The 56,362-nt window shown below is 67.7% G+C and carries 51 protein-coding genes; 29 read left to right on the top strand and 22 right to left on the bottom strand.

Annotated features, from left to right (window positions below):
- The first annotated feature begins 99 nt into the window (after positions 1 to 99).
- Positions 100 to 1,275, top strand: a complete 1,176-nt coding sequence (locus tag ACI3KU_RS14070) for a DUF4303 domain-containing protein (RefSeq protein ID WP_404922931.1) — start codon at positions 100 to 102, stop codon at positions 1,273 to 1,275.
- Positions 1,276 to 1,322: 47 nt separating this feature from the next.
- Here ACI3KU_RS14070 and ACI3KU_RS14065 read toward each other — a convergent pair whose 3' ends face one another.
- A complete protein-coding gene (locus tag ACI3KU_RS14065) occupies positions 1,323 to 2,534 on the bottom strand; it encodes an MFS transporter (RefSeq protein ID WP_404922930.1) in 1,212 nt (403 codons plus the stop codon).
- 82 nt (positions 2,535 to 2,616) lie between these two features.
- Between ACI3KU_RS14065 and ACI3KU_RS14060 the strand changes: the two genes are divergently transcribed.
- The gene (locus ACI3KU_RS14060) at positions 2,617 to 3,498 is read left to right on the top strand and encodes a LysR family transcriptional regulator (protein ID WP_404922929.1); all 882 of its coding nucleotides are present in this window, start codon (positions 2,617 to 2,619) and stop codon (positions 3,496 to 3,498) included.
- A gap of 9 nt (positions 3,499 to 3,507) precedes the next feature.
- Here ACI3KU_RS14060 and ACI3KU_RS14055 read toward each other — a convergent pair whose 3' ends face one another.
- Positions 3,508 to 4,923 carry an MFS transporter gene (locus ACI3KU_RS14055; protein WP_404922928.1) on the bottom strand — a complete coding sequence of 472 codons (1,416 nt, stop codon included), beginning with the start codon at positions 4,921 to 4,923 and terminating at the stop codon, positions 3,508 to 3,510.
- 82 nt (positions 4,924 to 5,005) lie between these two features.
- Between ACI3KU_RS14055 and ACI3KU_RS14050 the strand changes: the two genes are divergently transcribed.
- A complete protein-coding gene (locus tag ACI3KU_RS14050; protein ID WP_404922927.1) occupies positions 5,006 to 5,644 on the top strand; it encodes a TetR/AcrR family transcriptional regulator in 639 nt (212 codons plus the stop codon).
- The gene (locus ACI3KU_RS14045; RefSeq protein WP_404922926.1) at positions 5,641 to 6,522 is read left to right on the top strand and encodes an alpha/beta fold hydrolase; all 882 of its coding nucleotides are present in this window, start codon (positions 5,641 to 5,643) and stop codon (positions 6,520 to 6,522) included. The genes ACI3KU_RS14050 and ACI3KU_RS14045 overlap by 4 nt, the downstream gene beginning before the upstream one ends.
- Positions 6,523 to 6,538: 16 nt before the next feature.
- On the opposite strand, the gene ACI3KU_RS14040 is transcribed toward ACI3KU_RS14045, so the two are convergent.
- Complete coding sequence (locus ACI3KU_RS14040) at positions 6,539 to 6,823, bottom strand: helix-turn-helix domain-containing protein (protein WP_404922925.1); 285 nt, start codon at positions 6,821 to 6,823, stop codon at positions 6,539 to 6,541.
- Between the two features lie 186 nt (positions 6,824 to 7,009).
- On the opposite strand from ACI3KU_RS14040, the gene ACI3KU_RS14035 reads away from it, so the two are divergent.
- Entirely contained in the window at positions 7,010 to 7,354 is a 345-nt protein-coding gene (locus ACI3KU_RS14035; RefSeq protein ID WP_404922924.1) for a DUF6907 domain-containing protein, read from the top strand.
- 24 nt (positions 7,355 to 7,378) lie between these two features.
- Here the strand turns inward: ACI3KU_RS14035 and ACI3KU_RS14030 are convergent, their stop codons facing one another.
- Positions 7,379 to 8,578, bottom strand: coding sequence for an MFS transporter (locus ACI3KU_RS14030; protein WP_404922923.1), 1,200 nt, complete (start codon positions 8,576 to 8,578; stop codon positions 7,379 to 7,381).
- 110 nt (positions 8,579 to 8,688) lie between these two features.
- Here ACI3KU_RS14030 and ACI3KU_RS14025 point away from each other — a divergent pair, with 110 nt between their 5' ends.
- Together ACI3KU_RS14025 and ACI3KU_RS14020 are read left to right on the top strand one after the other, a co-directional pair.
- The gene (locus ACI3KU_RS14025; protein WP_404922922.1) at positions 8,689 to 9,258 is read left to right on the top strand and encodes a TetR/AcrR family transcriptional regulator; all 570 of its coding nucleotides are present in this window, start codon (positions 8,689 to 8,691) and stop codon (positions 9,256 to 9,258) included.
- 45 nt (positions 9,259 to 9,303) lie between these two features.
- Positions 9,304 to 9,804 (top strand): YbaK/EbsC family protein, encoded by a 501-nt coding sequence (locus ACI3KU_RS14020; protein WP_404922921.1) that lies wholly within the window; start codon positions 9,304 to 9,306, stop codon positions 9,802 to 9,804.
- Positions 9,805 to 9,842: 38 nt separating this feature from the next.
- Here the strand turns inward: ACI3KU_RS14020 and ACI3KU_RS14015 are convergent, their stop codons facing one another.
- Together ACI3KU_RS14015 and ACI3KU_RS14010 are read right to left on the bottom strand one after the other, a co-directional pair.
- Positions 9,843 to 10,631 (bottom strand): hypothetical protein, encoded by a 789-nt coding sequence (locus ACI3KU_RS14015; protein ID WP_404922920.1) that lies wholly within the window; start codon positions 10,629 to 10,631, stop codon positions 9,843 to 9,845.
- Between the two features lie 50 nt (positions 10,632 to 10,681).
- The gene (locus ACI3KU_RS14010; protein WP_404922919.1) at positions 10,682 to 11,437 is read right to left on the bottom strand and encodes an IclR family transcriptional regulator; all 756 of its coding nucleotides are present in this window, start codon (positions 11,435 to 11,437) and stop codon (positions 10,682 to 10,684) included.
- Positions 11,438 to 11,499: 62 nt separating this feature from the next.
- On the opposite strand from ACI3KU_RS14010, the gene hutH reads away from it, so the two are divergent.
- Genes hutH through hutI form a run of 3 tightly spaced genes read left to right on the top strand, consistent with a single transcriptional unit; the run spans position 11,500 to position 15,889 of the window.
- Positions 11,500 to 13,041: a histidine ammonia-lyase gene (gene hutH / locus ACI3KU_RS14005; RefSeq protein WP_404922918.1), complete on the top strand. Its 1,542-nt coding sequence runs from the start codon at positions 11,500 to 11,502 to the stop codon at positions 13,039 to 13,041.
- A gap of 32 nt (positions 13,042 to 13,073) precedes the next feature.
- Positions 13,074 to 14,738: a urocanate hydratase gene (hutU, locus tag ACI3KU_RS14000; RefSeq protein ID WP_404922917.1), complete on the top strand. Its 1,665-nt coding sequence runs from the start codon at positions 13,074 to 13,076 to the stop codon at positions 14,736 to 14,738.
- On the top strand, positions 14,735 to 15,889 hold the full coding sequence (gene hutI, locus ACI3KU_RS13995) for an imidazolonepropionase (RefSeq protein ID WP_404922916.1): 1,155 nt from the start codon (positions 14,735 to 14,737) through the stop codon (positions 15,887 to 15,889). The genes hutU and hutI overlap by 4 nt, the downstream gene beginning before the upstream one ends.
- 25 nt (positions 15,890 to 15,914) lie before the next feature.
- On the opposite strand, the gene ACI3KU_RS13990 is transcribed toward hutI, so the two are convergent.
- On the bottom strand, positions 15,915 to 16,892 hold the full coding sequence (locus ACI3KU_RS13990; protein WP_404922915.1) for a LacI family DNA-binding transcriptional regulator: 978 nt from the start codon (positions 16,890 to 16,892) through the stop codon (positions 15,915 to 15,917).
- 108 nt (positions 16,893 to 17,000) lie between these two features.
- On the opposite strand from ACI3KU_RS13990, the gene ACI3KU_RS13985 reads away from it, so the two are divergent.
- From ACI3KU_RS13985 to ACI3KU_RS13970, 4 genes are read left to right on the top strand one after another with little or no spacing between them, the layout of a single operon-like run.
- A complete protein-coding gene (locus tag ACI3KU_RS13985; RefSeq protein WP_404922914.1) occupies positions 17,001 to 18,329 on the top strand; it encodes an MFS transporter in 1,329 nt (442 codons plus the stop codon).
- A gap of 19 nt (positions 18,330 to 18,348) precedes the next feature.
- On the top strand, positions 18,349 to 23,388 hold the full coding sequence (locus ACI3KU_RS13980) for a family 78 glycoside hydrolase catalytic domain (RefSeq protein ID WP_404922913.1): 5,040 nt from the start codon (positions 18,349 to 18,351) through the stop codon (positions 23,386 to 23,388).
- Positions 23,389 to 23,411: 23 nt separating this feature from the next.
- A complete protein-coding gene (locus tag ACI3KU_RS13975) occupies positions 23,412 to 25,718 on the top strand; it encodes a family 78 glycoside hydrolase catalytic domain (protein WP_404922912.1) in 2,307 nt (768 codons plus the stop codon).
- A complete protein-coding gene (locus tag ACI3KU_RS13970; RefSeq protein WP_404922911.1) occupies positions 25,715 to 26,617 on the top strand; it encodes an alpha/beta hydrolase fold domain-containing protein in 903 nt (300 codons plus the stop codon). The genes ACI3KU_RS13975 and ACI3KU_RS13970 overlap by 4 nt, the downstream gene beginning before the upstream one ends.
- Here ACI3KU_RS13970 and ACI3KU_RS13965 read toward each other — a convergent pair.
- The 3 genes from ACI3KU_RS13965 to ACI3KU_RS13955 form a co-directional block, all read right to left on the bottom strand.
- Positions 26,606 to 27,523 (bottom strand): aminoglycoside phosphotransferase family protein, encoded by a 918-nt coding sequence (locus ACI3KU_RS13965; protein ID WP_404922910.1) that lies wholly within the window; start codon positions 27,521 to 27,523, stop codon positions 26,606 to 26,608. The two genes, ACI3KU_RS13970 and ACI3KU_RS13965, sit on opposite strands and share 12 nt — an antisense overlap.
- A 20-nt stretch (positions 27,524 to 27,543) precedes the next feature.
- Positions 27,544 to 28,020: a SixA phosphatase family protein gene (locus ACI3KU_RS13960; protein ID WP_404922909.1), complete on the bottom strand. Its 477-nt coding sequence runs from the start codon at positions 28,018 to 28,020 to the stop codon at positions 27,544 to 27,546.
- 67 nt (positions 28,021 to 28,087) lie between these two features.
- Positions 28,088 to 28,702: a TetR/AcrR family transcriptional regulator gene (locus ACI3KU_RS13955; RefSeq protein WP_404922908.1), complete on the bottom strand. Its 615-nt coding sequence runs from the start codon at positions 28,700 to 28,702 to the stop codon at positions 28,088 to 28,090.
- Positions 28,703 to 28,771: 69 nt separating this feature from the next.
- Here ACI3KU_RS13955 and ACI3KU_RS13950 point away from each other — a divergent pair, with 69 nt between their 5' ends.
- Positions 28,772 to 30,046 carry an MFS transporter gene (locus ACI3KU_RS13950; protein WP_404922907.1) on the top strand — a complete coding sequence of 425 codons (1,275 nt, stop codon included), beginning with the start codon at positions 28,772 to 28,774 and terminating at the stop codon, positions 30,044 to 30,046.
- Positions 30,047 to 30,119: 73 nt separating this feature from the next.
- Here ACI3KU_RS13950 and ACI3KU_RS13945 read toward each other — a convergent pair whose 3' ends face one another.
- A complete protein-coding gene (locus tag ACI3KU_RS13945) occupies positions 30,120 to 30,992 on the bottom strand; it encodes an arginase family protein (protein ID WP_404922906.1) in 873 nt (290 codons plus the stop codon).
- A 164-nt stretch (positions 30,993 to 31,156) separates the two neighbouring features.
- Here ACI3KU_RS13945 and ACI3KU_RS13940 point away from each other — a divergent pair, with 164 nt between their 5' ends.
- Positions 31,157 to 31,864, top strand: coding sequence for a B3/4 domain-containing protein (locus tag ACI3KU_RS13940; RefSeq protein ID WP_404922905.1), 708 nt, complete (start codon positions 31,157 to 31,159; stop codon positions 31,862 to 31,864).
- Between the two features lie 8 nt (positions 31,865 to 31,872).
- Positions 31,873 to 32,766: a dihydrodipicolinate synthase family protein gene (locus ACI3KU_RS13935; RefSeq protein ID WP_404922936.1), complete on the top strand. Its 894-nt coding sequence runs from the start codon at positions 31,873 to 31,875 to the stop codon at positions 32,764 to 32,766.
- Between the two features lie 76 nt (positions 32,767 to 32,842).
- Here the strand turns inward: ACI3KU_RS13935 and ACI3KU_RS13930 are convergent, their stop codons facing one another.
- Genes ACI3KU_RS13930 through ACI3KU_RS13915 form a run of 4 tightly spaced genes read right to left on the bottom strand, consistent with a single transcriptional unit; the run spans position 32,843 to position 38,066 of the window.
- Positions 32,843 to 34,747 (bottom strand): glycogen debranching N-terminal domain-containing protein, encoded by a 1,905-nt coding sequence (locus tag ACI3KU_RS13930; RefSeq protein WP_404922904.1) that lies wholly within the window; start codon positions 34,745 to 34,747, stop codon positions 32,843 to 32,845.
- 43 nt (positions 34,748 to 34,790) lie between these two features.
- Positions 34,791 to 35,633 (bottom strand): carbohydrate ABC transporter permease, encoded by an 843-nt coding sequence (locus ACI3KU_RS13925; protein WP_404922935.1) that lies wholly within the window; start codon positions 35,631 to 35,633, stop codon positions 34,791 to 34,793.
- 38 nt (positions 35,634 to 35,671) lie between these two features.
- Complete coding sequence (locus ACI3KU_RS13920; RefSeq protein WP_404922903.1) at positions 35,672 to 36,781, bottom strand: carbohydrate ABC transporter permease; 1,110 nt, start codon at positions 36,779 to 36,781, stop codon at positions 35,672 to 35,674.
- Between the two features lie 4 nt (positions 36,782 to 36,785).
- On the bottom strand, positions 36,786 to 38,066 hold the full coding sequence (locus ACI3KU_RS13915; RefSeq protein WP_404922902.1) for an extracellular solute-binding protein: 1,281 nt from the start codon (positions 38,064 to 38,066) through the stop codon (positions 36,786 to 36,788).
- Positions 38,067 to 38,247: 181 nt separating this feature from the next.
- On the opposite strand from ACI3KU_RS13915, the gene ACI3KU_RS13910 reads away from it, so the two are divergent.
- From ACI3KU_RS13910 to ACI3KU_RS13900, 3 genes are read left to right on the top strand one after another with little or no spacing between them, the layout of a single operon-like run.
- The gene (locus tag ACI3KU_RS13910) at positions 38,248 to 39,246 is read left to right on the top strand and encodes a LacI family DNA-binding transcriptional regulator (RefSeq protein ID WP_404922901.1); all 999 of its coding nucleotides are present in this window, start codon (positions 38,248 to 38,250) and stop codon (positions 39,244 to 39,246) included.
- 34 nt (positions 39,247 to 39,280) lie between these two features.
- Entirely contained in the window at positions 39,281 to 40,087 is an 807-nt protein-coding gene (locus tag ACI3KU_RS13905; protein ID WP_404922900.1) for a thymidylate synthase, read from the top strand.
- A gap of 1 nt (position 40,088) precedes the next feature.
- Entirely contained in the window at positions 40,089 to 40,619 is a 531-nt protein-coding gene (locus ACI3KU_RS13900; protein WP_404922899.1) for a dihydrofolate reductase, read from the top strand.
- Here the strand turns inward: ACI3KU_RS13900 and ACI3KU_RS13895 are convergent, their stop codons facing one another.
- Positions 40,620 to 41,900, bottom strand: a complete 1,281-nt coding sequence (locus ACI3KU_RS13895; RefSeq protein ID WP_404922898.1) for a DUF445 domain-containing protein — start codon at positions 41,898 to 41,900, stop codon at positions 40,620 to 40,622. It abuts the gene before it with no gap.
- A gap of 62 nt (positions 41,901 to 41,962) precedes the next feature.
- Here ACI3KU_RS13895 and ACI3KU_RS13890 point away from each other — a divergent pair, with 62 nt between their 5' ends.
- On the top strand, positions 41,963 to 42,235 hold the full coding sequence (locus ACI3KU_RS13890; RefSeq protein ID WP_231092257.1) for a metal-sensitive transcriptional regulator: 273 nt from the start codon (positions 41,963 to 41,965) through the stop codon (positions 42,233 to 42,235).
- Between the two features lie 77 nt (positions 42,236 to 42,312).
- Here the strand turns inward: ACI3KU_RS13890 and ACI3KU_RS13885 are convergent, their stop codons facing one another.
- From ACI3KU_RS13885 to ACI3KU_RS13865, 5 genes are all read right to left on the bottom strand, one after another.
- Positions 42,313 to 42,471 carry a hypothetical protein gene (locus tag ACI3KU_RS13885; protein WP_404922897.1) on the bottom strand — a complete coding sequence of 53 codons (159 nt, stop codon included), beginning with the start codon at positions 42,469 to 42,471 and terminating at the stop codon, positions 42,313 to 42,315.
- Positions 42,468 to 42,902 (bottom strand): DUF1992 domain-containing protein, encoded by a 435-nt coding sequence (locus ACI3KU_RS13880; RefSeq protein WP_404922896.1) that lies wholly within the window; start codon positions 42,900 to 42,902, stop codon positions 42,468 to 42,470. The genes ACI3KU_RS13885 and ACI3KU_RS13880 overlap by 4 nt, the downstream gene beginning before the upstream one ends.
- A 111-nt stretch (positions 42,903 to 43,013) precedes the next feature.
- On the bottom strand, positions 43,014 to 44,174 hold the full coding sequence (locus ACI3KU_RS13875; RefSeq protein WP_404922895.1) for an acyl-CoA dehydrogenase family protein: 1,161 nt from the start codon (positions 44,172 to 44,174) through the stop codon (positions 43,014 to 43,016).
- A gap of 57 nt (positions 44,175 to 44,231) precedes the next feature.
- Positions 44,232 to 45,167 carry an NADP-dependent oxidoreductase gene (locus ACI3KU_RS13870; protein WP_404922894.1) on the bottom strand — a complete coding sequence of 312 codons (936 nt, stop codon included), beginning with the start codon at positions 45,165 to 45,167 and terminating at the stop codon, positions 44,232 to 44,234.
- A gap of 79 nt (positions 45,168 to 45,246) precedes the next feature.
- A complete protein-coding gene (locus ACI3KU_RS13865; protein ID WP_404922893.1) occupies positions 45,247 to 46,518 on the bottom strand; it encodes an MFS transporter in 1,272 nt (423 codons plus the stop codon).
- A gap of 398 nt (positions 46,519 to 46,916) precedes the next feature.
- Between ACI3KU_RS13865 and nrdH the strand changes: the two genes are divergently transcribed.
- From nrdH to ACI3KU_RS13825, 8 genes are all read left to right on the top strand, one after another.
- On the top strand, positions 46,917 to 47,150 hold the full coding sequence (nrdH, locus tag ACI3KU_RS13860; RefSeq protein ID WP_404922892.1) for a glutaredoxin-like protein NrdH: 234 nt from the start codon (positions 46,917 to 46,919) through the stop codon (positions 47,148 to 47,150).
- Between the two features lie 12 nt (positions 47,151 to 47,162).
- A complete protein-coding gene (gene nrdI / locus ACI3KU_RS13855) occupies positions 47,163 to 47,630 on the top strand; it encodes a class Ib ribonucleoside-diphosphate reductase assembly flavoprotein NrdI (protein WP_404922891.1) in 468 nt (155 codons plus the stop codon).
- Complete coding sequence (gene nrdE, locus ACI3KU_RS13850; RefSeq protein WP_404922890.1) at positions 47,612 to 49,771, top strand: class 1b ribonucleoside-diphosphate reductase subunit alpha; 2,160 nt, start codon at positions 47,612 to 47,614, stop codon at positions 49,769 to 49,771. Before nrdI ends, nrdE begins: the two co-directional genes overlap by 19 nt.
- 141 nt (positions 49,772 to 49,912) lie before the next feature.
- Positions 49,913 to 51,955 carry an acyltransferase family protein gene (locus ACI3KU_RS13845; RefSeq protein ID WP_404922889.1) on the top strand — a complete coding sequence of 681 codons (2,043 nt, stop codon included), beginning with the start codon at positions 49,913 to 49,915 and terminating at the stop codon, positions 51,953 to 51,955.
- 150 nt (positions 51,956 to 52,105) lie between these two features.
- Complete coding sequence (nrdF, locus tag ACI3KU_RS13840) at positions 52,106 to 53,083, top strand: class 1b ribonucleoside-diphosphate reductase subunit beta (RefSeq protein ID WP_404922888.1); 978 nt, start codon at positions 52,106 to 52,108, stop codon at positions 53,081 to 53,083.
- A gap of 39 nt (positions 53,084 to 53,122) precedes the next feature.
- Positions 53,123 to 53,524: a hypothetical protein gene (locus ACI3KU_RS13835; protein WP_404922887.1), complete on the top strand. Its 402-nt coding sequence runs from the start codon at positions 53,123 to 53,125 to the stop codon at positions 53,522 to 53,524.
- Positions 53,525 to 53,691: 167 nt separating this feature from the next.
- On the top strand, positions 53,692 to 54,303 hold the full coding sequence (locus ACI3KU_RS13830) for a hypothetical protein (RefSeq protein WP_404922886.1): 612 nt from the start codon (positions 53,692 to 53,694) through the stop codon (positions 54,301 to 54,303).
- A 266-nt stretch (positions 54,304 to 54,569) separates the two neighbouring features.
- Positions 54,570 to 55,412 carry a hypothetical protein gene (locus ACI3KU_RS13825; protein WP_404922885.1) on the top strand — a complete coding sequence of 281 codons (843 nt, stop codon included), beginning with the start codon at positions 54,570 to 54,572 and terminating at the stop codon, positions 55,410 to 55,412.
- 317 nt (positions 55,413 to 55,729) lie between these two features.
- Here ACI3KU_RS13825 and ACI3KU_RS13820 read toward each other — a convergent pair.
- The coding region (locus ACI3KU_RS13820; RefSeq protein ID WP_404922884.1) for an ISL3 family transposase at positions 55,730 to 56,362 on the bottom strand (633 nt) is incomplete at its 5' end.

The raw sequence follows: 56,362 nt of genomic DNA, 5'->3' as shown, positions 1-56,362 counted from the left end.
TTTCTGGCAGTGATCTGAGTCCCGCGGGCATCGATTCGCTCGGGCGTCGGACGCGGTCGATAGCATGGCTCCGACCCCGCACGAGAGGACGCCAGGGCGATGGACGGAAAGGCGATCGAGGCGGCGGCTGCCGCTCAGCTCGTCCGGGCGGTGCGCACGGTTCGCGAGCGTCATCCGGATCAAACGGTCTACGGGGCGATGTTCCACGAGTTCTACGGTGACGGGTCGATGATCGCCTGGCCGATGGTCACAGTGGGCACCGAGGAATCGCTCGCGGAGGTGGTCGCCGAGTACGCGTCTCGGCGCGAGGAGTCCGATGATCTGGTGGAGTCGCTGCGCTGGTCGGGGCCCGATCTCGAGCACGGGTTCGACCCGGATGACGAGGATCAGGTGCTCGCCGACGCCCTTCAGTCGCAAGCGGGGCCCGGATTCGAGAAGTGGGAGCGAGCCTACGAGCGCTTCCTCCGATGCTTCCCACGCGCGGCGAAGGCCGCTCGAAAGCAGCTGCTCGCCGACGGGATCGTGACGAAGGACTTCATCGCGATCGCCGCCGACGAAGGTGGCGAGCTGGTCCCGCTGAGTCTCACCAAGGCGCAGGTGCTCGCCCACTTCCCGGAGTATGACCTCGCCGAACAGGAGCGTCGACGACTGGCCGCGCTGCCGGTCGACGAGCGCGTGGCAGAGCTGCTCTCCGAGGCGGTGGCGCCCCGATATCAGGGCCCACTCATCGGGGAGCACGAGCAACTGCTGGTCGCCTGCGGTGCGGCCGCGGTTCCGGCCCTGGTCCGGGTCATCCGTGGTGAGGTGCTCGGTCACGGCGACGTCACGGCTGCCCGCCTTCTCGCGGAGATCAACGTGGATGATGCCGACGCAGTCCACGCACTCGATGAGCTCATGCGTCGCAAGAAGCGACCGGTGAATTCACGAGCCTGGGCGGCGTCGGCTCTCGCGCGCCTGGGGCGGTCCGACCTGATTCTCGCTCGGGTGGCGGACCTGCCCGTCGAGGTTGTGACTCGGGGCATCGGCGATCCGTTCAGCTCCTTCCGCGACCGCGGGGCACACCGTCCCCTCGACTACGCTCCGCTGGAGCAGGTGCTGCGAGAGCATCCCGAGCTGGAGCCCGCAGTCGAGAAGGAGCTCGCCCCCGGCACCGGCACCGGCTACTGCGTGCTGACTGTTGACGAGGTTCCCGCCGCCGAGGCGGCGATGGATTCGCCGTGGTCGATCGTGCGCACTCATGCTCGGCACGTGCTGGAGGATGCGCGCCAGCGCTGAACCATGCCCCGTTGCGTCTCCGCGGTACGACGCCGCGGAGACCTCGTTCAGAGGGTCCGGACGACTCGTGCGAGTCCGGCCGCCGCGGCGGTGGACAGCACCACGGTCGCGATGGCGAAGACGAGGAGCACCGGAATCATCGGGAACCACAGCAACGCGAGTCCGATGAGCAGCGGGGGAATGGTCATGCCGGCGTAGGCCATCAGGAACACACCCGCGAGCACCTCACCGCGATGTGCCGCGTCTCCGAGCGAAGCGCCCGTCATCAGGGCGCTGCGGAACAGGAAGCCGACGCCGAACCCCGCGATCACCCCGCCGACGATGAACAGCGCGATCGAGGCGGTGAGCGCGGAGGCGGCGAACATCGTCATGCCCAGGAGGACCGTGGTCGCGCCGGCGACGATCTGGCGGTGCGGCGACAGCCTTCCGGAAATCAGCTGGGCGACGGCGGCGGCGCCGAACACCGCGAAGGCGGTGGCGCCGACGGCGAGGTGGTCGTGCACGTTGCCGACCTGCGCGAGGAAGGCGGGGGACACCGATCCGAAGAAGCCGGTGATCGCGAAGGCGGCGAAGGCCGCCGCACCGGCGAGGAGGAAGGCGGAGCGACGCTCGCGCGGGACCGCGACGCGCTGGCGGCGATAGCTGGTGCGCAGCGGAACCGTCGCGACGGTCTCCGGGATACGCATGAGAAGGATCGCGGCGACGATGAGCCCGGCCAGGAAGACCACGTGGGGCGTGACGAGGGGCCACGGAGCCCACTCGGCGAAGATCCCGCCGATGAGCGGGCCGAGCGCGAGCCCCCCGAGGTTGGCGACCGTCGCGACGGTTGCCGCGATCCCGACGTGACCCGAGTGATGGATGCGCAGTTCGCTGAGGCCCGCGGTCGCGGCGGCAGTGAGGAGTCCGACGGCGAGACCGGAGACGAAGCGGGCCACCAGCAGCGTGGGAACCGCGCCGGGCAGGAGGAAGATGATGCTGGACAGAGCTTCGATCAACGCGGCGATCACCAGCATCCGGCGCCGCCCCACCCAGTCGCTGATGTGGCCACCGAAGCTCAGGGCGACGATGACGCCCACCGCGTAGGCGGCGAAGATCAGTGTGACGGTGAAGGTCTGGAACCCGTCGCGCAGCTGGTAGAGCGCATACAGCGGAGTGGGCACCGTCGCGAAAGCCATCATCAGGAGGAAGGAAGCGGCCACCACCCAGAAGGCGGTGCCCGGGGCGAGGAGACGACGCTGCTCGAGGGAGATCGTGGACATGACTCCATGTTCGATCCGAACATTGATCGTGTCCAACGCACAGATGCGATGGAATAAATCGATTCCATCGATAGAATGAGCCATGGACATTCGGCTGCTGGAGTACTTCGTCGTCGTCGCGGATGAGCGCAATGTCACCCGAGCGGCCCAGCGCCTCTACGCTGCCCAGTCGACCGTCTCCGCGGGGCTGCGCAGTCTCGAGCAGGAACTCGGCGTCGCGCTGCTGGAACGCACGACGCGCAGCGTCAGCCTCACTCCGGCGGGGGAGGACCTCCTCGTCCCGGCGCGCTCGATCGTCGACGAGTGGGCAGGCATGCGCGAAGCCGCGTCAGAATCCACAGCAGGTATTCGTGGTCGCGTGTCGATGGGGACGTTCACGGCGATGCCGCTGATGGATCTGCCGCGGGTGCTCGGGCAGTTCCGACGGGACTTTCCCCTGGTCGATGTGCACCTGACCGCTTCGCCGTCGGGGTCAACCGGACTCGTTGATGATGTGCTGCAGGGACGACTGGACCTCGCCTTCACCACGGTGCCGCCGCCCGTCGGACTGATGGCACACGAGCTCGCGCAAGTGCCGTATGTGGCGCTGGTGCCTGAGGGGCACCCGCTCGCGGGAGTCGGCGAGGTCGACCTTGCCACCCTGGCGGGGCAGCCGTGGGTCGACGTGTTGCCCGGCTACGGCAACCGGGTGCAGATCGATCGCGTGCTGGCGCAGCGCGGGCTCTCCCGTCGCGTCGTTGCCGAGATCGAGGCGATGCCGAGCATCCCGGAGTACGTGGCGGCGGGGCTCGGTGTGGCGCTGATCCCCGAGGGTCTGGAGTCGCCGGGGTGTGCGACTCTGTCGATCACGGATCTGCCGGAGCGGTGGGTCCTGTCCCTCGTGGTCGGGGCGAGTGCAGCGCGGCGGCGCCACGTTGACGCCCTGCGGCGCGCGATCGCGATGGCGCCCGTGCGGCTGGTGTGATCTTGCCCCTTACTGTTCGGGGATGGCGTGCGGGAGTGCCGCCCGAGGTGTGTCGCGCGTCAGGAGCAGCGCAGCCGTGATCGCTCCCGCGGCGGAGATCGCTGCAGCGATGACGAAGGCGGCCTGGAAATCGGCGAACGACGGGCTGGTGGAGATCATGCCGGCCACCACCTGCGTGGCGAGTGCTCCTCCGATGGCGCGGGAGATCGTGATCAGTGCCGTGGAGACTCCGACCTTGTCGGCCGACGCGCCGGTCGCGGCGGAGGCGAACACGAGCGTGGACCCGGCGCCCGCCCCGATCCCCGCGAGGATCAACGAGATCACGAGGCTCGTGGGCGTCGGAGCGGCGAGGCCCGTCAGCGCGCCGATCGCCAGCACGAGCAGGGCGACGGTCGCCGGGCCCCGAATGCCGAATGGGCGTGAGAGCGGTCCGGCTGCCAGCGAGGCGACGATTCCGGCGCCGTACGCGACGGCCAGCATCACGCTGGTCTGGCTCGGCGAGGCCGCCCAGCCGAATCCCGACGATGCGGGCTGGGCGATCAGCTGTGGCACCAGGAAGACCATCGGCGCATAGCTCGCACCGATCGCGACCCCGACCAGCACGGCACCGCCGACGCCTCGCGAACGGAGGGTCGTGAGATCGATCATCGGCGTTCGTGCGCGGCCTTCCACGCGCACCCACGCCACCCCCGTCCCGATGGTGAGCGTGAGCAGTGCGAGGGTGGCGGGTGAGAGCCATCCGCTGGCGGACGAACTCGCCAACGCCATCACCAGCAGCAGCAGGGCGGTCGAAAGCAATCCAGCGCCGAGCCAGTCGAGACGAGTGGTGCCGAGGAGCTCACGGACGACGCGTCCGCGCGCGACGAAGAAGCCGAGGGCGCCGACGGCTACCAGGCCCGTGGGCACGCCGTAGAGAACCGCCCGTGAGCTCGCCTCCAGGATGGGGCCGGCCAGCAGCACGCCGATGCCGGCGCCTGCCACGCTCATGGCGACGAGGATTCCGGAAGCCGTGCGGACGGCGTCCGCGGGCAGCAGACGACGGATGATCACGAAACCCACGGGGATGATGCCGAGTGCGAAGCCCTGCAGCGCCTGGCCGACGATGAACAGCCAGAACTCGGGAGCGAGCGCGCTGAGCAACCCACCACCGGCGGTGATCGCGACCAGCCAGCCCAGCACGCGTTCCGCCCCGTGCACATCGGCGAGTGTCCCGGCGATCGGTGTGACGATCACCGTCACCACCGTCGGGATGACGGTCGCCAGCGCTCCGACGGCCGCCGTCACTGCGAAGTCCTGCTGCAGACGAGGGAGGACGGGAATGATGAACCCTTCAAGAGAAGCCCCGGACAACACGATGACGGCGAGGCTCCAGAGTGCGAGTCGGCGACGGGACGTCGCCGACTCGAGCGGGGAGGGCGTGGGCATGGGACTCCTCGAATCCGGGCACCGCGATCATCGTCGATGCGGGGGCTTCTATTTCGATACTTGTAACGATATTGTGGAGCTCATGGTAGCGGATACACGGAGGCGGGCACGGGCGGGTCGGCCTGCCGCCGTAGGCCAGGACGCGATGATCGAGGCGGCGACGGTGCTGGCCGATGAAGGCGGTCTCGAGGCCGTCACCTTCCGGGCGCTCGCCGATCGTCTCGGAGTGTCAGCCATGGCGGTTCATCGGGCCAGCGGGGGGATCGACGCGCTCCGACACCGGCTGATTGCGCGCGTCGTCGATGAGGCGGTCGCCACGCTCGACTGGACCGACCCCGACTGGCGGCCACGGCTGGAGATGTTCGCGCTCGGACTGCGCGATCTGCTCATGCGCCACCCGCTGGTTCTGGAGGCGCACCGACGCGCATCGCTGGACACTCCCGATGCCGACGACGTCGCCCACCGGATCGTCGCGTCGCTGCGCGATGCCGGACTCGATGAGGAGCGGGCGGTGTACGCCTACGCCGCCGTGCACGACTTCGTCACCGGCCACGCCGCCATCCGGCTCGGTCGTGGCGATGAGGAGCTGGACGATATCCCCGCATCGCGGCGCACGGCGTCCGTCTTCGAGCACCATCACGATCCCGAGCGCCGATTCCGAATCGGATTGGACCTGCTGTTGGACGGTATCGCCCAGCGAGTTACGGGGGAGCGGGCATGACGGAGGATCTGGAGGTCTCGCTGCCGGCCACCCACAGGCTCACTCTCGATGCGCGGTCGATCGCATACTGCGAACTGGGCGATCCCGCGGGGACACCCGTGATCGCCGCACATGGCTCGCCAGGGTCGCGCTATCAGCTGCTCGCCCTGGAGCGGGAGGCTCTCCGAGCGAACGTGCGCATTGTCTGCCCGGACCGTCCGGGGTATGGAGACACGTCCCGGGAGCCCCGGCGCGGCTTCGATACCGGTTCGGGCGACGCGATCGCGCTGCTGGACGCGCTCGGGATCTCGCGGGCGGTCGCGCTCGGCTTCTCCGGCGGCGCCGGGTACTCGCTCGCATTGGCACTCGCGCATCCCGATCGGATCGAGCGAGTCGTGCTCGCTTGCGGCATGATCCCCGGGGCGCCCCGGCGCACGGTGCGCGGGCGCATCCCTATCGTCTCGGCTCTGTATCGGGTCGCTCGTGTGCTGCCCTCACTGGCCGTGATGATGCTGGATGGGCGTGGCCCGTTCGCGTCCACACGCGAAGCGAACCTGTCCGCGTGGCCGGCCGCGGATCAAGCGATCATGGCTGATCCTCGCGCGCGGGCGATGACGGCGCCGGACAGTCGCGCCGCGGCGAAGCAGGGGTCGCGGGCCGCCGTGGATGACCTTCGTCAGTACTCGCGCCCCTTCCCGCTCACGCAGGTCCATCAGCGGGTGGATCTGCTGCACGGTACGGCTGACGGGAACGTGCCTGTGGACGTGGCGCGATGGGGGAGATCGCAGTTGCGTGATGCCGTGCTTCGCGAGATCCCCGGCGGGGGGCACTACTTCGCGGTCGCCGATCCGGAGGCGGTGGTGGCGGCGCTGCGCGCGCCGCTCGACCCGTCGGTCTAGCCTCGGTCAGCGGCGCTCACAGGCCGCCGGCTCGGAGGTCGGGCCACGGTGTGGGAACGAGCTCGTCCAGCGTGACGCCGAGCACTTGCGCGATGGCCATGACGTTGCGCAGCGAGGGGTTGGCGGGGCTGCCCGGCATGGACTCGCCCTTCTCGAACTTCTGGAAGGTGTAACGGGTCAATCCGGCGGAGTAGGCGACCTGTTCCTGCGTGAAGCCTCGGTCGATGCGGAGGCGATGGATGTTGGCGCCGAGTTCGCGCGCGTACTGCGTCCACTCGCCACTGGGTCGTTGTTTCGCCACTCCTCCACACTCGGTGGGAGACCTCTCCTATATAGCCTCCTTCATATGGCAAACTCGGCATGCTAGTCTCCCGTGGCCCTGCGTCTCGTCTACGTCGTGATGTGCGGGAGATCGGCGTGAATGTCTGAAGCGGGTGATGTAATCCCAGAAACGGCGTGTGCCCCGCCAGATCGGAGGGAGTCCCGCATGCATACTGAACGACCCGCCTGGCTCGCGGAGTGGTGCCCCGTCTGGTGCGGCGGCGACCATGGTGGTCAGGAACTGCTCGATGACCGCCGCCATCAGTCATCCGCGGCGTGGTGGCCCGAGCTGGTGCAGCGCCGACAGGTCCTGCCGTCAGGGGAGGTTCGCCGTGTGGTCCTGCCGACCGACATGGCCGTGATCGCGGTGCAGCAGGTCGGAGAGGCGCAGCCGTGGGTGGCTGTCACGACGGACGTTGAACTCCTGGAGCTGACGCCTGAAGGTGCTCGTCGCCTGCGCGCTGAACTGGGGTCACTGCTGGATCGGCTGGAGGGAGGACGCGGCGGATGAACGGGTCGGCCTCTACCCGCACCGTCACACCGTCGCCGCGTCGCCGCGCGAGGTGAGCAACTCGATCACGCCGATGGTGGCTGCCAGGATCGCCACCGCGGCGGCGAAGATCAGGCCAGCGGGGCGGAGTCCGACAGTGCCTGCGAGCAGGCCAACGCCGATCGCTGGCACGGCCAGCATCGTGTAGAGACCAGCGAAGAAGGAAGAGGACACTTCGCCCCGGTGCGCCGGGGGAACCTGGCCCACGGTGGTGGTGAGCGCGGCGTTCAGGCACAGGCCGCCGGCGAGACCGAGGATGACAGGGGCCCCCAGAAGCGGCTCGAGTGCCGCCGCGGCGAGTGCCCAGGCGAGTGCCGCGGCGGCCAGCACGAGGCCAGCACAGCCGACGGGCAGTGCGACGCGCGGCGCCAGTCTGCCGGCGATCACCTGTCCCGCCGCCATTCCGGCGAACGCGAGGAACACCACGAAGCCGGCAAGGGCGTGACTGTCCAGGTGCAGCTCTCGCGCGAGTAACAGCGCGGCTACGGCGGTGAGGACACCGGTGACGGCGAACCCGGACCCGGCGGCGAGAACCGCGCGGACGAACGCCGCGCGGAGGTAGGGCGGGACGCGAAGGCCGTTCAGACGCAGGCGTGCGCCGCTGCCGCGTGAGGGGCGCGGCACCCAGATCCACATTCCCACGATCGCGATGACGCAGAGGGCGAGATGGGCCACAAAGGGCGTTCGCAGCGGGGTCGGCGCGGTATCTGCCAGGACTCCCGCGGCGAGCGTGCCGAGTGCGAGCCCGCCGGTGTTGGAGATCACGGCGATCGTGCCCGCGAGGGTGCGTCGATCGGCGGGGAAGAGATCCATGATCGCTGCGGTTCCGGTGCCGCTCATCAGTCCTGCGCCGAGGCCGGAGATGATGCGCGCCGTGATCAAGAGGGGCAGCGAGGGTGGCAGCAGGAAGATCACCGCGCTCGCCGCCGCCAGCAGGAGGGCGAAGATCATGACCGGCCGCCGCCCGATGTCATCGGAGAGGCGCCCGAACGCCAGCAGGGCTCCCACGACGCCCACCGCATAGACGGCGAACAGGATCGTGACCGTGAGAGGCGTGAAGTTCAGCTCGGCCGAGTACAGCGAGTACAGCGGCGTGGGAATGGTGGTTCCCATCATGGTGACGAGGAACGCCAGAGCGGTGGCAGGGATCGCGCGGCGAAGGCGCGCAGGGGTCGGAGTGGTCATCAGCCTTCAATTCCAATACAAGGTGTCTCGAAAGTGTAGCAGTCATCGAGACATCGTGTCTCGTATATCTGTTTCGATGCACGGCGTATCGAAACGGCTAGGATGCGGACATGGGCGAGAGCACGAAATCGCACGGCCGGCCGCGGAGCGAAGACGCGCGTCTTGCGGTGCTCCACGCCGCCGACGACCTGCTCGTGGAGCAGGGCTATGCAGCGATGACGATGAAGGGAATCGCGGAGCGCGCCGGCGTCGGACGACAGACCGTGTATCGCTGGTGGTCCTCCAAGGCTGAGATCCTCCTGGAGGCGAGTGCTGCTGATGCACGGCGCGAACTCGCTCGCCCGCCCGCGGAGAGCCCCGAGGAGGAGATCGCCGGATTCCTGACCGGCCTGTCAGGCTTCCTCACCGACGCCGACGCCGGTCTCGCCTACCGTGCGCTGCTCGGGGAGGCCCAGCATGACCGGCGTGTGGCCGAACTGCTCGCCGGGACCGACGTGCTCAACGAGGCTGCCGCCGATGCGCTTGCCCGTGCGCGGGCTCGGGGTGCGGCTCTCGACGGGGATGAGCGATCATTGACCGCCGAGCTGGTCGGCCCGCTGGTGTTCCGCATCCTGTCGCAGGGCTGGCGGGCCACGCGAGCCGACATCGAGGCGATGGCCCGGCGATTTCTGCAGCGCTGAACGGCGACTCACCCGCGAAGCACATGGGACCGAAAGGAATCACGCGTGAACGATCACTCTCCCGAGGATGAAGAACGCACCAGCCGCGTGGCTGCGGGGCTCGCGGCGGCCGGCATCGACGCGGGAATCGTGACGCTGCCGGACTCGGCGGCGACGGCTGCGCTCGCGGCGGAGGCGCTGGGAGTCGAGGTGGGAGCCATCGCCAACAGTCTGCTGTTCATCGCCGACGACGCGCCTCTCCTCGTGATGACCTCCGGGGCGCACCGCGTCGACACGGCCGCGCTCGCGCGTCGCATCGGGGTGCACCGCATCCGCCGCGCCAGCGCGGATCAGGTGCTCGAGGCGACCGGACAGCGCGTCGGAGGCGTTTCTCCCACGGGGCATCCGGCACCGGTTCGCACCATCGTCGATGAGTCGCTGGCCGGCTACGACCAGCTGTGGGCGGCCGGTGGGACCACCCACGCGGTGTTCCCCCTGACGTTCGACGAGCTCGTGCGGCTCACCGGCGGCGCGGTGTACTCCGTGGAGGGAGAAGCGACGTCCTGACGCCGCCGGTCGGTGTCAGCGATCGCGTGCCCGAGTCGTCATCCCATGTTGTAGAAGCTCGAGAAGGTCACGACTGTCGAGATGACCCACGACGCGACAGTGCCCGCGATCGCGAGCCACAGCGGAGCCATTCCGCGTCGACCATTCCGGCTCAGGACGACGGTGCGACCGATCATGTAGACCAACGGCTGAGCCAGGAAGTTCCAGCCCCAGGGGAACGGCTTCGTGACTCCCATTCGGGCGAGAGCTCGCTGATCGAGGAACGCGAACACCACGCTGGCGGCGTAACAGAGGAGGGCGATCACCGCGGCGAGCACGAGGCTCGGAACGACGGCGCCGACGTAGGTCGACATCGCCGCGGGTGAGATTCCACCGAAGCTGACCGCGACCAGGGCGAGGTTGAGCTCGATCACGGCCTGCCAGTCGACCACGAGGTACGCGAGGATCTGGACGAAGGCCAGGGCCCCGATCAGCCAGGCCCAGGGTGTGTTTCCGGCGAGTGCTGGTCCGGCGGTTGCGGACGGGGCCGCGGGCCACGGCTGGATCGGCTGGGCCGCGTGAACCTGCGGCGCGCCGGGGTAGCTCTGCGCTGTGGGGTATCCCTGGGGCGTGCCGGGGTATCCCTGGGGCGTGGCGGGAGGTGTCTGCGGACCCCCGGTGTAGGCCTGCGGTGCGGTGGGGTAGGCCTGCGGTGCGGCGGGGGAACCGGTGGGCTGGCCCGACGAGCCCGGTGCCGGCCAGGACGTCTGCTGGCCCTGTTGCGGCACCGGCTGTTGCGGTGCATGGGGCTGTGGCGCGGGCCAGGTGGGCTGCTGCGGATCGGTCATGTCGTCCCCTTCCGGCGCGTTGGCGCAGATGAATGGAAGTCTAAACTTCGTCAGCCGATGCGGCGAGCCAGCCGGTCCGCACTGTCCTGCACCGCGGCGATCATGGCGTCCGCGTCGCGTTCCGCATCGTCAGACCAGGTCACCGCGACCGCCGCGATCGGCCAGCCGGTGTGATCGCGTACCGCAACCGCCACGGATCTCATGCCGAGGGTCACCTCGCCGTCCTCGAACGCGTACCCGATCCGGCGCACCTCACGCAGCACGTCGCGCAGTTCTCGCGGCGATCGAGGTCCGCGTTCCGTTCGCGTACTGAACGAGGCCGCATCCGGATACAGGGCTCGCAACTGGGCGGCGCCGACGCCTGCCAGCATCGCCCGGCCGGTCGCGGTCAGGTGCGCGGGAAGGCGCACGCCGACGTCCGTGACGAGTGCCGGACGGCGTGGGGCGCGCTCCTCGACGATGTAGATCACGTCGCGCCCGGTGAGCATCGCGATGTGCGTGCTCTCACCGGTGCGATCGGCCAGCGCCGCGGCCACCGGACCGCCGAGCCGGGCGAGGGGCTGCTGACGATTGAAGCCGCCGGCCAGTTCTGCCGCCGCCGTTCCGAGTCCCCACCGACGCTGTTCGGGCAGGTGCACAACGAAACCGTGTTCCTGCATCGTGGCGAGCAGGTGATACACGCTCGAGCGCGGCAACCCCAGCGCGGTGGCCATCGAGCTGGCAGCGACCGGTCCGCGAGAGCGGCCGAGCAGCGCGAGAATGCGCAGCGTCTGATCGGCGGCGGGAACCTGCGGCTTGTCTGGCATGCCAGACAGCATATCGATGAGCCGCCTGTTCCTGCGGGAGTCGTCGGTGTGGAATCGGATCCATGAGCACTTCCGCCCCCGTCCTCGTCGGCCTGCACCCCCTCTCCATCGAGGAGGTGGTGGCGGTGGCCCGCCACCACGCGACGGTCGAGGTGACCGCGGAGGCGCGTAGCGCGGTCGCCGCATCGCGCGCCCGCATCGATGCGCTCGCGGACGATCCCCACCCGCACTACGGCGTCTCCACCGGATTCGGTGCGCTGGCCACCACGTTCATCACCCCCGACCGTCGACTCCAGCTGCAAGCCTCGCTCATCCGCTCGCACGCGGCCGGCACCGGCGCGGAAGTGGAGGAGGAGGTGGTGCGCGCCCTGCAGCTGCTGCGGTTGCGCACCCTCGCCTCCGGTCACACCGGCGTTCGCCCCGAGGTCGTGGACACCTACGCGGCGATGCTGAACGCCCGCATCACCCCGATCGTCCGGGAGTACGGCTCGTTGGGCTGCTCCGGCGACCTCGCGCCGCTCTCGCATGTCGCGCTCGCGGCCATGGGTGAGGGTCGCGTGCGCGTCGACGGTGTAGAACAGGACTCCGCCGACGCGCTGCGGGCCGCAGGAATCGAGCCGATCGTGCTCCGTGAAAAGGAGGGTCTGGCCCTCGTCAATGGCACTGACGGAATGCTGGGGATGCTCTCGCTCGCGCTGGCAGACCTGGCTGATCTGTTCGACACGGCGGACCTCGCTGCGGCGATGTCCGTGGAGTCGCAGCTCGGCACCGCGCGCGTGTTCGATGCGGACCTGATGGCGCTGCGTCCGCAGCTGGGTCAGGCGGCGGCTGCCGCGCGGATGAGCGCGATCCTCGCGGATTCGCCGATCGTGGCCAGCCACGCAGGTCCGGAGGACGGTCGAGTCCAGGACGCGTATTCGCTGCGATGCTCGCCCCAGGTGCACGGCGCCGGTCGCGACACTGCCGCCCACGCCCGACTGATCGCCGATCGTGAGCTGGCGAGTGTCGTCGACAACCCGATCCTCACCGGCGACGGTCGTCTGGAGTCCAACGGCAACTTCCACGGCGCACCTGTCGCGTACGTGCTGGACTTCCTGGCGATCGCGGTGGCGGATCTGGCATCCATTTCCGAGCGCCGCACGGATCGGGCACTCGACGTCGCCCGCAATCGTGACCTGCCGCCCTTTCTCGCGCATGAGGTCGGCGTCGACTCCGGCCTCATGATCGCGCAGTACGCTGCGGCCGGCATCGTGTCGGAGCTGAAGCGCCTCGCCGTTCCGGCGTCGGTCGACTCGATTCCGTCGTCGGCGATGCAGGAGGATCACGTGTCCATGGGCTGGTCCGCGGCCCGCAAGCTGCGTCGCGCGATCGACGGGCTCGGCCGTGTGCTCGCGGTGGAGCTGATCACAGGCTCGCGGGCTCTGGATCTGCGCGCACCGCTGCTGCCGGGGGCAGCCAGTCGTGCCGCGCGAGACCTGGTGCGCACGAGCGTGGCCGGTCCCGGCCCCGACCATTTCGTCTCACCCGATATCGAGGCCGTCACCGCGATGGTCCAGGACGGGTCGTTCGCGCGCATCGTGCGCGAGCACACCACCACGATCTGATCCGCACGCGGATCCACACGAAGGAGCTGTCGATGTCGACGCATGAACCCCGCACCGTCCGCGCCGCGCGCGGAGCTGAGCGCACCGCGAAGTCCTGGGGTGCTGAGGCCGCCAAACGCATGCTGATGAACAACCTCGATCCCGAGGTGGCTGAGCACCCCGAAGACCTCGTCGTCTACGGCGGCACCGGTCGCGCCGCCCGCAGCTGGGCGGCGTTCGATGCGATCGTTCGCACGCTGGACGAGATGGATGCCGACGAGACGCTGCTGGTGCAGTCCGGCAAGCCGGTCGGCGTGTTCCGCACCCACGAATGGGCGCCGCGCGTGCTGATCGCCAACTCCAACCTCGTGGGCGACTGGGCCACGTGGCCCGAGTTTCGCCGCCTCGAGGCGCTGGGGCTGACGATGTACGGCCAGATGACCGCCGGATCATGGATCTACATCGGTACACAGGGCATCCTGCAGGGGACGTACGAGACCTTCGCCGCGGTGGCCGCATCGCTCGGACGCGACTCGCTGTCCGGCACGCTCACCCTCACCGGCGGCGCGGGCGGCATGGGTGGGGCGCAGCCCCTCGCCGTGACCCTCAACGGCGGCACGGTGCTCATCGTCGATGTCGATGAGACGCGCCTGGCTCGCCGGGTGGAGCACGGCTACCTCGACGAGTACACCGCCGACCTGGACGCCGCGATCGACCGTGTGGTCGCGGCGAAGGAGGCCGGTGAGGCGCTGTCCGTCGGCGTCGTCGGCAACGCCGCCGAGGTGTTCCCCGAGCTGCTGCGCCGCGGTGTGCCGATCGACATCGTCACCGACCAGACCAGCGCGCACGATCCGCTGGCCTACCTCCCGATCGGTGTCAGCGTCGCGGATTGGAAGGCGCAGGCGGAAGCCGACCCGGACGGCTTCACGCGCCGTTCGCGGGAGTCGATGGCCGCGCACGTGACGGCCATGGTGGAGTTCCAGGACGCGGGGGCTGCGGTCTTCGACTACGGCAACTCGATCCGGCGCGAGGCCGAACTCGGAGGCTATGAGCGCGCCTTCGCCTTCCCGGGGTTCGTTCCCGCGTACATCCGCCCGCTGTTCGAAGAGGGCAAGGGGCCGTTCCGCTGGGTGGCGCTGTCGGGAGACCCGGAGGACATCGCCAAGACAGACCGAGCCGTCGCCGAGCTGTTCCCGGACGACGCGCACCTGCAGCGGTGGCTGAAGCAGGCGGGGGAGAAGGTGCACTTCGAGGGACTTCCCGCCCGCATCTGCTGGCTGGGCTACAAGGAGCGCCACCTCGCCGGCTTGAAGTTCAACGAGATGGTGGCATCCGGTGAGCTGTCCGGTCCGATCGTCATCGGGCGAGACCACCTGGATTCCGGGTCGGTGGCAAGTCCGTACCGTGAGACGGAGTCCATGAAGGACGGATCGGATGCGATCGCCGATTGGCCGCTGCTGAACGCGCTGCTCAACACCGCCTCTGGTGCGTCGTGGGTCTCGCTGCATCACGGCGGAGGTGTCGGCATCGGTCGATCGATCCACGCTGGTCAGGTCACGGTCGCCGACGGCACCGCGCTGGCGGCGGAGAAGATCGAGCGCGTGCTCACCAACGATCCGGGCACCGGTGTCATGCGCCACGTGGACGCCGGCTACGAGCACGCGGCCGACGTCGCGCGCGAGCGCGGTCTCACCATCCCGATGCTGGACGCGCAATGACCTCGCTCCTCGTCACCGGCATCGGGGAGCTGACCACCAACGTCCCCGATGTCGGCGCGGACGCACTCGGCACGCTGCGGGATGCGGCCGTGGTGATCGATGACGGGTGGGTGGCGTGGATCGGTTCGGCGAGTTCCGCACCCGCCGCCGACAGCTCGCGTGATGTCGACGGTGCGGCGGTCATCCCTGGCTTCGTCGACAGTCACACGCACACCGTGTTCGCCGGAGACCGGGCCGTGGAGTTCGCCGCGCGGATGACAGGAACCCCGTATGCCGCCGGCGGCATACGCACCACGGTGGCCGCGACTCGCGCCGCCACGGATGATGAGCTTCGGGCTCGGCTGCATTCACTGCGGGCCGAGAGTCGGGCGCAGGGCACCACCACCCAGGAGGTGAAGACCGGATACGGCTTGGACGTCGAGACGGAGACGCGCCTCGCCCGTATCGCCGCCGAGGTCACCGCCGAGGTCACGTTCCTCGGCGCGCACGTGGTGCCTGCCGAATACGCCGATGACCGCGCCGCGTATGTGGCGCTGGTGACCGGCCAGATGCTGGCCGCGGTGCGTCCGTTCGCCCGCTGGATCGATGTGTTCTGCGAGCGGGGAGCGTTCGACCCCGACGAATCGCGCATGGTGTTGCAGGCGGGGATCGCGGCGGGACTTCTCCCGCGCGTGCACGGCAATCAGCTCGGTGAAGGGGCGGGCGTGCAGCTCGCGGTCGAGGTCGGCGCTGCCAGTGTTGATCACTGCACCTACCTCAGCGATGCCGACGTGGACGCGCTGTCCGCGTCCGACACGGTGGCAACGCTGCTGCCCGGTGTGGAGTTCTCGACCAAACATCCGTATCCGTCCGCGCGGCGACTGCTGGAGGCCGGCGTCACCGTGGCGCTGGCCAGCGATTGCAATCCCGGCACGAGTTTCACCACGTCCATGCCGCTGATGGTGGCGCTCGCGGTGCGGGAGATGGGGATGAGTCCTGACGAGGCGGTGTGGGCCGCCACCGCGGGTGGCGCCCGTGCGCTGCGTCGTGACGACGTCGGTGTCCTGCGTGTAGGCGCGCGCGGCGATCTCGCGATCCTGGATGCCCCGAGCCGCATCCACCTGGCCTACCGTCCCGGCGTTCCGCTGGTGTCGGAGGTCATCGGCGGCTGACTCGCGTTCATCCCGCCGAGGAGCCTCAGGTGGTCTCCCGGACGATGAGCCGCGCCTCGGTCTCCGGCCCCGCCACCGGGGGCGGGCCATCGTTCACCGCGCTGAGTGCGAGGGCGGCGAGGTAGCGACCGAGCCCCGCGTTGTCGACGCGCACGGTGGACAGTGCGGGGGTCAGCAGGCGCGCCAGCGGCGTGTCGTCATGACCGACGATCGCGAGCGTGCCGGGTACGGCGACATCCGCGCGCAGCGCTGCCTGCAGGACCAGAGCCGCGATGTCATCGTTGTACGCGACGACGGCATCTACCCCGTCATGCACCCACCGCTCCACGGCATCGGAAGCAGTCGTCTCGTCGAGGTTGCTCGCGTGTGCGAAGTCCTCGCCGGTGGCGGCGCGCAGAGTCGCCGCTGCCAGCTCCTGTCGCTCGGCGACGAGTTTGGCTAGGCGTCGATCACCGGAGCCAGCGAAGGCGATGCGGTGCTGCCCCCGTGCGAGGAGGTGTTCCACCTGCAGGCGCGGTCCATCCGCGAATCCGAGGGAGTCTGCGTCGTCGCTGGCGGCGGCGGGGGGAAAGATGTGCTCGACTCCGCCGGCGCGCATCTCGGCCAACTGCTCGGGGGTGAACGGCTCCATGCCGAGGATGACGTCCGGACGCAGCGTTTCCCAGAGCGGCCGAGCTTGACCGCCCGGATGGGGCGTCATCGTCACCAGCGAGTACCCGGCTTCATCCAACGCCAGCGATGCCTCGTCGAGGTGCGTGCGCATGCTGTAGTCCAGCGGCCAGTCCGGCAGGACGAGCAGGATGATGCGGGATCGACCGCTGGCGAGTGCTTGCGCTGCGCTGTTCGCCCGGTAGCCCAGGCGCTTCGCTTCGGCCAGCACACGCGTTCGGGTGGGTTCGGGGATGCTCTGACCGGGTGTGTCGTTGAGCACGAACCCGACCGTCGCGCGAGACAGGCCCACGGCGCGCGCGACGTCCGCCGCGGTCACCCGTTTGGTCGCCATGATCCTCCTGGATTCGAACGATGCACTTGCGCGCGCTAGTAAAAGTACCGTAGCATCCGGATCAGTCACTAGCGCGTGCTAGTTGTCCGTCGACACTGGAGTCCTCACATGCCACCCATCAATGATGAGCCGGTCCGCACCCCCGCCGCGGGGAACAGCCCCCTTGCCGCAGCCGCGGTCGCCGACTCCATCGAGAACGCAGCCGAACCGCCCCGCGTCAGTGGTCGCTACATCTGGTTCATGGTGCTCGCGCAGTTCGGCGTCTTCATGGCGTTCATCACCCCGCTGGCGATCTCGCTCACCATTCGCGTCAACACGCTGGCACCCGGTCACCCCGAGTACCTCGGTTTCATCACCGGAGCCGGTGCGCTCTTCGTGATGCTCACCTCGCCGTTCATGGGCATCTGGAGCGACCGCACGCGCACCCGAATCGGACGGCGCCGGCCGTTCATGATCGGCGGGATGATCATCGGCGTCATCTCCCTCGTGGTGATGGCGATGGCCCCCAATGTCATGCTGGTGGGCTTCGGCTGGATCCTCGCGCAGTGGGGCTGGGGAACCACCCTGTCGAACCTGCAGATCTCGACCGCCGATCGACTTCCGGAAGCGCAGCGCGGCAAGGTCGCCGGTCTCACGAGCTTCGCGACCCAGATCGCGCCGGTGTTCGGTGTCGTCCTCGCGCAGTTCTTCACGGGCGATCCGCTGCTGCTGTTCCTCGTCCCGGGCGCGGTGGGTGTGCTGTTCGTGGTGCTGTTCGTCACGCTCGTGCACGAGGATGACTCTCGCGGCCTGGCGAAGGAGCCGCTCACCGTCGGTCAGCTGCTGGCGAAGTACCTGTACAACCCGCGCAAGTACCCCGACTTCTCCTGGAACTGGCTTGGTCGCTTCTTCTTCTACACCGGCATCACCCTCAACACCACGTACACCGCCTACTTCTTCGCCGATCGCCTCGGCATCGCCGTGGAGGCGGTCGCCGGCATTATCGCCTCGCTGAGCCTCGGTGGCATCCTCGCTGTCACCCTCGGCGCGCTCGGCGGCGGATTCCTGTCGGACCGGCTCAAGCGTCGGCGACTGTTCGTGCTGCTCGGCGGTCTGATCATGGCGGCGGGCATGCTGATGCAGGCGTTCGCATCGGACCTGGTGATGCTCGTCGCGGGCTCCTTGCTGAGCTCTATCGGTCTCGGTCTCTTCGCCGCGGTTGACCAGGCGCTGCTGCTAGACGTGCTGCCGGAACGAGAGACGGACGCCGGGCGCTTCATGGGAATCACCGGTTTCGCGACGTCGATCCCGCAGTCCCTCGCGCCCCTCGCCGCCTCCGGCATCCTCCTCGTCGGTGTCACCGGGGCCGACCGCAACTACACCCTGTTGTTCATCGTGGCCGCTGTGGCCGTCATCCTCGCGGGCTCCGTCGTCCTGCGCATCCGCTCCGTTCGCTGATCACCGAAAGGCCATCTCGATGTCTGTTCACGTCACCCCTGTCCGATTCGAACACCACCGCCACGCCGTCGGGATCGGGCAGTCCCGCCCACGGCTGTCGTGGACCACCACTGCCCCCGGCGATTGGGTGCAGAGCGCCTACGAGGTGCAGCAGCGCGGCGGCGACGTCGTCCGTATCGCCTCCGCTGACTCCGTGCTGGTGGCGTGGCCGTTCGCCGACCTCGCCTCCCGCGAGCGTCGGGAGGTTCGCGTTCGGGTCTTCAATGACGGGGCAGAGGCGAGCGAGTGGAGCGAGTGGTCGGTCGTGGAGGCCGGGCTCCTCAGCGCGAGCGACTGGTCGGCTCAGTTCGTCGGCCCCGCGGAGGACGCGATCGCCTCTCCGCGGGTGCGGACTGAGTTCGCCGCCCAGCATGGCGAGATCCTGCGGGCGCGTCTTTACGCCACCGGCCACGGCCTGTTTCAGCTGGAGATCAACGGCGAGCGTGTCGGTGACGATGAGTTCGCGCCTGGATGGAGCGCATATGAGTCCCGCCTGAGGTACGTCACCTACGACGTGACCCGGATGCTGGCATCGGGCCAGAACGTCGTCGGCGCGTGGCTGGGTGATGGCTGGTGGCGTGGCTACCTGGGCTGGGGCGATAAGAAGGCGCTGTACGGTTCGCAGCTGAGCCTGCTGGCACAGCTGGAGATCGAGTACGCCGACGGCACCGTGCAGACGGTGGCCACGGGCCCCGAGTGGACGGCTGGCCCGGGCCCGATCATGACCGCCGACATCTACAACGGCGAGACCTTCGACGCGCGGCTGCACGATCCATCGTGGTGCCGCCCCGGGGCTGACACCGCCGAATGGAACCCTGTCGTCATTCGAGAGCGCGGGGACGCCGAACTCGTGGCCCCCGACGGCCCGCCGGTGCGCGTCGTCGAGACCCGTGCCGTGCAACAGGTGCTTACCTCGCCGTCCGGCGCGACCATCCTCGACTTCGGCCAGAACCTGGTGGGTCGCCTGCGGCTGACCGTGTCCGGCGAGGCGGGCACGAGCATCACACTGCGCCACGCCGAAGTGCTGGAGCACGGCGAGCTGGCCACGGGGCCGCTGCGCGCCGCGAAGGCGACCGACGTCTACGTGCTCGGTGGCGGAGACGCGCAGACCTGGGCGCCGCGCTTCACCTTCCACGGCTTCCGCTACGCGGAGGTCACCGGGTGGCCTGGTTCGTTCGATCCGGACGCTGTCGTCGCCGAGGTGCTGCACTCCGACCTGGAGCGCACCGGATGGTTCGAGACCGACGACGAGTTGGTGGCTCGACTGCACGACAACGTGGTGTGGGGCATGCGCGGCAACTTCGTCGACGTCCCCACTGACTGCCCGCAGCGTGACGAGCGGCTGGGGTGGACAGGTGACCTGCAGATCTTCGCTCCGACGGCGAGCTACCTCTACAACTCCGCGGGATTCCTCAGCTCCTGGCTGAAGGACCTGGCCGCCGAGCAACGGCACTACGGCGGAACCCCGATGGTGGTCCCCGCGATCGTCACCGGATACACCGGCCCCACTGCGGGCTGGGCAGACGCCGCCACGGTCGTCCCCTGGGTGCTGTACCAGGCGTATGGCGACCTCGGAGTGCTGGACCAGCAGTTCGACAGCATGCGTTCGTGGGTGGACGAGGTGACGGCTGCTGCCGGCGCCGATCGCATCTGGAGCGCGGGATTCCAGTTCGGCGACTGGCTGGATCCCGCCGCGCCGGCGAATCGTCCCGAGCAGGCGCAGACCTATCCTGAGATCGTCGCGACGGCCTACTTCGCACGCTCCGCGCGGATCGTCGCCGATGCGGCGGCGCTCCTCGGTCGCGAGGAAGATGCCCGCACATACGCGGCGCTCGCGGACGACGTGAGGACCGCATTCCAGCGCGAATATGTGTCGCGCTCCGGTCGGCTGCTCTCCGACTCGGCCACCGCTTACGCTCTCGCCCTGGCGTTCGATCTGCTGGACGAAGCCGATGAGCGCCAGCACGCGGCCGACCGACTGGCCGAGATCGTCGCCGCGAACGGGTACCGGATCGCCACCGGGTTCATTGGAACCCCGATCATCACCGACGCGCTGAGCGCCAACGGGCACGTGGATGTCGCTTACCGTCTGCTGATGCAGACCGAGGCGCCGTCCTGGCTCTACGCCGTGACCCATGGAGCCACGACCATCTGGGAGCGATGGGACTCACTGCTTCCGGACGGAACGGTGAACCCCAGCGGGATGACGTCCTTCAACCATTACGCGTTCGGGGCGGTGGCCGACTGGATGCATCGTGTGGTGGCCGGCCTTGCACCCGCGGCCCCCGGATATCGTTCGCTGCGCATCGCTCCGCAACCTCCACGGCGGGGACTGACGAGGGCTGCTGCCACGCTTCGAACGCCGTATGGCACCGCTTCGGCGGGGTGGGTTCTGAATGACGGGCTCGTGAGCGTCCGTGCGACGGTGCCGATCGGCACCACCGCGGAGATCGTTCTCCCATCCGGTGCGGTGTTCGCGGTCGGACCGGGCGAACACGAACACGCGGAGCCGTTCGCAGTGGATGCGGTCGTCGCCCGCGTCTTCACCGTGGACTCGCGGATGGCCGACATCGTCGACGACAAGGATGCGCTTGCAATTCTCACCGGTGTGATCGGCAAATGGGTGCCGGGTGCCGCGGAGCACATGTCGGGTGGCCTCCGGGGGCAGGAGGACACCACAGCGCGGCAGATCACCGGAATGCTCCCCGACCCCGCCGCCGTGCTCTCCGACCTGGAGCGCGGATTCGCAGCGCTCACCGCGGGCGTCGATATCCCCGCCGACATCTTCGTGGTCGCGCAGGACGACACCGATCCGAGCTTCGTGGAGCGCGTCGCCCTGTTGTCCGGGCGCGATTTCTGGTCCACGCGCGAGACGGAAGGGGTGTCGTCCATGGTGATGGTGGACGGTCCGCACGGGGTGCGTCGTCAGAAGGACACGGCCGACCACCTCGGGATCTACGAATCTGTGCCGGCCACGTGCTTCCCGACGGGGGCCGCCCTCGGCTCCAGCTGGGACCCTGAGCTGATTCGCGAGGTCGGCGTGGCGCTCGGCGCCGAAGCACGTGCCCTCGGCGTGAACATGTTGCTCGGCCCCGCGATCAACATCAAGCGCTCACCCCTCGGTGGGCGCAACTTCGAGTATCTCGCCGAGGATCCGCACCTGGCCGGGGTGCTGGCCACCGAGTATGTGCACGGCGTGCAGTCGACCGGTGTGGGTACCTCGGTGAAGCACTTCGCGGTGAACAGCCAGGAGACCGATCGGATGCGGGTGAGCGCCGAGGTCGATGATCGCGCGCTGCGGGAGATCTACCTGCCCGCCTTCGAGCGCGTGGTCACCGAGGCATCGCCCACCAGCGTGATGAGCGCCTACAACGCGATCAACGGTGTCTTCGCCTCGGAGAACGCCTGGCTGCTCACCGATCTGCTCCGCGGCGAGTGGGGTTTCGATGGCGCAGTCGTCTCCGACTGGGGCGCGATCAAGGATCGCGTCGTGGCGCTCGCGGCCGGTCTGGACCTGGAGATGCCCGGGACGGGCGACGAAGGGACGACGGCGATCCTGGCCGCCGTGCGAGATGGGCGTCTGGATCCGGCCGTCGTGGAACGCGCGATCTCTCGCGTGACGACGCTGGTCGAGCGCACGACCCTGCCGGAGCAGTCTGCGGAGATCGACGCCGATGAGCATCACGCCCTTGCACGTCGAGCGGCTGCGGGCTCCGTCGTGCTGCTGCGCAACGAGAACGATGCGCTGCCGGTGCGGGCGGGGGAGCGCGTCGCTGTGCTCGGCGTGCTTGCCGTCGAGCCGCAGTTCCAGGGTGGCGGAAGTTCACACGTCAACCCCACCCGCGTCGACATCCCGTTGGATGAGCTTCGTCAGCTGCTGGGCGCGAACGCCGTGTCCTACGCCCCGGGGTATGGAGATGCCACTCGCGTCCAGCAGCTGAGGGACGAAGCCGTGGCTGCCGCGGAGGCAGCCGACGTCGCGGTGATCTTCGTCGGGCTCTCCGAGACGGAGCAGTCCGAGGGGTTCGATCGGACGGATCTCGACCTTCGTGCCGATCAGGTGGCGCTCATCGAGGCCGTCGCCGGTCGGGCGGGTCGGACGGTGGTCGTTCTCTCCAACGGTGGCGTCGTGACGCTCGAGCCATGGCACGACCGCGTCGACGCGATCGTGGAGGGCTGGGCTCTCGGGCAGGCCGGCGGTGGGGCGATCGCGGACATCCTGACCGGCCGGGTGAATCCGTCCGGACGTCTGGCCGAATCGATCCCGTTCCGACTGGAAGACACTCCGTCGTTCCTCACCTTCCCCGGTGAGAACGAGACGGTCCGGTACGGCGAGAGCGTCTTCGTCGGCTACCGCTATTACACGACCACTCGGACGGCGGTGCGCTACCCCTTCGGACATGGCCTCAGTTACACGCGGTTCGCGCACGACGCCGTGCAGGTGGAGGTGACCGGCACCGCGAGCGTGACGGTCCGAGTCACCGTGCGCAACGTGGGAGCTGTCGCTGGTGCCGAAGTGGTTCAGCTGTATGTGGCACCGGCACCGTCCGGGGTTCGTCGTCCAGTGCGCGAGCTCGCCGCCTTCCGCAAGGTGTATCTCGAGCCAGGTGAGGAGGCGATCGTCGAGGTGGAACTCGACAGTCGTGCTTTCGCCTTCTGGGACGCGCCGAAGTCGCGCTGGTGGGTGCAGCCCGGAGCCTATCGGATCGAGCTCGCGCGCTCGTCCGCAGAAGTCATCGACAGTGCGGACGCGCTTCTTGACGGCGACGTGGATCGCCCCGGTCCGCTGGGCCTCGACTCCACGGTGGCGGAATGGTTCGGGCACCCGGTCGTGGGACCCGCGCTCACCGCGGCCATGATGGCCGCGGTCCCTGCGGAGCAGCAAGCGGCCGCAGAGGAGAACTCCCACATGCTGCGGATGGTGGAGTCGATGCCGATGGGCCAGTTCGCCCGGTTCCCGGGCGTGGACATCTCCGATGAGGCGCTGCAGCAGCTGGTCGCGCTCAGCCGTCGGCACTGATCCCCCCGATCCGGAGAGATCTCATGACGACAGCAGCAGCCCACGCTCTGGATCGCGCCCACTGGATTCAGGCGCACGAACCGCAGCCGTTCCCCTGGGGCGAGCGGCCCGGCTACGAGTTCCGAACCACCTTTGACCTGACCTCCGCTCCCACGCGTGCGGTTCTCACGGCGACCGCACACGGCATCTATGAGGCGTACCTCAACGACCGGCGCGTCGGTGACCAGGAGCTGACCCCCGGTGCCACCAGCTATCACAAGACGCTCTTCGTCCAGCGCTACGAGGTCGCCGATCTGCTTCGCTCCGGGGCGAACGAGCTTCGATTCGTCGTGACGGACGGCTGGTTCCGCGGCCGGTGCGGTCCCAGCCGGGTCGGGGACAACTACGGCGAGCACACGGCTTTGATCGCCGCTCTCACGGCCGACGAGCGGGAGCGCGTGGTCGTCACCGACGCCACCTGGGAGGTCCGGATCGGCGAGATCGTGACGGCGGACCTGATGGACGGGCAGGCGGTGGATCTCCGACGACGCGACACCGCGGAGTGGGCGCGCACGGTGCTGTCCGATGACCCGTTGACAGCGGACCGCGCGCGCCTGGGATTCTCGCCTGCCCCGCCCGTCCGGAGGGTTCGCGAGTATCCACCCGTTCGGATCATGCGGCTGCCCAGCGGGAGGCAGATCGTCGACTTCGGACAGAACCTCAACGGCTGGGTGCGGTTGCACCACCTTGGCCCAGCAGGCAACACGGTCACGCTGACGCACGGCGAAGCCCTGGATGCTGACGGAGATCTCACACTGGATCACCTGGCGTTCGTGTCGTATCCCGATCCCACACCGCTGCCCACCGGTCAGATCGACCGCGTGATCTCCCGTGGTGACGACAGCGACGTCTTCGACCCCCGCCACACCACGCACGGATTCCGCTACGTCGCGGTGGACGGAGTGGATGCCGATCTCGCCGCCGACGAGATCACGGCGGTCCTGGTGCGTAGTGATCTGCCGCGTACCGGCTCGTTTTCGTCATCCGACGAGCGCGTGAACCGCCTGCACGAGATCGCCGTGGCCAGCTGGGACGCGAACACGTGTGACATCCCCACCGACTGCCCGCAGCGCGAGCGGTGGGGATACACCGGTGATTTCCAGATCTTCGCCCGCGCCGCGGCATTCCTCGATGACATCGAGGGATTCGCGCGGAAATGGCTGGGATCGCTGGCCGACGATCAGCGGGACGACGGCTGTGTGACCAACGTGGCACCGAACAGCGGGGTCGTGATCAACCCCGCGATTCCCTTCTCGTTCGACGGGTCAGCCGGCTGGGGCGATGCCGCCACGATCGTGCCCTGGCAGGTGTATCTGAGCTCGGGCGATCCTGCCGTTCTGGCCGAGGCGCTCCCGATGATGACCCGATGGGTCGACTATGCCGCCGGTGTCGCCGCGACGGCACGGCACAGCACCCGGGCGGAGAGCCGTCCTGATCCGGCTCCGCATGAGCGCTACCTCTGGGACTCCGGGTTCCACTGGGGGGAGTGGCTGGAACCGGACACCACGTTCGATCCGTTCGCCGACCCGGGCATCATCGCCACCGCCTATCTCTTCCGCTCGGCCGTGATCACCAGCCAGGCCGCGGCCGCGCTCGGCGACCACGAAACGGAGAGCGCCTACGCGGCGCTGGCGGCGAACGTCCGCGACGCCTGGCAGACCGAGTTCATCGACTCGACCGGGCGTCTCACGGTCGAGTCCCAGGCGAACTATGCGCGCGCGCTGGCTTTCGATCTCGTGCCGGAGCGTCTCCGGAACGTCGTCGTCGCTCGCCTCGTGGAGCTCATTCGGGACCGTGATACGCATCTGTCCACCGGCTTCCTCAGCACGGCGCTTCTCCTGCCGGTGCTTGCCCAGCACGGCGAGACGGACCTCGCGTATGAGCTGCTGTTGCGGGACGGAGCTCCGGGATGGATGACGATGCTGGATCGCGGTGCCACGACGGTGTGGGAGTCCTGGAACGGCGTGGATGAGGACGGGGTGCCGCACGGTTCCCTCAATCACTACTCGATCGGCGGGGTGATCACGTTCCTGCATGAACACGTCGCGGGAATTCAGGTGGTGGATCCGGGGTACCGGACGTTCGCGGTCACTCCGCGTCCCGGCGGCGGGCTGAGCTCGGCGCGCGCTGAGCTGGTGACGCGCCACGGGCGCATCGTGTCGGCCTGGGAGATCGTGGCGGGTGTCTTCACGCTGTCTGTGACGGTTCCCCCGGGCACCACCGCCACGGTGGTCCTTCCCAGCGGTGCCGAGCACGCGCTGCTCGCGGGAGAGCACGAGTTCCGCGAATGAGCACGCGACCGTCACTGCGCAGCAGGGTGCTGCGGCGCATCGTCTCCGCGATGAAGAACACCGAGCCGATCGAAGCGACGGTCGAGGCAGCCGCTCGCGGCGAAGTCGATGGTCGTCCTGCGCCGCAACCCCCGCGCTCTGCGATGCGCGGCGTCGTCGCGGAGGTGCGGGATCTCGCCGGCACGAACGTGCACGTGCTGCGACCGCGGGCGCGAGAACCACGTTTTGCGGTGCTCTTTCTCCACGGTGGCGGCTACATCGAGGAATCCCACACCGGTGTCTGGCAGCTCGTGACGCGGTTCGTACGCAGGCTCGACGCTGAAGTGTGGGTTCCCGCCTATCGGCTGGCGCCGCGCCAGACCGCGGCCGTGACCGTGCCCCGGATGCGCGACGTGTACGCGGCGGTGCTTGCGCAGTGGTCGAGGGAGCGGATCGCGGTCATCGGGGACTCCGCCGGTGGCGGGCTGGCGCTCGCCGTGGTGCAAGAGGCTCAGGCCGCGGGGGTGAGCGTCCCCGCCCTCCTCGGACTGTTCGCACCGTGGGTCGATCTGCGAATGGAGCGGCCGGAGGAGCGCGATACCCGAGACGATCCGATGCTCGATTACGGCCGATTGTCCGCTGCGGCTCGCGCATACGCCGGCGAGCTGCCGCTGACGGACTCGCGCGTGAGCCCGGTTCTGGGCGATCTCCGCCAGCTGCCGCGCACGTGGGTGATCACCGGCACGGATGACGTGCTGGTGCACCAGAGCCGGGCACTCGTGGCGGCGATGGCGGAGGCGGGGTCCTCCGTCACGTACCTCGAGGACGCACACATGATGCACGTGCACGTCATGCTGCCGATCTCTGAAGGCCGGGCCGCGCTCGCCCGCTTCGAATCGGAGCTCGCTTCACTGGCGTGACGGCTTGAGAGCGTCGTCGATGACGATGGCGGCCGCGCTGATCGCGGTGTGGCCGTCTTCGATGTCCCACAGCGTGTTCTGGAGGAGGCGTGCCGTGGTCCACGCGGCCGCACGGGCACGGTCCAGGCCCAGCATCTCGGTGAGGACGTCGAAGCGTCGTCGCACGATCCGACCCGCGTCGGTGACCGTCTCATCGGCGCTCCACCCGCTGTCGAGAGCGGGCCACAGATCGAACCCGGGGTCACCGACGAGCGGTTCCGGATCGATCGCCAGCCACGGTTCACGATCCGCGGCGAGCACATTGCCGTGATGCAGATCCCAGTGCAGCAGACGGTCGCCGGGTTCGGGGCGGACTTCGGCCATCACCTGCAGCCAGCGATCCACGCGGGAACGATCGTCCTGTGTCAGCAGTCGCAGGGCCCCGGGCACGTTCGCCGTCATCTCGTCGACAACGGCTCCCACCTGCGGGAGCCCGGTGGGCGCGGGTGCGCTGTGGAGGCGCAAGAGGAGAGAGCCCACGATCCGAATCGACTCGTCCTCCGGCGCGCTCTCCAGGCTGCGATCCGCGTGAAGTCGCTCGAGCAGCATCGCGCCGCGGTCCGCGTCGCTGTCCAGAAGCTGCACGCTGCCGCGACCATCCCACCGGGTAAGGCCGAGGATCGCGGCCGTCGTCTCGGTCCGTGGCGGCTGGATCTTCAGCGCGGCGGGCGAATCGTCTGCGCGACGTACCGGCACGACGACCCCTGCTTCGCCCGAGAGGACCGTGCCGTCCGGGCGAAGCTCCCATGCCTCGAGCAGGTCGTGAGTCGTCGCTGACAGCCCGGCCGCCCAGGCGCGAGTCGCTTCGATGTCAAACGCACGGAGGATCTGCGCGGGGATGACGAAGGATCTTGGAGGTTCGGACATGCGATGACGGCGTGCTGCGGTCAGGACTCGTCACGCGGGATGTCGTAGCGCACCACGTCGGGGTCACGGTTCGCGGCCTCCGACCAGTCGGCTCCGTGCCATTCGAAGACCGCCACGGCACAGGTCGGCATCAGCGGTGCCTGCTCCGACAGCTCTCGAGCGAGGATGCTGATGCCCGGGTCATGCGCGACAACCACCACGTCCGAGACCCCGGAGTTCACCGCCGCAGACCACAGCGTGCTGGATGATGCGCCATACAGCTCCTCCCGCAGCTCCAGTGGCGTATCGAGAGCGGCGGCGAACTCGGCGGCTGTCGTGCGGGCCCGAACCGCGGTGCTCGCCAGGATCAGTTCTGGCCGCCAGGCGCGTGCGGCGACGAGTGCCGCCATGCGTGGTGCATCACGACGTCCGCGCGGATTCAGGGGGCGGTCGTGATCGCTGAGCGAAGGATCATCCCAGTCGGACTTCGCGTGTCGGATCAGAGCGAGAGTGACCATGGTGCCTCCGTTTCGTCGTGCGCACCTGGCTCCATTCTGGGCGCGCCCGGTGCCGGCGTCGAGGATCTCACCGCTCGCCGGCGATGATCCGCTTCTCCACGGACGCCCAACCGTGCTCCAGCACGTCGAAACCTGCTTCGAGGTACCGCAGCTCATCCTCGCTGCCCGTCACCAGCTGTTGCATCTGCAGGACGAAGCGCGCGTAGGTGCGGATCGCCGGGGTCGCGGTCGTGAGGCCGTACTGCTCCGCGATCACGTCGGCGAGGGCGTCCTCGTAGCGCAGCCACATCTTGGCGGCGTACTCCCGCAGCGCGGGCGTCTCATCGACGAAGCGGAGAAAGACTCGGGCGACATCCTCACCGTGTTCTTCGCTGGAGATGCGGATCTCGGTGGCATAGAACTCGTAGATCGCGGCGGTGATGCTGGTTCCCGCAGGTCGATCACGGACGGCGGAGACGAGTCGATCGCGCTGCTCATCATCCTCATCGAAGACGAGCGCCTCCTTCTGCGGGAAGTGCGCGAACACCGTCGTGGGAGACACATCCGCGGCGTCCGCCACCTCGCGGATGCTCACGGCGTCAAAGCCGCGCTCCAGGAACATCTTTGTCGCCACGTCGGAGATGGCCTTGCGGGTGGCGGCCTTCTTGCGTTCGCGTCGGCCGAGCGGTGCGGAAGCGGTCATATGCCCACTCTAACCGAATCCGATGCAAAACTGGCTTGATTTCAAAACTGGTACGAGTACAGTTACGGCATGACTTCAGTGAATGTAGCCGATTCGGCGCGTGCGAAGCGCGCGTGGATCATGCTCGTCGTCCTCACGATGCTCACGACCGCCGGAATGACGGTCGTGCTTCCCGTGCTGCCCTTCGTCGTGTTGCAGTACGTCGCCAACGAGAACGACCTCGCCCTCTGGGTGGGCGTCCTCGAAGCCGTCAACGGTCTCTGCGCGTTCCTGGTGGCTCCCTTCCTGGGTCGCCTTTCGGACAGATTCGGACGCCGGCCGGTCATCATCGTGGCGTCCTTCGGCGCCGCGATCGGCATGACCCTGTTCGGAATCGGCGGCGCTCTGTGGGTGCTCCTGCTCGCGCGAGTGATCCAGGGCGTCACGGCCGGCGACCTGCCCGCGCTATTCGCCTATCTCGCCGACATCACCCCACCCGAGAAGCGGGCACAGAGGTTCGGACTGCTCGGTGCGCTGTCGGGTATCGGCACGATGGTCGGGCCCGCCGTCGGTGGACTCCTGGCTGCGGTGAGTGTTGACCTGCCCGTCTTCGTCACCGCCGGAATCGCGCTGGTGATCGCCGTGCTGAGCATCTTCCTGCTGCCCGAGAGCCTCGAACCGGAGAACCGCATCGCGGCGATCCGACTGCGCGACCTCCAGCCGTTCGCGGTGTTCCGGGATGCCTTCGGACGTCGGGAGCTGCGCGGCCTCATGATCGGCTTCGGGCTGCTCGCGCTCCCGTTCGGCTTCTTCGTCAACAACTTCAGCGTGCTCGCCCTGGACTCCATCCACTGGGGACCGACCGCGATCGGCCTGCTGACGGCGGCCGTCGGCATCATCGACATCGTGATTCAGGGCTGGCTACTGGGCGTTCTGCTGCCGCGCATCGGGGAGCGCGGGGTGATCATCAGCGGCATCGTGGCGCAGATCATCGGTCTCAGCGGGCTCGCGATCGTGGCATCGATGTTCGCCCAACCGTGGATCTTCATCGTCGGAGCGCTGATGCTGGCCGCGGGCCAAGGTGCATCGCAGGCCGCCATGGACGGTGCGATGTCGAATGCCGTCGGCGACGATGAGCAGGGCTGGCTGGGTGGAGCCACGCAGTCGCTCAACGCGGCGATGGGAACGGTAGCCCCGCTGATCGCCGGTGCGCTCTACGCCACCGTGAGCCACGCGGCACCCTACTGGCTGGGCGCGGTGCTCATGGTGATCGCGATCATCGTCGTGGCACGCGCACACATCCCCAACACAGCGCAGGCGCGGCCCTCAGCAGTCGAGGACGCGCACGCCCCGGCCGCGGTCTGACGGAATCGACGTCATGACGTGCAGTGGCTCCCGCCCGGATCGGGCGGGAGCCACTGATGCGCGAGAGACCGGATCAGCGCAGCGCGACCCCGGCCAGCATCTCGAGTACGCAGAGCGCGGCCAGGCGTACGGTCCGGCCATCGGGGGTGTCGGCGGTCGCGTCGACTTCGGCGATGTCGGCAGACACCACCGTGGGATGTGCGGCAAGACCGCGCACCAGCGCGCGAAGCTCCCACGCCGCGAGACCGCCAGGCATGCTCGCGGGGCATCCGGGAGCGACCGACCGATCGCACACATCGACGTCGACATCGAGGTGCGTGCGGGCGGAGCCGACGATGTCACGCGCCTCGGCGATCACGTCGCCGATGCCCCGCCGACGCACCTCGTCGACCCCGATCACGGTGATGCCGTAGTCCCGGGCGCGCTGGGCATAGGCGAACGAGTTCGCGAAGTCGGCGATGCCGATCTGGACAACCTGGGTTCCGGCCAGCCCAGCATCGATCAGCCTCTGAACGGGTGAGCCGTTCGAGACCCCGTCGCGCAGATCGTGATGCGCATCCAGGGTGATCAACGCCTCCGCGCCGGCCCCCTGCGCGGTGGCATAAGTCACCGAGTTGTCGCCGCCGAGGGCGACCAGCAGATCGGTGCGCGTCACGAGCTCGGCGACCCGCGCGCGCGTGCGCGCCTCACCCTCGCTGGAATCCGGATCGGTGATGTCACCGGCATCAGAGACGAGCAGCGTTCCCAGGTCGGCCATCACGTCGGTGGCCAGGGCAGGGGAGTAGCGCTGCAGGGCTTCGCGAATCGCGGCCGGCGTGGTGTGCGCCCCCGTCGGTGAGAGGGACGTGAGGTGCGCGGGGACGCCGAGCAGCGTGAGCGCGGAGTGGTGTGATTCCAGCGGCCACGAGCCGGCGCGCGGCCAGAGCGGATCATGCGAGAGAGCCATAGCGCCACGGTAGTCGCGAGGTTCCGCAGGTGGGACAGGATGCGCCCGGGTGGTGTCTGGTGCGTCAGACACGAGACCGCCCGTTGTGCGATGTCCTGCGGCGGAGCCGGAGGCGCGTCGCCCATACTCGAGGAAGACACGCGAATTTCAGGAAGGGCACGATCGTGACGCACACACTCAGTCCGGAGGAGTTCCTGGCGGCGAGCGCGGTGGACTCCGCCGTGCATGCCCTCCGGCCGGACTATCGCGCCCATCTCATCGTGGTGGACGGAATCGTCCCCGGGGCGGGTGACGCTGTGGCCGATGAACTGGTGGCGCGCGCTGAGGAGCAGGCTCGCCGGCTGGTGAACGAGGCGGCCGTGGAGGACCTGCCGCACATCGCCGCCTGGCGTGAGGCGTACCGGGCATTCGGTGCCAAGCCGCAGCGCACCCGCAACAGTCTGGAGGCTTTGACGCGCCGCGCTGTGGGCGGCCTTCCCCGCGTGAACCCGCTCACCGACATCTACAACGCCGTCTCGGTGCTGCACCAGATCCCTCTCGGCGGCGAGGACTTCGCGAACTATCGCGGACCCGCGCGCCTGGTTCGCGCTCGTGGGGACGAGCGGTTCGACACAGCATCCAACGGCGGCATCGTCATCGAGCATCCCGACGAGGGTGAGGTGATCTGGCGTGATGACGAGGGCGTCACCTGCCGTCGATGGAACTGGCGTCAGGGACGACGCACGGCGCTCACGGACGAGACGCGGACCGCCGTCTTCATCCTCGATGTGCTCGCACCGATCAGCGATGCGGAGCTGATGATCGCGAGCGAGGAGCTGATCGCCGCGTTGGGAGGGGGCGTTCACGCCTCGAGTCGGGTGCTGGTCGCATGACGCCGACGATGTTCACCGGTCTGTCCGCATTCCCGCTGACGCCGCTGCGTGATGACACCGTGGACGAGCGTGCCTTCATTGCTCTGATGGAACGCCTCGTCATGGCGGGCGTGGACTCGATCACCGCACTCGGATCCACCGGAGCAGCCGCGTATCTCTCCACGGCTGAGCGTGAACGCGTCGCACGGCTCGCCGTCGAGCACGCCGGAGATGTCCCGGTGGTCATAGGCGTCGGCGCACTGCGCACGTCGGACGTGTTGGCCAACGTCGCACACGCAGAGGCCGCGGGTGCCCGCGGGCTACTGCTGGCGCCGATGAGCTATGTGCCGTTATCGCCGGACGATGTTTTCGGGCTCTTCCGAGCGGTCTCTGACGCCACCGAGCTTCCGGTGATCGTCTATGACAACCCCGGCACCACCCACGTCACGTTCACCACCGAGCTCTACGCCCGAATCTGTGCCTTGCCGGGCATCGCGTCGCTGAAGATCCCCGGGGTGCCGAGCGATCCCGACGCAGCCCGCGCGCATGTCGCCGCGATCCGGGCGAGCATTCCGTCGCACGTCACCATCGGCGTCTCGGGTGACGCATTCGGGGCTGCGGGGCTGATTGCCGGATGCGACGCGTGGTACACCGCCGTGGGCGGAACCCTTCCGGTGCCGACGCTGACCATCACGCGAGCGGTCCAGCGGGGCCGTGCCGAGGACGCGCTCCGCGAATCGGAGCGCCTGGCACCGCTGTGGGACCTGTTCGCGCGATTCGGCGGAAGCTCCCGAGTGATCGCGGTGATCGCGGAGCAGCTTGGGCTTGCACCGCGGGGATGCCTGCCGCTGCCGATCCAACCGCTCGACGACGCCGACCGACACCTCATCCACCGTGTGATGACGGAGCTGGAGCTGAACTGACGCGGAGATCACGCGCAGCGCGCGTGGTGCGCCAGCTTCGTCTCGCCGCGCGCTTGCTCGGCGAGACGAAGTGCGCTCAGGACGCGGCGTAGGCCTGGGCGCAGACGATGGCGGCGGCGGCGGACCAGGCCTGTGGGCGGCAGGAGGCGGGGTACGGCGTCGCGAACGGGACGGCGTCGCGGCTGTCGCCGGAGTGCAGCTCCGGCATCCGATACGCGAACCCCTCGGCTGCATCCACCAGCTGTCCGGCAACCTGACGCGCCTCGGCGAGGAGGCCGCTGCGAAGCATGCCGTGCACCGCCACCGCGGTGTCGTGAGCCCATACACTGCCGCCGTGGTAGCTGAGCGGCCAGAAGCCCGCGGCACCCAGTGACAGGGTCCGAATGCCGTACCCGCTGGACATGGATGCGTCCAGCAGCAGCTCCGCGCAGGCGCGCTCTTCGTCCGCGTCGAGAATGCCGGTGCCGAGGAGGTGACCGATGTTGCTGGTGAGCGAGTCCACCGCTGCACCGTGTGCGTCGAGCGCGATGGCGGGGTAGCGTCCCTCGGGCGTCGTGACCCAGAATGCTTCGCGGAAACGATCGCGGAGTACCGCGGCCCACTCACGCAGCTCGTCTCCGCCGTTCTCGCCGAGGTCATCCAGAAGCTGTGCGCCCCGCACGGCCGCCTCGTAGGCGTAGGCCTGCACTTCGCACAGCGCGATCGGGCCTTCGGCCAGGCGGCCATCGCGCCATTGGATCGAGTCGCCGGAGTCCTTCCAGCCCTGATTCGCGAGCCCGTGCCCGGTCTCATCGACGTAGTCGAGGAAGCCCGATCCGGTCCCGGAGCCGAAGTCGGTGATCCAGGTCAGCGCCGCGCGGAGGGCGGGAACGAGATCGCGGACCTCGGCTTCCGGCATGCCGGCATCGCGCGCGTCCGCCAGCAGACACACCCACAGCGGAGTCGCATCGACCGTTCCGTAGTACAGCGGCGGCAGGTGCACACCCTCGTTCGGCAGGCTGAGCGGCGCGCTGCGCAGCTCGTGCGGGATCTTCCCGGGCTGCTCAGCGGTAGCCGGGTCGGTCTTCGTCCCCTGCAGACGCGCCAGCACCCGGAGCGTGGAGGCGGCGATCGCCGGATCCGTGGCCAGCGCGAGGCGAGCGGCCCAGATCGAATCGCGACCGAACAGCGTGAAGAACCACGGCGCACCGGCTGCGTAGAACGCGTCCTGAGGATGCGCCGGCAGCACGAGACGCAGCGCGGCCAGGTCCTGCGTCGCCTGCTGCACCCATCGTGTGAGCCGGGGGTCGTCGGCTGGCGGAATGAGGAGCTCTGCGGTCGCGGCCGCCCCCACGACCAGCGTGTCGTCGGTGAGCGTGGCGCTCCATCCGACCTCGATCACGGCACGCGGGTCCAGTTCGATGTCCCAGCGCAGCACGATCGCGTCCGCCACCGTGGCGGCAGCGCCCGCAGCCTCCACGATGAACGAGCGATGCCCATCCGAGGAGCGCACCTCGATCCGACCCGGATTGGCATCGGAGGCAGCAACGGCGTCCGCGCGCCACGGCGTGGCAGCAGCGAGTCCGGCCTTCACGTCCTGCATCGGCGCGAACTCCGGCGCCAGTTCCACCGTGACAGAGAAGCTGAGCGGGACATCCCGATGCGAGTGCAGCCCGAGACGTTCCCTCACCACGCCTGCGCCCACCTCGCGGCGGCGGATCAGACGCACCTTGGGGTCGGCGCCGTCATCATCGAGCCCACGCAGCACGCTGCCGAACTCGACCGTGGCGGCGTCGATGCTGGAGCGCGAGATGGTCTCGATGCGCGAGTCAGACACGCTGATCCGCACCGAGCCGATGTGGCGGACATCGCCGTGGTAGATGCCGTCGATCGCGGCGTCGCCGATATCTCCATCGCGACCTGACCACGCCTGGGTGGGCGCGTGCAGGGCGATGATGGCGTCATCGAGCAGGGGCTGACGGGGTACTGCGGGGGAAGTCATGCGTGCCTCGGAGATCGTGCGGAAAGCGGAAGGGAGTGACAGATCACTCCTTCACCGCGCCTTCGCTGGAGTTCATGATGTGGCGCTGGAAGACGAAGAACATGACGGCCACGGGGATGGTCATGATCAGCGCTGCCGCCAGCTTGATGGGGTATTGGCTGCCCTGGCTCAGCTGTCCGCTGGCGAGGGAGGCGACACCCTTGGTGAGGGTGGTGAGCTCGGGGGACTGGGTCGACACGATGAAGTGACTCAGCTCGTTCCACGAGCCCTGGAAGGACAGGATGATGATGGTGATCAGCGCGGGGCGTGCCATCGGCAGTACCACCGACCAGAACAGTCGGAACGAGCCCGCACCGTCGATGCGTGCCTGCTCCTCCACGGACACCGGGATCGACTCGAAGAAGTTCTTCATGATGAAGACTCCCGCGGCGTCCACCAGCAGCGGCAGAATCATGCCCGCGTACGAGTCGTACATTCCCAGCTGTTTGATCACGAGGAACTTCGGGATCAACAGCACCACCGCGGGCACCGACATCACCGCGACCAGTGCGCCGTATACGACGGCCCGTCCGCGGAACTGCAGGCGAGCGAGCGCGTAGCCGGCGAGCGAGTCGAAGAACACGCGGCCGATGGTGACGAAGATCGTCACGATCGTGCTGTTGGCGAACCACAGCGGGAAGTCGGAGTTCGCGAAGAGTCGCTCATAGGCAGCCCAGGTGAACACCGAGGGAATCAGCGACACGGGGTTCTGCGCGGCGTCGCCGTCGGTCTTGAACGAAGTCGAGATCTCCACCAGGAAGGGGAAGATGTAGATCAACGCCATGAGGATGAGCAGCGCGTACAGCACCACCTGCGCGACGATGCGCCGCGGTGGCAGATGCCGCAGGCGAGTGCCTGGGGCGGTAGCGAGAACGGAGGTGGCGGTCACTTCGATGTTCCCTTCGCGGACGTCGGTCGCACCTGGTAGGCGCGGATCCGGCGCTTCGAAACCGGACGGTCACGCAGCACCCAGCGCTGTACGAGCGTGAAGATCACGATCACGCCGAACAGGATGAAGGCGATCGCGGCGCCCTGACCCCACTCCTGGTTCTTGAAGGCCGCCTGGTAAGAGAGGAAGGCCGGCGTCAGCGTGGTCTTGCTGGGCGAGCCCTGGGTTCCGGTGTAGATCTGGTCGAACACCTGCCAGCAGCCGATGAGGCCGAGGGTCAGCACGGTGAACAGAGTGGGTCGCAGCTGGGGGAGGGTGATCCGCCAGAAACGCTGCCAGCCGTTCGCCCCGTCCATCATGGCCGCCTCATCGACATCGCCGCCGATGTTCTGGAGGCCCGCGAGAAACAGCAGCATGAACGTTCCGCTGGTGGTGAAGACGGCCATCAGGATGTAGGCGCTCATCGCCACGGACGGACCTGCCAGCCAGTCCCACCACGTGATGCCGAGGAATCCGCCGCTGGTGAGCGCCTCTGGCCCCTGCTCCACGCCGAACAGACGCAGGAAGTTCTGCAGGATGCCGGAGGGGTCGTTGAACCAGTTCGGTCCGTTGATGCCGAACCAGCCGAGCACCGCGTTCACGGCGCCCGAGGCGTTGAAGAGGAACAGCCAGAGCACCGTGATGGCCACGGAGCTGGTGACCGAGGGGAAGTAGAAGGCCGTGCGGAAGAACCCTCGACCGCGCAGCACCGCGCGGTTGACGAGCACGGCCAGGAACAGGGAGAGCGCGGTCTGCAGCGGGACGACCAGCACCACGTACCAGGCGTTGTTGCGCAGGGCCGTGCCGAAGTCCTTGGTGGCCAGGCCGCCATCGCTGGTGATGGCCGCGTAGTTGGCCCCGCCGACGAAGCGGACGCTGCTCGACAGGGGGCTGCCGCGGCCGCCCCAGTCGGAGACGCTCACCCACACGGCCATGAGTACGGGGATGAGCATGAACACGCCGAGGATGACGATCACCGGAGCGGTGAACAACCACCCGGCGGCGGCCTCGCCGCCCCGGAGCCCGCGGGCTCCAGCACGGCGAGGCGCTGCGGTCGGGGTCGCCATCGTCTTACTTGAGGATGGCCTCGAGGTTCGACTGCGTCGAATCGAGGATCGTCTTCGGCTCGGTGGTCTTCAGGGACTCCAGCTGGGAGTTGAAGTCGCTCACGACATCAGCGGCCCCTGCCTCGTTCGGCACGAAGCCCGCGTACTCCGCGCCGGCCAGGAACGGCACCAGCTCGGGGTTGGCGCTCTTCCACGCGTCAGCAGCGGACTGGATCGACGGCATCGGGCCGAAGGCCTTCGAGAACGCGAGCTGGCTGTCGGCGCTGGTCAAGTACTGCACCAGGTCGAGCGCCGCCTTCTGGTTGGGGCTGTCCGCCGCCATGCCCCAGCAGTTGGTGAACTGCAGCGTGCCCTTGCCCGCGGGGCCTTCCGGCAGCTCGGCCACCTGGTAGTTCACGCCGGCGTAGTCGTTGCTCATCGCGCCGGTGATCCAGTTGCCCTCGATCACCATCGCGGCCGACTGCTTGCCCAGCGCCTCGCCGCCCCATCCGGCTCCGACGTCCTTCGCGAAGGCGAAGGTGCCGTCGGCGAGGTGGGTCTTGACGTAGTCGAGGGCGGTCACGTTGGCCTCATCGGAGGCGATGGCCTTGCCATCCTTGACCAGTCCGCCGCCGGCCTCGGCCATGAACGCTCCGACGCGGGCGTACTCGCCACCGAAGGCGAGGCCGACGTGCTCGGGGGTGGTGAGCTTCTTCGCGACAGCGGCGAGGTCGTCCCACGTCTTCGGGAGGTCGGCGTCGGTGAGGCCGGCAGCCTTCCAGAGGTCGGTGTTGATGACGAGCTGGAGGGTGGAGAAGTCCTTCGGAGCGCAGTAGAACTGGCCGTCCACGGTGAAGTTCTGCACCAGCGACGGGTAGAAGTCGCTCTTGTTGGTGAGCTCGTCACCGTACGCCTTCAGCGACCCGTTCTGGGCGAAGCCGGCGATCTGATCGGTGGACAGGTAGAACAGATCGGCGGGCTTGCCGGCGGCGAAGCCCTGGGACAGCTGCTGGTTCAGGTCGCTGGCCACCTGCACGCTGGCCTCGGTGCCGGACTCCTTCGACCACGCGGCCACGGCGTCGGTGACGGCCTTCGTCTCCGCGTCGCCCGACGATCCGATGAGGACGGTGAGGGCGCTGTCCGAGCTGGTCAGCCCGCCCTCCGTGCCAGCTGACGCGCCGGCCGACGAGCCGGTGTCACCGGTGGTGTCGCCGGACGAGAATCCGGATCCGCAGGCGGTGAGGGTGAGGGCGCTCACCGCGATCAGGGCACCGGCACCGACCAGGGTGCGTGCGTTCTTCGTCATGACTCTCTCCTTCGGGAGCTCAGGTGCGCGATCGTCCATCGCCGCGCATGTGCACACGGCCAATTTGAACGATCAAATTCAGGTTGGACAAACATTAAGCAGACCGGTCCGGTCGTGTCAAGCCCATCCGCGCGGCGCATATGATGTGCAGGCAGGTGCCGGATCGGAGAGGAGGGACGCGATGGGTCGTGCTCCCACGGTGGAGGATGTCGCTCGCCGTGCGGGTGTGTCACGCCAGACCGTCTCGAACGTTCTGAACTCGCCAGACATCGTGCGTCCCGCCACGCGCGAACGCGTCGCGGCGGCGATCGAGGAGCTCGGCTACCGCACCCACGCCGCTGCACGGATGCTCCGCACGCAGCGCAGCTCAACCATCGGCATCCACCTCGACCCGTATCTCGGTGGCGTGTCCGGCGTGGTGCTGGACCGCTTTGTCCATGCGCTGGCTGAACGTGCGAGTGACCGCGGCATGCGGATCCTCGTCTACGCCGCGCGCACCCCGGAGGAGGAGGTCGCTCGCCTCACGGAGATCACCGACGGCGGTGAGATCGACGCGGCGGTGCTCACCGGCACATTCCGCGGCGACCCGCGGACGTCCTTCCTCGCGTCGCGTCGGCTGCCGTTCGTGGCCTTCGGTCGGCCCTGGGACGACGGCGCGGAGCCCTCGCATCCGTGGGTCGATGTCGACGGCGCCGCGGGTACCCGACAGGCCACAGAGCACGCGCTCACGCATGGCCGTCGCGTCGCGTTCCTTGGCTGGCCCGAGGGATCAGGAACGGGTGACGACCGCGAACGCGGCTGGCGTGAGGCGATGGCCGCTGCCTCCGCCACCGGTCCGCGCTGGCGCAGCGTCGATGACGTCGCGGCGGCTCGCGAGGCAGCCACCGCGGGAGTCCACGAGGTGGACGCGGTGGTGTGCGCCAGCGACTCACTGGCCATCGGTGCGTTGCTCGCGGCTGCCTCGGCCGGTCGCGGCTCTCTGCCGATCATCGGTTTCGACAACACGCCGGCCGCCGAAGCACTGGGCCTGTCAAGCGTCGAGCAGCGCCCGGAGAAGGTCGCTGGCGCCGTGCTGCGTCTGCTCATGGGTCCCGACGGTCGTCATGTGCTGCCGGCTTCGTCCGACCCGCAGCGCGCGCGGAAGCTCGTCACCCCGGAGCTCGTCATTCGCGCCCGCTGAGCCCGCGCGTCATCGGTCGAACTAGGATCGGAGCATGAGCATCCCGACCCCGTACGAGGACCTGCTGCGTGACGTGCTGGAGAATGGCACCCACAAGACGGATCGCACCGGCACGGGGACGACGAGCGTTTTCGGACGCCAGTTGCGCTTTGATCTCGCCGGCGATGCCTTCCCGCTCATCACCACCAAACGCGTGCATTTCAAGTCCTTGGCCCTGGAGCTGCTGTGGTTTCTTCGTGGCGACTCGAACGCGCGCTGGCTGCAGGAGCGCGGTGTGCGCATCTGGAACGAATGGGCCGATGAAGACGGCGAACTGGGCCCGGTCTACGGCGTGCAGTGGCGCTCCTGGCCCACCCCTGACGGCGGGCACATCGACCAGATCAGTCAGGTCATCGAACAGCTGAAAGTCAATCCCGACTCGCGTCGCATCATCGTGTCGGCGTGGAACGTCGCGGAGATCGCGAACATGGCGCTGCCGCCGTGCCACGCGTTCTTCCAGTTCTACGTGGCCGACGGGCGCCTGTCGTGCCAGCTGTACCAGCGCTCCGCCGACATGTTCCTCGGGGTCCCGTTCAACATCGCCTCCTACGCCCTGCTCACGCGGATGATCGCGCAGCAGACGGGGCTGGAGCCGGGGGAGTTCGTGTGGACCGGCGGCGACTGCCATATCTACGACAACCACCTCGAACAGGTCCGCACGCAGCTGGAACGCGAGCCGTACCCGTCGCCCACGCTGACTTTCACGCGCACCCCGGACAGCATCTTCGACTACGAGTTCGAGGACTTCACGGTGCACGACTACCAGCACCACCCGCAGATCAGCGCGCCGGTGGCGGTGTGAGATGTCGCGCATCGGATTGATCTGGGCTCAGACCGTCGATGGCGTCATCGGTCGCGACGGTGGCATGCCGTGGCGCGCGCCCGAAGACATGGCGTACTTCAAGCGCACCACGATGGGCCACCCCGTGATCATGGGACGGCGCACGTGGGAGTCGATTCCGCCGCGCTTCCGGCCGTTCTCCGAGCGCACCAACATTGTGTTGACCCATGACGACGCGCTTGCCGCCGAGGTGCGAGAAGCGGGGGGGCTGGTCGCCACAGACGTTCACGAAGCCCTCGCCCTCGCGGGTGACGCGGACGGGAGCGATGAGATCTGGGTGGTGGGCGGCGGTTCGGTTTACGAGCAGTTCCTGCCCGAGGCCGATCAGGTGCTGGTGACCGTGCTCGATCTGGACATCCCGGATGGCGACACTCACGCGCCGCAGCTCCCGTCGGAGTTCGTGCTCACGGCGGCGTCGCCGGGCGTTCCCGACTTCGCGCCGTCCGAACGTGGACCGGCCTATCGCTTCGAGACCTGGACCCGCCGGGCCTGATCAGCCGAACAGCTGAATCGCGGCGTGCGCGACCGCGAAGATCGTGACGCCGGCGAGTGCACCGACGACCGTGCCGTTGAGGCGGATGTACTGCAGGTCGCGACCGACCATCAGCTCGATCTTCTCCGTCGTCTCGCTGGCGTCCCATCGCTCGACGGTGTCGGTGATGATGCTGGCGATGTCGTGGCGGTAGCGGTCCACGAGGAAGACGGCGGCGTTGGTCACCCAGCCGTCCACGCGGCGCTGCAGCGATGCGTCGTCCGCGAGGCGAGCGCCGATGTCGGCGAGTGCGGCGTCGATGCGGGCACGCAGAGCGCTGTCCTCGTCCTCCAGAGCGGTGATGAGCCCGGTCTTGACCGTCTGCCAGGCGTCGCTCGCCAGCTGCCGCACCTTGGGGCTGTCGAACACGCCGCTCTTGGCGCCTTCGAGTTTGGCGCGGGTCGTCGGGTCGTGCTGCAGGTTGTCGGCGAGGCGGGCGAGATAGCCGTCGATGGCGTGCCGGGCCGGGTGATTCGGATCTTCGCGGACCGCGTCGACGAACTTGACCGCCTCGTTGTACGCAGTGTCGTCGACGAAGCGGTGCGCGAGCTTCGGCACCCAGCCGGGCAGACGACGGGAGATGAGCCCCTGGAAGGCGGCGTGGTTGCTGCTCAGCCAGTTCGCGACCGTGTCGGCGGCGAGGTCGACGGCGGGGCGCTGGGCATCCGTCTCCACGATGCGGCCGAGCCACGTGCCTGCCGGGGTGGCCCAGTCCTGGTCGATGAGGTGACGGCGGGCGAGATCGCTGATGAGGTCCTGCACATCGTCATCGCTCAGCGCGCGGAGAATCCCTGCTGCGGCGGTGGACAGCTCGCTGCCGATGCGCTGGGCGTTGGGCTCCTCGCGCAGCCATGAACCCAGTCGCGCGGCGATCGGGGTGGTGTCCAGCTTCTGGCGGACGACGTCACCGGCGAGGAAGTTGGTCTCGACGAACTCGCCCAGCGTGCGCCCGATCTCGTCCTTGCGGCTGGGGATGATCGCGGTGTGGGGGATGGGCAGCCCCATCGGGCGGCGGAACAGCGCGGTGACGGCGAACCAGTCGGCGAGGGCACCCACCATGCCGCCCTCACCCGCCGCGCGGAGGTAGCCCCAGGCCGGGTAGCGCTCCTGCAGCACGAAGCCGATGCAGAACAGCACGGCCATCGCGATCAGCGCGGCGAGCGCGATCGTCTTCATACGGGAGAGGGCACGACGCCGCTCCTGGTCGGCCGGAGAGAGCAGTTCGATGGGTGTGGGCGCCATGGCCACATCTTCGCATCGCTCAGCACGGTCGAGGCGATGCGCCTCGGCGGTACGCTGAAGACGTGATCGAGGACATCAAGAAGCGCGCATTGCACCGCACCGCCATCCTGGAGGGTCAGCTGCGCGGCGTCGCGAAGATGATCGACAACGAGGAGTACTGCATGGACATCATCACGCAGTCCCGTGCGATCCAGCGCTCCCTGGAATCCCTCAACCGTCTGCTGCTGGAGAATCACCTCCGCACCCACGTCAGTCACATGATGGAATCCGGCGGCGACGAGCGCGAGCAGGCCATCGAGGAGATGCTCAAGGCCTTCGAGGTCACGGGTAAGTAACCCCGTCGCGCGCACGCGAAGCGAGACGCGGGGCCCACACCGACGGCGCTGGGCGCATCGGCGCCAGAACCCGCGGCTCAGCGGTTGCGGCGGAACCACTGACGGGAGGGCGGCTGCGTTGGCTCCGTCACGTGCTGGGTACGGCGCTCGAGCCAGGACTGGACTTCGGCGTCGGCGTCCCGCAAGGGGGTGACGACGGGCGGCCCACCCAGCAGCTGCAGCCGGGCGCGCTTCACACGACGGTTGAAGTCCTCGACCGCTTCGCGGACGTCGGATTCGCGGGTGAGGCGTCCAGCCGCTGCTCGAACTCGCGATCCTCGACGCGCAGGGTGAGGGCTGCGGGACCGAGCCCGCGCAGGTCTTCTGTCTGGATCTTGCGGCGGATCCACCAGTCGGGATCGTGGTGGGTGCCGAGACCCTCGATCGGCTTGCCTGCCCCCGGCAGGTCGTCGAACGCTCCCTCGCGCATCGCCTGCTGGAGCGCGGTCTCGACGTAAGCCGCGCGGTCCGCCGCCGTCCACGTCCGCTGTGGTTCAGAACGCTGCCCGCCTGTCGTCCCTGCCGCCGGCCCGTCGTCGTTGCCGTCCCGGCCCGCGTTCCCGTCGGTCGGACGGTCGCCTCTCGCTGCGCGGTACTCCGCCGCAGCGGCTCGAGGATCATTCGTCATCGTCGTGCCTCCTGCCCGGGTTCCGCTTACCCATATTCCGCGAGACGTCCGTCTGTGGGCGAGAATCACCGCAATGCGCCGATTGTCGCCCACAGACGGAAGTTTCGCGGGTCATGGTTCCACGGGGCCGAGAAGGGCGGACGCTGCGGTCGCGTGGGCGGATTCGGGGTCGGAGGGGTGGAACATCCCCGCCAGCACGTCGCGATAGAGGCGCGAGAGCTCGTTGCGAGTGAAGAAGCTGGAGCCGCCGGCGACGAGCATCGCGTTGTCCACGACGTCCTTGGCCATGACGACGGCGCGGTGTTTCACTCCCGACAGCATCGCGAACCAGCGCGCTCCGTTGTCAACGATTCCATCGACGTCGCGAGCGATCGCGGCGATCTGTGGCGGCAGCGCGTCGTAGGCGAGCGCCATCTCCGCGATGCGCCAGCGGATGTCCGGATCCTGGGCATACGACTTGCCCGTCTTCTTGGAGCGGCGCTTTCCAGCGGTCTCGACCGCGAGTTCGAGGGCCCGCCGCGCGATCCCGGTGTACACCGACGCGAGCAGCACCTCGAACACGCTGAAGATCCCGAACACGATGGGATCCGGATTGGGCCCGGGAGCGACGATCCGCGCGATCCGATCGGCCGGCGCGACGGCGCCGTGCAGTTCTGTGGTGCGCGACTGCGAGCCCCGCATCCCCAGGGTGTCCCAGTCATCGCGAGTGACGACCTGCTCCGAGCGCGGCACGAACGCATAGATCAGCTTCGGGTTCTCGGGGTCGGACTCGTCGAGGCCGTGCAGGCCCAGCTGGTCCCAGACTGGGCCGAGCGAGGTGAAGATCTTCGTTCCCGTGAACGCGTAACCGCCATCGGACTGCGGCACGGCGGTGGTATCGGAGCCGAAGAGCACCAGGTCGTTGCCCGCTTCGCTGATCCCGAAAGCGAACACCTCGCCGCGCGCGGCCCCCTCCTGCACGAAGGACAGCGCGTCGATGCCACGATCGCGCATCACCTTCGCGACGCCGGTCCACACCAGGTGCATGTTGATCGACACGGCGGTCGCGGGTGCCGCTCCGGCGAGGCGCTGCTGCAGCACAGCGGCCTGCTCCAGCGAGAGCCCGGCGCCGCCGCGATCGGCGGGCACCAGAATCTTCAGGTATCCGACCTCTCGTAGTTCATCCAGGTCCTGCCGCGGAAAGACGTTGTCCGCATCGACCTGCGCCGCGCGGGACCGGATGCGCTCCAGAAGATCGTCGGGAAGGTACTCGGCAGGATCGAACACGCTCATACCTCCATTCTGTCCCTGCACGCTCAGCGCCGGGCCGCGTGTGGGCGGCGGTGGGTGTCAGACGAGCGTGGGGTCCACCGCGATCACGAGCTTGCCGCGCACATGACCCTCGCGCAGACGCTCCACCGCGGCAGCCGTCTCCTCCAGTGGATACGCCTCCGCGATCTCGATGCGCAGCGACCCGTCGCCGATGCGTCGCTGGATGTCGGCAAGAGCGTCGGGACGCGCGTTGCCGCCTCCGGTGGCGGTCACACCGGCGGGGAGCGACGCGCCGCCCGCGGCGATCGCCGTGATCCGCTCGGGGGAGACGCCGAGCTCGATCGCGGCATCGATGGCCTCGGTACCCTGCAGATCGGTCGCCGCTGTCACCGACCGGTCCGCAGCCGCACGGACGCGGTCCGCGAGGCCGGGGCCATAGGCCACCGCAACGGCACCCAGCTGGCGCAGGAAGTCGTGGTTGCGCTCTGACGCCGTCGCGATGACCTGCGCTCCGGTCGCGACCGCCAACTGCACCGCGATGACGCCGACGCCGCCGGCGGCACCGCCGATCAGCACCGCATCGTCCGCCGTGAGATGGAGGGCGTCCACCGCGGCGGCCGCCGTTCGTCCGGCGATGTCGAGGGTCGCGGCCGTCTGGAGGCTGACGGTCTCGGGCACCGGCACGAGCTTCGACACGGGAGCGACGATGTAGTCGGCGATGGCATGCCCACGTGCGGCGCCGAGCACACGATCGCCGACGCTCCAGGACCCGACGCGGTCGCCGACCGCGTCGATCACTCCGGCGAAGTCGCTGCCGTATCCACCCGGCACGCTGACATGGAACGCCCGGGCCATCTGCTCAGATGCCGCCACTTTCCAGTCCACGGGGTTGAGGCCAGCGGCCGCGACGCGCACGCGGACTTCTTCGGGGCCGGGCGTGGGGACGTCTGCATCCACGATCTCGATGTTCTCGGGTCCGCCGAACGCGGTCTGCCACACGGTGCGATTGCTCATGCTGCCGCCAACACGGGAGCCGCCGCGCGCTATTCCCGCGGCGTCATCGGGCGTCAAGAGCCCGCGGCGTCAGCGGAAGTCAGGAGACGGTCTGGATCGGCGCCGTGTCCGGAATCGGCGCGGCATCGCGATGTCGCAGGTCCGGGAATCCGCGGACGAAGACGGTGGAGACCACGGTTCCCACCAGCGCAAGTCCGGCGGCTGCGATATACGCTCCGGCCGGGCCGATGCCGTCGATGAGGAAGCCGGCGAGGGCCGATCCCGCAGCACCACCGATGAGCTGACCGGTGGCCACCCAGCCGAAGGCCTCGGCCGTGTCGCTGAACTTCACGCTGGCCGTGGTCATCGCGAACAGCACCGCCAGCGCGGGCGCCACACCGATGCCGGCGAGCGTCAGCGCGGTACCGATCGCCCAGGGCTGACCCACCCATTCGGGATTCACGAAGAAGGGGATGACGGCGAGTCCCACGGCGACGATGAGGAGGCGGCGCGCCATCGCCCAGCGGCTGATCGGGATCGCGCCCGATACGAGCCCGCCGGCCAGTGAGCCCACTGAGAACACCGCCAGCACGAGACCGGCCTCGACGCCTCCGTGTCCGAAGGTGGCGATCACACCTGCCTCCACCGCGGTGCAGGCGCCGATCAGGAGGAAACCGACCACGGTGGCGAGCAGGACGGCGGGTTTGCCGAGCACCTTGCCGAAGCCGCGACGGCTCTGCGGAATGCGGACGCGTCCGACTTCCGGCAGCACGAGAAACCAGGTGCCGCCGCCGACGAGGATCGCCACGATCGTGAAGAGTCCGACGACGGTGTTGATCTGCGTGCTCACCAGCGTGATGAGCACCGGTGCGATGATCCAGATGATCTCCTGCAGCGAGGCGTCGAGGGAGAACAGCGGAGTGAGCTGGCGGGAGTTGACCATCTTCGGGTAGATGGTGCGCACCGCCGACTGGATCGGGGGAGTGGCCAGGCCCGCGATGAAGCCCAGCACCATGTAGATGAAGACGATCGGGGGGAACACGCTGCCGTCGCCGCGCACCATCGCCTCGGGAACGACGAGGTGGAGTGTGGTGATGGCGATGAGAGCCGCAGCGCAGATGCCGATCATGGTGCCGATGACGGGGCGGCTTCCCCAGCGGCCCATCCACCGGCTCGCGACGGGACCGGCGATGGCCTGGCCTACAGAAGTCGCAGCCAGAACGAGACCCGCGGCGGCGTAGTAGCCGGTGATCTGCTCGACGTGCATGAGGATGGCCAGGCTCGTCATCCCGTTGGGGAAGCGCGCGACGAGCTGAGCGATGATGATGCGCGCGACGCCTGGCGTGCGCAGCAGATCCTGGTACCCGGCCACGAGAGTCCAGATTACCGTTCGGGGAGCCCGCTCAGGAGGTGCTGCGGCGTGGCGCTCGGCGGGTTGATCACGACACGCCGCGACACGCCGAGTTCGGATTGTCCACCGGATTCCAATGTCGGAGGCCCGGCGTAGCGTCCAACCTGTGGAAGGACGAGGCCGTGGCGTCCGACACCCCGGCTTTCACGCGGGTTTCAGGTTCCCAGATTCGTTCGCCGGTTGTGGATGAAATCGTGGACAACCTGTGTTGAACCCTGTGGAGGACGGTGGATAACTACACGAATGTAACTACTACCTCTTGTGGTCACTTCCAATGTCGACACCTATATGTAGTATTGGAGCTCCGGCACCGGTTGCCGGCCACACACCAAGATCACCAGAGGGGAAAGACGGTCAAAATGTCTGTAACGGTCTACACGAAGCCCTCCTGCGTCCAGTGCAACGCGACCTACCGCGCACTCGACTCCAAGGGCATCGAGTACGAAATCCTCGATGTCACGCAGGATGCTGACGCTCTCGAGCAGGTCAAGGCTCTGGGGTACATGCAGGCGCCTGTCGTGATCACTGAGGGCGACCACTGGTCGGGCTTCCGTCCCGACAAGATCGACGAGCTCGCCGCCCGCCTCGCCTGATCGGATCGGCGTATGTCGGTCCTGCTGGCTCCGCAGGCGCCGGGTCTCGGCACGACGCCTTCCCACCCCGTGGCGGATACACCGCTGCTGGTCTACTTCTCCAGCGTGTCTGGCAATACGGCGCGTTTCATCGAAAAGCTGGGTATGCGGGCCGTTCGGATCCCGCTGCACCGAGCCGATGAGCCGCTCGTTGTCGAAGAACCCTACGTGCTCGTCACCCCTACCTATGGCGGAGGTGACGGGCACGGCGCGGTCCCCAAGCAGGTGATCCGGTTCCTGAACGACGCGCGCAACCGTTCCCTGATCCGCGGTGTCATCGCGGCGGGCAACACGAATTTCGGTGAGGCGTACTGCCTCGCCGGCGACATCATCTCCCGCAAGTGCCACGTGCCGCATTTGTATCGAGTGGAACTCTTCGGCACGCCGGATGACGTGGCTCAGGTGAGCAACGGATTGGAACGATGGTGGAAGCAGCAGTGACCGAGGTCAGCGACTTCAAGGCGAACCCCGCGTACGAGGGTATGGACTACCACTCGCTGAACGCGATGCTCAACCTCTACGACGCGGACGGCAAGATCCAGTTCGACGCCGACCGCCGCGCTGCGCGCGAGTACTTCCTGCAGCACGTCAACCAGAACACCGTGTTCTTCCACTCGCTCAAGGAGCGCCTGGACTACCTGGTGGAGAAGGAGTATTACGAGCCGGCCGTGCTCGAGAAGTACTCGCTCGATTTCATCCAGAAGCTCAACGACCGTGCATACGCGGCCAAGTTCCGCTTCGAGACCTTCCTCGGCGCGTTCAAGTACTACACCAGCTACACGCTGAAGACCTTCGACGGCAAGCGGTACCTGGAGCGCTTCGAGGACCGTGTCGTGATGAGCGCGCTCGCGCTCGCCGACGGCGATGAGAAGGTCGCCGAGCAGATCGTCGACGAGATCATCTCGGGTCGTTTCCAGCCGGCCACCCCCACGTTCCTCAATGCAGGCAAGGCACAGCGCGGCGAGCTCGTCAGCTGCTTCCTGCTGCGCATCGAAGACAACATGGAGTCCATCTCCCGCGGCATCAACTCCGCGCTGCAGCTCTCCAAGCGCGGCGGCGGTGTAGCGCTGCTGCTGTCGAACATCCGCGAGTCGGGTGCTCCCATCAAGCAGATCGAGAACCAGTCCTCGGGCATCATCCCCGTGATGAAGCTCCTCGAAGACAGCTTCAGCTACGCCAACCAGCTCGGCGCGCGTCAGGGTGCCGGTGCCGTCTACCTGTCGGCTCACCACCCCGACATCATGAAGTTCCTCGACACCAAGCGCGAGAACGCCGACGAGAAGATCCGCATCAAGACGCTCTCGCTGGGTGTCGTGGTGCCGGACATCACCTTCGAGCTCGCGAAGAAGGGCGAGGACATGTACCTGTTCTCGCCGTACGACGTCGAGCGCGTGTACGGCGTTCCGTTCGGCGACATCTCGGTGAGCGAGAAGTACCACGAGATGGTCGACGACCCCCGCATCAAGAAGACGAAGATCAACGCGCGCGAGTTCTTCCAGACTCTGGCGGAGATCCAGTTCGAGTCGGGCTACCCGTACATCATGTTCGAGGACACGGTGAACAAGGCCAACCCGATCAAGGGTCGGATCAACATGAGCAACCTCTGCTCTGAGATCCTGCAGGTCAACACCCCGACCACCTACAACACCGATCTGTCGTACGACGTGATCGGCAAGGACATCTCGTGCAACCTGGGCTCGATGAACATCGCTCTCGCGATGGACGGCAAGAACCTGGCGGGCACCGTGGACACCGCCATTCGCGCGCTGACCGCGGTCTCCAACCAGAGCCACATCGCCTCGGTGCGCTCGGTGGAAGACGGCAACGACCGTTCGCACGCCATCGGTCTCGGCCAGATGAACCTGCACGGCTTCCTGGCTCGTGAGCACGTCTACTACGGTTCGCCGGAGTCGGTCGAGTTCACCGACGTCTACTTCGCAGCCGTCCTGTTCCACGCGCTGACCGCGTCGAACAAGATCGCGATCGAGCGCGGCGAGCACTTCGACGGCTTCGAGGACTCCACGTACGCGTCCGGCACGTTCTTCGACCAGTACCTGGAGAACGACTTCCTGCCCACCAGCGAGACGGTCGACTCCCTCTTCGCGGGGCACCAGCTGCCCACGCGTGAGGACTGGGCCGCGCTGAAGGACTCGGTCCAGAAGCACGGCATCTACAACCAGAACCTGCAGGCGGTCCCGCCGACCGGATCGATCTCGTACATCAACAACTCGACCAGCTCGATCCACCCGATCGCGTCGAAGATCGAGATCCGCAAGGAAGGCAAGCTGGGCCGGGTCTACTACCCGGCGCCGTTCATGACGAACGAGAACCTGGACTACTACCAGGACGCGTACGAGATCGGCTACGAGAAGGTCATCGACGTGTACGCGGCGGCTACCCGCCACGTGGACCAGGGACTGTCGCTGACGCTGTTCTTCAAGGACACCGCCACCACTCGCGACATCAACCGTGCCCAGATCTACGCGTGGAAGAAGGGGATCAAGACGATCTACTACATCCGCCTGCGTCAGATGGCACTCGAGGGCACCGAGGTCGAGGGCTGCGTCAGCTGCATGCTGTGACGCACGTCAGGACGGGAACGGGGCGCACCGGACGGTGCGCCCCGTTCTGTCATCAATGGGCAGCGCCAGCGGCCTTCGCGCGCCGAGAGGTGTGGGCGGGTGCGTAGGGATCGTCCCGGCAGGCCCATAGACTTGGCTCCCGTGCCGCCGTCCATCGCCCGCAAAGACATCCAGGGGCTTCGAGCTCTCGCTGTCTCCCTGGTCGTCATCTTCCACCTGGTTCCGGTGGCGCTGCCGGGCGGCTACATCGGCGTCGACGTCTTCTTCGTGATCTCGGGGTTCCTGATCACCTCGCACTTGCTGCGCGAGGTCGATCGCACCGGCAACGTCGACCTCACCCAGTTCTGGGCGCGACGGGTGCGTCGCCTCCTGCCGGCCGCGGTTCTCGTGCTGGTGGTCTCCGCCATTGTCGTGTCCCTCTTCGTGCCGACGTCGCTGCGGGTTCAGAATTACGCGGAGTTGGCGTTCGCCGGCCTCTACGTCGTCAACTGGAATCTCGCAGCGAACTCCGTGGACTACCTCGGAGCCCACAACACCCCATCGATTGCACAGCATTACTGGTCCCTTTCGGTGGAGGAGCAGTTCTACCTCGTCTGGCCGATACTCATCGTCTTGGCGCTGTTCATCGCACGGCGCCTCGCGGTCAAGAACTTCCGTGCCGTCGTGGGCGGGGTGCTGGTGGTGGTGTTCGTCGCGTCGTTGGTCTTCTCCATTCTCGAGACCGCGCGATCGCAGCCGTCGGCATACTTCGTCACCCCCACCCGTGCATGGGAATTTGCGCTGGGTGGGCTGGTCGGGATGGTCGCGATGCCGCAGTTGGGCGGGACGTGGCGTCGAATCGTCAGCTGGCTCGCGGTGATGATGGTCGTGGTGCCCGCGTTCGTCTTCAATGCAACAACGCCGTTCCCCGGGTCGATCGCCCTGATTCCCGTGGTCGGCACGGCGCTCCTGCTCTGGGTGGGAGATGACGATCACGCGTGGTCGCCCCAGTTCGTCTCCCACGCAGGTCCGGTGCAGTGGTTGGGCAACATCTCCTATTCGGTGTACCTCTGGCATTGGCCGCTGATCGTCGTCTATCTGATGGTGCGGGACAAGCCGCCGGGACCGGCGGCCGTTCTGACGATCGCCGCCGTCACCCTCCTGCTTGGAGCTCTGTCGAAGCGCTTTGTAGAGGATCCCGTGCGCCAAGCGCGCGGCGTTCTTGCGACTCGCCGCACGACGTTCGCTGCAATGGCGGGTGGCATGGCCGTTGTTCTCGCGGTGACCATGATCCCGGCGTGGACGATGATCGCGCAGGCGCAGAGCGTGCAGAGCGCGGTCGCTCAGCAGGCATCGGACCCGGCCTCGTGCTTCGGCGCGCACGCGATCACGAACCACTGCGCTGATCCGTACGCCGTGACCGAGACCGTCAATCCGGCCGTGACCAGCGAGGACCAGTTCACCCGCACGGGACTGAGCGCCACCGGTGCCTGCTCTCCCGGTGCGGACCCGACGACGGAAGTCGACTGCATCTTGAACAAGGGGGACGGCCCCCGTGTGCTCGCCATCGGGGATTCTCACCTGTCGCACCTGCTGACCCCTCTGGCCGAGGTCGCGCGGCAGGAGAACTGGGACGCCCAAGCGCGGACCCGCGTGGGGTGCTCCGGATTCGAGTCCGCGCCGGCCGACCCGAATCCGGGAATCATGCCCTGCGTCGCGTGGGGGGAGAAGGTGTTCGCCGATGCGATCGCCGATCCCGATCTGACGCTCGTGATCATCGGCGTTCGAGCGAGCGTGAAGGACGTGAACCTCATCGGCTCGAATGCACGGGAGTACTTGGCGGCGCTGCGGGCAGCGGGCAAGCGGGTGGTCATCGTGACCGAAGCGCCGGGGATGCCCAACAGCTGGCCGCCGCAGGAGGGTGCTGAGCCGGTCATGGCACCGGAGTGCGTCGAAGCGGCGGGCGACGTTTACGATCCGTGTGCGTGGTCGCCGCCGACCGGCACGGACGCCTGGCTGCGGGACGCCGCACGGGAGTCGGGAGCTGAGGTTGTCGACCTCCGTGACATCCTGTGCTCCGCCGACGGATTGTGTCACGCCGTGATCGGCGGAACCATCGTGTACTTCGACGACAGTCACCTTGCGACGACCTTCGCGATGACGCTGTCCCCCTGGCTTCGCGAGAAGATCGACGGCGCGAACTAGCGTCATGGTGAGGACCGCGGTCGGACGAGATCCAACACACCATCTAGCGTCTCGCTCCGGTGTCAGTCCCTAGATGTAGTATTTTTGGGAGCCTGGGGTTAACGACTTCCCGGCCGAGAATCTCTCATTTCCCCCGTCGGAAGGCAACGTGTGACTCCGGACAAGCTGAAGCTCGTCAACAAGGTGCAGGCCATCAACTGGAACCGCATCGAGGACGAGAAGGACGTCGAGGTGTGGAACCGCCTCGTCAACAACTTCTGGCTGCCCGAGAAGGTGCCGCTGTCGAACGACATCCAGTCGTGGAACACGCTGACCCCGGACGAGCAGCTGCTCACGATGCGTGTGTTCACGGGCCTGACGCTGCTGGACACCATCCAGGGCACGGTGGGTGCGGTCTCGCTGATCCCAGACGCCATCACCCCGCACGAGGAGGCGGTGTACACCAACATCGCCTTCATGGAGTCGGTGCACGCGAAGAGCTACTCGTCCATCTTCTCGACGCTCGCGTCGACGAAGGAGATCGACGAGGCCTTCCGGTGGTCCACGGAGAACCCGAACCTTCAGAAGAAGGCTCAGATCATCATGGACTACTACCAGGGCGATGACCCGCTCAAGCGCAAGGTGGCCTCCACGCTGCTGGAGTCGTTCCTCTTCTACTCGGGCTTCTACCTGCCGATCTACTGGTCGTCCAAGGCGAAGCTCACCAACACAGCCGACCTCATCCGCCTCATCATCCGTGACGAGGCCGTGCACGGCTACTACATCGGCTACAAGTTCCAGAAGGGTCTCGAGAAGGAGACCGAGGAGCGTCGTCAGGAGCTGAAGGACTACACCTTCAACCTGCTGTTCGAACTCTATGACAACGAGGTGCAGTACACGCAGGACCTCTACGACGGCGTCGGCCTGACCGAGGACGTCAAGAAGTTCCTGCACTACAACGCCAACAAGGCGCTGATGAACCTCGGCTACGAGCCGATGTTCCCCTCCACCGTCACCAACGTGAACCCGGCGATCCTGTCGGCCCTGTCGCCGAACGCCGACGAGAACCACGACTTCTTCAGCGGTTCGGGTTCGTCCTACGTCATCGGCAAGGCCGTGGCCACGCAAGACGACGACTGGGACTTCTGAGCGACAGCAAGATGAGTGTCAGCCAGGGGGAGCCGCCGTATGCGGTTCCCCCTGAGCTGCTTCCGGTGGGTGAGAAAGTTCCCCCGCCCGGTGGCGTGGGCCACCGGTGGCATGGCCGTGGCCGTCGGGGTGGCGTCGGCATGGTGCATCGCGTCCGGTTCCCTGATCTGGGGCACCGTGTTCGCGGTGTTGTTCGGCGTGCTCGTCGTCTTGGCCTTCGCCTTCGACCTCGGTGACGCGGCCGGGCGCCCGCCGCAGCTGGTCAATGCCGTGGTGCTCGGACGCGCCGTTGTCGCTCCCGCGGACGACTGGTTGCACTTCTATCGGGAGCAGGCGATGCGCGTCTGGGTGCGGGTGTGGATGGTCCTCAGCGGGATCGGCACGGGTGCGCTGCTCGTCGTCGCGATGATCGCCGTGCTCGCCACACCCGGCGGCGGCTGATGGCTCTTCCTCTTCATCTTTTCGCTATAGTCCGTGACATGTCCACTCTCAGCACCAGCGCTCATGTGCGCGCTCGCGTATCCCAGCTCGCTCGTGTACTCGGAGTGGGGACGGACAGTGTCATTCGGCAGGTCGGCTCGCCCGAAGTGGGGTCTGAGAACGACTGGGTGGAGCCGGGAGACGTCCAGAGGATTCTCAACACGGCATCCGCGCGTCGCGACCCCGAGAGCCTTCGCGCGCACGTCGTTCAGATCGTGAGTGAGAGGCAGGCCCGTGGCGAAGACTCCGTGTCGTTGCCGGTTCTGAAGAATCAACTCCTGAACCTTGCTGGCTCCAGCTTCGATGAGGCTGACTTCGGCTGGCCGAACCTGAGGTTCCTGCCCGCAAGCTACCCAGACCTCCTTCAGTTGGATTCATCGTCCCCCCACGGGCATGCGAAGTTCCTTGCTCCCGCGAAACCGGCTGCGCCGGTAACCGGTACTGAGAAGTCTCCGACGAAGCGTCATCACATTCGTCGTGATCTGTGGGACGCGGTCATCGACTATCGCAGCGGCGAGACGTATGTCTGGGACGCTCACACCGGGAGGGCGGTGACGAGCGAAGCGGACGAGGACGCACGCCCACGGTTCCCGACAGTCTCGGCCGGGGACGTCCGTGACTGGAGGAAAGAATGCGCGGACGGCTGGTTGCGGGTCTTCGGTGACGAGAACCCCTCCAGAGTCGAGCGCTGGGTGGATGTGCCCCGGGAGCGCGTGCCCCACGTCCTTATCCGTCGCTGACAAGCGGAGCAGCGGGCGAAGGTCGTTGGCATCGTCGAAGAGTTCTTCGCACAGGAGGGGCTAGCCCTTCCCGACGACGCGTTCCCGTCGGAGTTGTCCGCACAGACACAGCAAGCCCAGGCGCGGCCGCTGACGCAGCGCGATATTCTCAAGGCGTCCGCGTCGGTGATGACGGACTCAGAATTGAGCGACGTGCGTCTGCCGCTCGGCGTCCTGTACCGAACCTTGCTGTCGCTGGGAGCAGTGGCGGCTCCGTCTGCAGACCGATGACAACTGCTCGCGTCTTCATCGTCGCGCCGCCGCTCGCGCGCGACGAGCGCTCGGCACGGTTTGAGGTTTGGCGGAAAGCGGCGCAGAAGCTCGCGGAGGAAGCCGACATGGCGGTGACGACGTACCGCCTCTCCGAGGTAAACGTACGCAACGAGGGCAACTTTCTTGTGATGAACGGGATCGACGCCTCGAAGATGTACCAGATGGTGCACCGCGTCAACTGTGCCGTCATCCAGATCGGTACCGATGCACGAGTGCCTTTCCATCCCCGCGACTCCTGCCAGAAGAGGAACACGATGGAGCTGGAGCAGTTCGTCCGGTACAAGGCGGTGTTCGCCAAAGTGAATGGCCGTGTCGGCCCCGTTGACGCAATAGGGGCCGTCTCTGCTCAGCTGACATCCCTCGAATGTGACGGCGAGCGCGATCCGCGTTGTCTGCCGATGCATGTGTTCGATCCGAGTCACGACCACGTTGCATGTCCGCTCACGGATGCTGTGAAGGTCCGTGCTCGGTACCAGGGGCCGAAGATCCGCACAGACGGCAAGAGCCGGGAGTGGGGTCCTCCGAAGGGCATACCTCACGGGTCTCATGAGCTTCGAGTGCGAGGGCGAGTGCTGCGGGCCGGCTACCACTGGGATGTGAAGTCGGCTCAGAATACGTCCGACCTGATGACCACCTTGGAAATTTGGAGCATGCCGCCGGGATCTTACCTTAACGTCTCGCCGGACGCCCATGTGCGCAGCGGACAGTCATCTGCGGTCAGTGCCCGACTCAAGTACACGCTCTCCGCTAAGAAGCCAGACCGTTCCAAGCAGAAGCGACGGGGGAGGCCGCGTTGACGCATGCTCGACCTGTACAGCCGGAAGATGTATGCTGAGAGTAAGCCGCTGGGGGGCAACCTTCACCGGATGGGAGATTCGAGGTAGCCCCTCGCCTTCTCCAGGGAGACAACTGGATACTCTCGACAAGAGAACGCCTGTTATGAGCCGCGAATACATATTCATTCGCTGGGCGTTGGGCATCGGGAGTCGCTAACCGAAGGGTTTATGCCGAAGTTTCTACCATGGTGTGCTCAACCACTATTTCCGAGTGCCTCGGCGTGTATACGCCGGGGCACTCGTGTTTTCCACAGTTGCAGAGCCTGGGGTTATGGGGTTCATCGCGTTTGAGGGTGTAGGTGGGGTCTGAATCCTCCGGTTTCGAGCAGCGATCGGGTGATGTAGTTGGTGAGGTTGCGGAAGCCGAGCGCGGAGCCGCGGAGGTGCTCAAGTCTGCCGTTGATCGCCTCGGTGGGGCCGTTGCTGGTGCCGGGGCGGTCGAAGAACGCGAGCACGTCGGCGGCGCGTTGTTTCAACGTTCGCCCGAGGCGGCGGACCTCGGCGAGAGCGGCGGGGACGCCGCTGCTGACGGCGTCGATCACGGCTCGCATCATCTGCTTGCCCTTGTTCTTGTCGGGTTCACGGTAGGCCGCGACGATGCGCTGGTAGATCCCCCAGGTCGCCTCGACTTCCACATGCTCCTCGACGGCGAACACCGCGTCGAGCCGTGCGGTTTGCTTCTCGGTGAGGAAGCTCGCGCCGGTGTGAAGGGTGTGGCGGATACCGTAGAGCGGGTCACCGGCATGACCCCGGTGCCCGAGCGTGTCCTGTTGGACGCGCTGTCGAGTCCGGTCTAGGGCGTCGCCTGCGAGCCGGACGACATGGAACGGATCCATCACCAGGACCGCGTCGGGGAGTTCCTCGGTCGCGGCGGTCTTGAACCCACTGAATCCGTCCATCGCGACGACCTC

The organism is Microbacterium sp. ZW T5_56 (genome assembly GCF_044987425.1).
Classification (GTDB): domain Bacteria; phylum Actinomycetota; class Actinomycetes; order Actinomycetales; family Microbacteriaceae; genus Microbacterium.
Note: the sequence above shows the minus strand (reverse complement) of the source record. Positions and strands in the feature narration are given on the sequence as shown.

Excerpts from the sequence above, each read along its gene's own strand:
- ACI3KU_RS13980 (WP_404922913.1), top strand. The coding sequence starts at position 18,349 with ATGTCTGTTCACGTCACCCCTGTCCGATTCGAACACCACCGCCACGCC.
- ACI3KU_RS13875 (WP_404922895.1), bottom strand. The coding sequence starts at position 44,174 with ATGAGCGTGTTCGATCCTGCCGAGTACCTTCCCGACGATCTTCTGGAG.
- ACI3KU_RS14010 (WP_404922919.1), bottom strand. The coding sequence starts at position 11,437 with ATGCCAGACAAGCCGCAGGTTCCCGCCGCCGATCAGACGCTGCGCATT.
- hutH (WP_404922918.1), top strand. The coding sequence starts at position 11,500 with ATGAGCACTTCCGCCCCCGTCCTCGTCGGCCTGCACCCCCTCTCCATC.
- ACI3KU_RS13825 (WP_404922885.1), top strand. The coding sequence starts at position 54,570 with ATGACAACTGCTCGCGTCTTCATCGTCGCGCCGCCGCTCGCGCGCGAC.
- ACI3KU_RS13960 (WP_404922909.1), bottom strand. The coding sequence starts at position 28,020 with ATGGTCACTCTCGCTCTGATCCGACACGCGAAGTCCGACTGGGATGAT.
- ACI3KU_RS13880 (WP_404922896.1), bottom strand. The coding sequence starts at position 42,902 with ATGACGAATGATCCTCGAGCCGCTGCGGCGGAGTACCGCGCAGCGAGA.
- ACI3KU_RS14045 (WP_404922926.1), top strand. The coding sequence starts at position 5,641 with ATGACGGAGGATCTGGAGGTCTCGCTGCCGGCCACCCACAGGCTCACT.
- hutU (WP_404922917.1), top strand. The coding sequence starts at position 13,074 with ATGTCGACGCATGAACCCCGCACCGTCCGCGCCGCGCGCGGAGCTGAG.
- ACI3KU_RS13835 (WP_404922887.1), top strand. The coding sequence starts at position 53,123 with ATGCGGTTCCCCCTGAGCTGCTTCCGGTGGGTGAGAAAGTTCCCCCGC.
- ACI3KU_RS13920 (WP_404922903.1), bottom strand. The coding sequence starts at position 36,781 with ATGGCGACCCCGACCGCAGCGCCTCGCCGTGCTGGAGCCCGCGGGCTC.
- ACI3KU_RS14070 (WP_404922931.1), top strand. The coding sequence starts at position 100 with ATGGACGGAAAGGCGATCGAGGCGGCGGCTGCCGCTCAGCTCGTCCGG.
- ACI3KU_RS13945 (WP_404922906.1), bottom strand. The coding sequence starts at position 30,992 with ATGGCTCTCTCGCATGATCCGCTCTGGCCGCGCGCCGGCTCGTGGCCG.
- ACI3KU_RS14050 (WP_404922927.1), top strand. The coding sequence starts at position 5,006 with ATGGTAGCGGATACACGGAGGCGGGCACGGGCGGGTCGGCCTGCCGCC.
- ACI3KU_RS13965 (WP_404922910.1), bottom strand. The coding sequence starts at position 27,523 with ATGTCCGAACCTCCAAGATCCTTCGTCATCCCCGCGCAGATCCTCCGT.
- ACI3KU_RS14060 (WP_404922929.1), top strand. The coding sequence starts at position 2,617 with ATGGACATTCGGCTGCTGGAGTACTTCGTCGTCGTCGCGGATGAGCGC.
- ACI3KU_RS13900 (WP_404922899.1), top strand. The coding sequence starts at position 40,089 with ATGTCGCGCATCGGATTGATCTGGGCTCAGACCGTCGATGGCGTCATC.
- ACI3KU_RS13935 (WP_404922936.1), top strand. The coding sequence starts at position 31,873 with ATGTTCACCGGTCTGTCCGCATTCCCGCTGACGCCGCTGCGTGATGAC.
- ACI3KU_RS14065 (WP_404922930.1), bottom strand. The coding sequence starts at position 2,534 with ATGTCCACGATCTCCCTCGAGCAGCGTCGTCTCCTCGCCCCGGGCACC.
- ACI3KU_RS13985 (WP_404922914.1), top strand. The coding sequence starts at position 17,001 with ATGCCACCCATCAATGATGAGCCGGTCCGCACCCCCGCCGCGGGGAAC.
- ACI3KU_RS14030 (WP_404922923.1), bottom strand. The coding sequence starts at position 8,578 with ATGACCACTCCGACCCCTGCGCGCCTTCGCCGCGCGATCCCTGCCACC.
- nrdE (WP_404922890.1), top strand. The coding sequence starts at position 47,612 with ATGGTGGAAGCAGCAGTGACCGAGGTCAGCGACTTCAAGGCGAACCCC.
- ACI3KU_RS13970 (WP_404922911.1), top strand. The coding sequence starts at position 25,715 with ATGAGCACGCGACCGTCACTGCGCAGCAGGGTGCTGCGGCGCATCGTC.
- nrdH (WP_404922892.1), top strand. The coding sequence starts at position 46,917 with ATGTCTGTAACGGTCTACACGAAGCCCTCCTGCGTCCAGTGCAACGCG.
- nrdI (WP_404922891.1), top strand. The coding sequence starts at position 47,163 with ATGTCGGTCCTGCTGGCTCCGCAGGCGCCGGGTCTCGGCACGACGCCT.
- ACI3KU_RS13975 (WP_404922912.1), top strand. The coding sequence starts at position 23,412 with ATGACGACAGCAGCAGCCCACGCTCTGGATCGCGCCCACTGGATTCAG.
- ACI3KU_RS13955 (WP_404922908.1), bottom strand. The coding sequence starts at position 28,702 with ATGACCGCTTCCGCACCGCTCGGCCGACGCGAACGCAAGAAGGCCGCC.
- ACI3KU_RS13915 (WP_404922902.1), bottom strand. The coding sequence starts at position 38,066 with ATGACGAAGAACGCACGCACCCTGGTCGGTGCCGGTGCCCTGATCGCG.
- ACI3KU_RS14035 (WP_404922924.1), top strand. The coding sequence starts at position 7,010 with ATGCATACTGAACGACCCGCCTGGCTCGCGGAGTGGTGCCCCGTCTGG.
- ACI3KU_RS13930 (WP_404922904.1), bottom strand. The coding sequence starts at position 34,747 with ATGACTTCCCCCGCAGTACCCCGTCAGCCCCTGCTCGATGACGCCATC.
- ACI3KU_RS13870 (WP_404922894.1), bottom strand. The coding sequence starts at position 45,167 with ATGAGCAATCGCACCGTGTGGCAGACCGCGTTCGGCGGACCCGAGAAC.
- ACI3KU_RS13895 (WP_404922898.1), bottom strand. The coding sequence starts at position 41,900 with ATGGCGCCCACACCCATCGAACTGCTCTCTCCGGCCGACCAGGAGCGG.
- ACI3KU_RS14055 (WP_404922928.1), bottom strand. The coding sequence starts at position 4,923 with ATGCCCACGCCCTCCCCGCTCGAGTCGGCGACGTCCCGTCGCCGACTC.
- ACI3KU_RS14025 (WP_404922922.1), top strand. The coding sequence starts at position 8,689 with ATGGGCGAGAGCACGAAATCGCACGGCCGGCCGCGGAGCGAAGACGCG.
- ACI3KU_RS13990 (WP_404922915.1), bottom strand. The coding sequence starts at position 16,892 with ATGGCGACCAAACGGGTGACCGCGGCGGACGTCGCGCGCGCCGTGGGC.
- ACI3KU_RS13910 (WP_404922901.1), top strand. The coding sequence starts at position 38,248 with ATGGGTCGTGCTCCCACGGTGGAGGATGTCGCTCGCCGTGCGGGTGTG.
- ACI3KU_RS13950 (WP_404922907.1), top strand. The coding sequence starts at position 28,772 with ATGACTTCAGTGAATGTAGCCGATTCGGCGCGTGCGAAGCGCGCGTGG.
- ACI3KU_RS13905 (WP_404922900.1), top strand. The coding sequence starts at position 39,281 with ATGAGCATCCCGACCCCGTACGAGGACCTGCTGCGTGACGTGCTGGAG.
- hutI (WP_404922916.1), top strand. The coding sequence starts at position 14,735 with ATGACCTCGCTCCTCGTCACCGGCATCGGGGAGCTGACCACCAACGTC.
- ACI3KU_RS14015 (WP_404922920.1), bottom strand. The coding sequence starts at position 10,631 with ATGACCGATCCGCAGCAGCCCACCTGGCCCGCGCCACAGCCCCATGCA.